This window comes from Dyella nitratireducens, from assembly GCF_014642835.1.
GTDB classification, from domain to species: domain Bacteria; phylum Pseudomonadota; class Gammaproteobacteria; order Xanthomonadales; family Rhodanobacteraceae; genus Dyella_B; species Dyella_B nitratireducens.
Window position 1 is genome coordinate 229,491 of the sequence record NZ_BMJA01000001.1, and the last position, 57,253, is coordinate 286,743.

Annotated in this window: 55 protein-coding genes, 2 tRNA genes and 1 other RNA gene (2 of these 58 only partly in view); 7 read left to right on the top strand and 51 right to left on the bottom strand. The window is 60.9% G+C overall.

Going from position 1 to position 57,253, the window contains the following annotated elements; genetic code table 11:
* The 41 genes from gyrA to IEX75_RS01310 all read right to left on the bottom strand — a co-directional run.
* Positions 1–1,206, bottom strand: partial view of a DNA gyrase subunit A gene (gyrA, locus tag IEX75_RS01110; RefSeq protein ID WP_188792425.1) — the 5' portion only. The gene continues 1,398 nt to the left of window position 1, outside the view; 1,206 of the gene's 2,604 nt are visible here — the first part of the coding sequence; it begins with the start codon at positions 1,204–1,206; the stop codon falls past the left edge of the window.
* A gap of 138 nt (positions 1,207–1,344) precedes the next feature.
* Positions 1,345–1,755 carry a GtrA family protein gene (locus tag IEX75_RS01115; protein WP_188792426.1) on the bottom strand — a complete coding sequence of 137 codons (411 nt, stop codon included), beginning with the start codon at positions 1,753–1,755 and terminating at the stop codon, positions 1,345–1,347.
* Positions 1,752–2,771, bottom strand: coding sequence for an S-methyl-5-thioribose-1-phosphate isomerase (mtnA, locus tag IEX75_RS01120; RefSeq protein ID WP_188792427.1), 1,020 nt, complete (start codon positions 2,769–2,771; stop codon positions 1,752–1,754). The genes IEX75_RS01115 and mtnA overlap by 4 nt, the downstream gene beginning before the upstream one ends.
* A gap of 116 nt (positions 2,772–2,887) precedes the next feature.
* Positions 2,888–3,955, bottom strand: coding sequence for a class III poly(R)-hydroxyalkanoic acid synthase subunit PhaC (gene phaC / locus IEX75_RS01125; protein ID WP_188792428.1), 1,068 nt, complete (start codon positions 3,953–3,955; stop codon positions 2,888–2,890).
* Between the two features lie 9 nt (positions 3,956–3,964).
* Entirely contained in the window at positions 3,965–4,999 is a 1,035-nt protein-coding gene (locus IEX75_RS01130; protein ID WP_188792429.1) for a poly(R)-hydroxyalkanoic acid synthase subunit PhaE, read from the bottom strand.
* A gap of 112 nt (positions 5,000–5,111) precedes the next feature.
* Complete coding sequence (pnp, locus tag IEX75_RS01135) at positions 5,112–7,217, bottom strand: polyribonucleotide nucleotidyltransferase (protein ID WP_188792430.1); 2,106 nt, start codon at positions 7,215–7,217, stop codon at positions 5,112–5,114.
* Positions 7,218–7,236: 19 nt separating this feature from the next.
* Entirely contained in the window at positions 7,237–7,506 is a 270-nt protein-coding gene (gene rpsO / locus IEX75_RS01140; RefSeq protein ID WP_115496249.1) for a 30S ribosomal protein S15, read from the bottom strand.
* A 152-nt stretch (positions 7,507–7,658) separates the two neighbouring features.
* Positions 7,659–8,591, bottom strand: a complete 933-nt coding sequence (gene truB, locus IEX75_RS01145) for a tRNA pseudouridine(55) synthase TruB (protein WP_188792431.1) — start codon at positions 8,589–8,591, stop codon at positions 7,659–7,661.
* A 40-nt stretch (positions 8,592–8,631) separates the two neighbouring features.
* Positions 8,632–9,003 carry a 30S ribosome-binding factor RbfA gene (rbfA, locus tag IEX75_RS01150; RefSeq protein WP_188792432.1) on the bottom strand — a complete coding sequence of 124 codons (372 nt, stop codon included), beginning with the start codon at positions 9,001–9,003 and terminating at the stop codon, positions 8,632–8,634.
* A 164-nt stretch (positions 9,004–9,167) separates the two neighbouring features.
* Complete coding sequence (infB, locus tag IEX75_RS01155) at positions 9,168–11,978, bottom strand: translation initiation factor IF-2 (RefSeq protein WP_188792433.1); 2,811 nt, start codon at positions 11,976–11,978, stop codon at positions 9,168–9,170.
* A gap of 144 nt (positions 11,979–12,122) precedes the next feature.
* Positions 12,123–13,628: a transcription termination factor NusA gene (gene nusA, locus IEX75_RS01160; protein WP_188792434.1), complete on the bottom strand. Its 1,506-nt coding sequence runs from the start codon at positions 13,626–13,628 to the stop codon at positions 12,123–12,125.
* Positions 13,629–13,676: 48 nt separating this feature from the next.
* Entirely contained in the window at positions 13,677–14,198 is a 522-nt protein-coding gene (locus IEX75_RS01165) for a ribosome maturation factor RimP (RefSeq protein ID WP_188792435.1), read from the bottom strand.
* A gap of 434 nt (positions 14,199–14,632) precedes the next feature.
* Positions 14,633–14,709 (bottom strand) — tRNA-Met (locus tag IEX75_RS01170).
* A gap of 88 nt (positions 14,710–14,797) precedes the next feature.
* A complete protein-coding gene (nuoN, locus tag IEX75_RS01175) occupies positions 14,798–16,237 on the bottom strand; it encodes an NADH-quinone oxidoreductase subunit NuoN (protein ID WP_188792436.1) in 1,440 nt (479 codons plus the stop codon).
* 12 nt (positions 16,238–16,249) lie between these two features.
* A complete protein-coding gene (locus IEX75_RS01180) occupies positions 16,250–17,758 on the bottom strand; it encodes an NADH-quinone oxidoreductase subunit M (RefSeq protein ID WP_188792437.1) in 1,509 nt (502 codons plus the stop codon).
* Positions 17,759–17,772: 14 nt separating this feature from the next.
* Positions 17,773–19,815: an NADH-quinone oxidoreductase subunit L gene (gene nuoL / locus IEX75_RS01185; RefSeq protein WP_188792438.1), complete on the bottom strand. Its 2,043-nt coding sequence runs from the start codon at positions 19,813–19,815 to the stop codon at positions 17,773–17,775.
* A gap of 5 nt (positions 19,816–19,820) precedes the next feature.
* Positions 19,821–20,126 carry an NADH-quinone oxidoreductase subunit NuoK gene (nuoK, locus tag IEX75_RS01190; protein WP_126682804.1) on the bottom strand — a complete coding sequence of 102 codons (306 nt, stop codon included), beginning with the start codon at positions 20,124–20,126 and terminating at the stop codon, positions 19,821–19,823.
* Complete coding sequence (locus IEX75_RS01195) at positions 20,123–20,779, bottom strand: NADH-quinone oxidoreductase subunit J (protein WP_188792439.1); 657 nt, start codon at positions 20,777–20,779, stop codon at positions 20,123–20,125. The genes nuoK and IEX75_RS01195 overlap by 4 nt, the downstream gene beginning before the upstream one ends.
* 9 nt (positions 20,780–20,788) lie before the next feature.
* On the bottom strand, positions 20,789–21,280 hold the full coding sequence (nuoI, locus tag IEX75_RS01200) for an NADH-quinone oxidoreductase subunit NuoI (RefSeq protein ID WP_188792440.1): 492 nt from the start codon (positions 21,278–21,280) through the stop codon (positions 20,789–20,791).
* A gap of 9 nt (positions 21,281–21,289) precedes the next feature.
* Positions 21,290–22,318 (bottom strand): NADH-quinone oxidoreductase subunit NuoH, encoded by a 1,029-nt coding sequence (gene nuoH, locus IEX75_RS01205; RefSeq protein ID WP_188792441.1) that lies wholly within the window; start codon positions 22,316–22,318, stop codon positions 21,290–21,292.
* Positions 22,319–22,321: 3 nt separating this feature from the next.
* Positions 22,322–24,649 carry an NADH-quinone oxidoreductase subunit NuoG gene (gene nuoG / locus IEX75_RS01210; RefSeq protein ID WP_188792442.1) on the bottom strand — a complete coding sequence of 776 codons (2,328 nt, stop codon included), beginning with the start codon at positions 24,647–24,649 and terminating at the stop codon, positions 22,322–22,324.
* Entirely contained in the window at positions 24,646–25,968 is a 1,323-nt protein-coding gene (nuoF, locus tag IEX75_RS01215; RefSeq protein WP_188792443.1) for an NADH-quinone oxidoreductase subunit NuoF, read from the bottom strand. The genes nuoG and nuoF overlap by 4 nt, the downstream gene beginning before the upstream one ends.
* A 14-nt stretch (positions 25,969–25,982) precedes the next feature.
* Positions 25,983–26,510 (bottom strand): NADH-quinone oxidoreductase subunit NuoE, encoded by a 528-nt coding sequence (gene nuoE, locus IEX75_RS01220; RefSeq protein ID WP_188792444.1) that lies wholly within the window; start codon positions 26,508–26,510, stop codon positions 25,983–25,985.
* 19 nt (positions 26,511–26,529) lie between these two features.
* Positions 26,530–27,789, bottom strand: coding sequence for an NADH-quinone oxidoreductase subunit D (locus IEX75_RS01225; protein WP_188792445.1), 1,260 nt, complete (start codon positions 27,787–27,789; stop codon positions 26,530–26,532).
* Between the two features lie 2 nt (positions 27,790–27,791).
* Complete coding sequence (locus tag IEX75_RS01230) at positions 27,792–28,520, bottom strand: NADH-quinone oxidoreductase subunit C (protein ID WP_188792446.1); 729 nt, start codon at positions 28,518–28,520, stop codon at positions 27,792–27,794.
* A 15-nt stretch (positions 28,521–28,535) separates the two neighbouring features.
* On the bottom strand, positions 28,536–29,093 hold the full coding sequence (locus IEX75_RS01235) for a NuoB/complex I 20 kDa subunit family protein (RefSeq protein WP_188792447.1): 558 nt from the start codon (positions 29,091–29,093) through the stop codon (positions 28,536–28,538).
* Entirely contained in the window at positions 29,084–29,440 is a 357-nt protein-coding gene (locus IEX75_RS01240) for an NADH-quinone oxidoreductase subunit A (protein WP_126682813.1), read from the bottom strand. Before IEX75_RS01240 ends, IEX75_RS01235 begins: the two co-directional genes overlap by 10 nt.
* A 351-nt stretch (positions 29,441–29,791) precedes the next feature.
* On the bottom strand, positions 29,792–30,145 hold the full coding sequence (locus IEX75_RS01245) for a PilZ domain-containing protein (RefSeq protein ID WP_188792448.1): 354 nt from the start codon (positions 30,143–30,145) through the stop codon (positions 29,792–29,794).
* Between the two features lie 120 nt (positions 30,146–30,265).
* Positions 30,266–31,177: a PIG-L deacetylase family protein gene (locus IEX75_RS01250; protein WP_188792449.1), complete on the bottom strand. Its 912-nt coding sequence runs from the start codon at positions 31,175–31,177 to the stop codon at positions 30,266–30,268.
* A complete protein-coding gene (gene holB / locus IEX75_RS01255; RefSeq protein ID WP_188792450.1) occupies positions 31,177–32,112 on the bottom strand; it encodes a DNA polymerase III subunit delta' in 936 nt (311 codons plus the stop codon). The genes IEX75_RS01250 and holB overlap by 1 nt, the downstream gene beginning before the upstream one ends.
* Positions 32,112–32,744: a dTMP kinase gene (gene tmk / locus IEX75_RS01260; RefSeq protein WP_188792451.1), complete on the bottom strand. Its 633-nt coding sequence runs from the start codon at positions 32,742–32,744 to the stop codon at positions 32,112–32,114. Before tmk ends, holB begins: the two co-directional genes overlap by 1 nt.
* A complete protein-coding gene (mltG, locus tag IEX75_RS01265) occupies positions 32,741–33,781 on the bottom strand; it encodes an endolytic transglycosylase MltG (RefSeq protein ID WP_188792452.1) in 1,041 nt (346 codons plus the stop codon). The genes tmk and mltG overlap by 4 nt, the downstream gene beginning before the upstream one ends.
* Complete coding sequence (gene pabC, locus IEX75_RS01270) at positions 33,778–34,593, bottom strand: aminodeoxychorismate lyase (protein WP_188792453.1); 816 nt, start codon at positions 34,591–34,593, stop codon at positions 33,778–33,780. Before pabC ends, mltG begins: the two co-directional genes overlap by 4 nt.
* On the bottom strand, positions 34,593–35,942 hold the full coding sequence (locus tag IEX75_RS01275; protein ID WP_229720587.1) for an aminodeoxychorismate synthase component I: 1,350 nt from the start codon (positions 35,940–35,942) through the stop codon (positions 34,593–34,595). The genes pabC and IEX75_RS01275 overlap by 1 nt, the downstream gene beginning before the upstream one ends.
* 71 nt (positions 35,943–36,013) lie before the next feature.
* A complete protein-coding gene (fabF, locus tag IEX75_RS01280; protein ID WP_188792454.1) occupies positions 36,014–37,252 on the bottom strand; it encodes a beta-ketoacyl-ACP synthase II in 1,239 nt (412 codons plus the stop codon).
* A gap of 200 nt (positions 37,253–37,452) precedes the next feature.
* Entirely contained in the window at positions 37,453–37,692 is a 240-nt protein-coding gene (gene acpP, locus IEX75_RS01285; protein ID WP_188792455.1) for an acyl carrier protein, read from the bottom strand.
* Between the two features lie 297 nt (positions 37,693–37,989).
* Positions 37,990–38,730 (bottom strand): 3-oxoacyl-ACP reductase FabG, encoded by a 741-nt coding sequence (gene fabG, locus IEX75_RS01290; protein WP_188792456.1) that lies wholly within the window; start codon positions 38,728–38,730, stop codon positions 37,990–37,992.
* Between the two features lie 46 nt (positions 38,731–38,776).
* On the bottom strand, positions 38,777–39,724 hold the full coding sequence (gene fabD, locus IEX75_RS01295; protein ID WP_188792457.1) for an ACP S-malonyltransferase: 948 nt from the start codon (positions 39,722–39,724) through the stop codon (positions 38,777–38,779).
* A 110-nt stretch (positions 39,725–39,834) separates the two neighbouring features.
* Positions 39,835–40,812, bottom strand: a complete 978-nt coding sequence (locus tag IEX75_RS01300; RefSeq protein ID WP_188792458.1) for a beta-ketoacyl-ACP synthase III — start codon at positions 40,810–40,812, stop codon at positions 39,835–39,837.
* 180 nt (positions 40,813–40,992) lie between these two features.
* A complete protein-coding gene (rpmF, locus tag IEX75_RS01305) occupies positions 40,993–41,187 on the bottom strand; it encodes a 50S ribosomal protein L32 (RefSeq protein WP_188792459.1) in 195 nt (64 codons plus the stop codon).
* A gap of 19 nt (positions 41,188–41,206) precedes the next feature.
* The gene (locus IEX75_RS01310) at positions 41,207–41,725 is read right to left on the bottom strand and encodes a YceD family protein (protein ID WP_423373283.1); all 519 of its coding nucleotides are present in this window, start codon (positions 41,723–41,725) and stop codon (positions 41,207–41,209) included.
* A 134-nt stretch (positions 41,726–41,859) separates the two neighbouring features.
* Here IEX75_RS01310 and IEX75_RS01315 point away from each other — a divergent pair, with 134 nt between their 5' ends.
* Together IEX75_RS01315 and IEX75_RS01320 are read left to right on the top strand one after the other, a co-directional pair.
* Positions 41,860–42,312 carry a hypothetical protein gene (locus tag IEX75_RS01315; protein ID WP_188792461.1) on the top strand — a complete coding sequence of 151 codons (453 nt, stop codon included), beginning with the start codon at positions 41,860–41,862 and terminating at the stop codon, positions 42,310–42,312.
* Positions 42,309–42,896, top strand: coding sequence for a Maf family protein (locus IEX75_RS01320; RefSeq protein WP_188792462.1), 588 nt, complete (start codon positions 42,309–42,311; stop codon positions 42,894–42,896). The genes IEX75_RS01315 and IEX75_RS01320 overlap by 4 nt, the downstream gene beginning before the upstream one ends.
* A gap of 75 nt (positions 42,897–42,971) precedes the next feature.
* Here the strand turns inward: IEX75_RS01320 and IEX75_RS01325 are convergent, their stop codons facing one another.
* The gene (locus IEX75_RS01325) at positions 42,972–44,573 is read right to left on the bottom strand and encodes an ArnT family glycosyltransferase (RefSeq protein WP_188792463.1); all 1,602 of its coding nucleotides are present in this window, start codon (positions 44,571–44,573) and stop codon (positions 42,972–42,974) included.
* Positions 44,574–44,583: 10 nt separating this feature from the next.
* Here IEX75_RS01325 and IEX75_RS01330 point away from each other — a divergent pair, with 10 nt between their 5' ends.
* Genes IEX75_RS01330 through IEX75_RS01345 form a run of 4 tightly spaced genes read left to right on the top strand, consistent with a single transcriptional unit; the run spans position 44,584 to position 49,096 of the window.
* Positions 44,584–45,525, top strand: a complete 942-nt coding sequence (locus IEX75_RS01330; RefSeq protein ID WP_188792464.1) for an AAA family ATPase — start codon at positions 44,584–44,586, stop codon at positions 45,523–45,525.
* Positions 45,526–45,531: 6 nt separating this feature from the next.
* Complete coding sequence (locus tag IEX75_RS01335) at positions 45,532–46,485, top strand: DUF58 domain-containing protein (RefSeq protein WP_188792465.1); 954 nt, start codon at positions 45,532–45,534, stop codon at positions 46,483–46,485.
* Positions 46,482–48,452, top strand: coding sequence for a transglutaminase TgpA family protein (locus tag IEX75_RS01340; RefSeq protein ID WP_188792466.1), 1,971 nt, complete (start codon positions 46,482–46,484; stop codon positions 48,450–48,452). Before IEX75_RS01335 ends, IEX75_RS01340 begins: the two co-directional genes overlap by 4 nt.
* Before the next feature lie 50 nt (positions 48,453–48,502).
* Positions 48,503–49,096, top strand: a complete 594-nt coding sequence (locus IEX75_RS01345; RefSeq protein WP_188792467.1) for a Slp family lipoprotein — start codon at positions 48,503–48,505, stop codon at positions 49,094–49,096.
* A 70-nt stretch (positions 49,097–49,166) separates the two neighbouring features.
* On the opposite strand, the gene IEX75_RS01350 is transcribed toward IEX75_RS01345, so the two are convergent.
* From IEX75_RS01350 to IEX75_RS01385, 8 genes are all read right to left on the bottom strand, one after another.
* Positions 49,167–49,511: a histidine triad nucleotide-binding protein gene (locus IEX75_RS01350; RefSeq protein WP_188792468.1), complete on the bottom strand. Its 345-nt coding sequence runs from the start codon at positions 49,509–49,511 to the stop codon at positions 49,167–49,169.
* A gap of 26 nt (positions 49,512–49,537) precedes the next feature.
* A complete protein-coding gene (recR, locus tag IEX75_RS01355; RefSeq protein ID WP_188792469.1) occupies positions 49,538–50,137 on the bottom strand; it encodes a recombination mediator RecR in 600 nt (199 codons plus the stop codon).
* 40 nt (positions 50,138–50,177) lie between these two features.
* Positions 50,178–50,501: a YbaB/EbfC family nucleoid-associated protein gene (locus tag IEX75_RS01360; protein WP_188792470.1), complete on the bottom strand. Its 324-nt coding sequence runs from the start codon at positions 50,499–50,501 to the stop codon at positions 50,178–50,180.
* 18 nt (positions 50,502–50,519) lie between these two features.
* The gene (gene dnaX, locus IEX75_RS01365) at positions 50,520–52,205 is read right to left on the bottom strand and encodes a DNA polymerase III subunit gamma/tau (protein ID WP_188792471.1); all 1,686 of its coding nucleotides are present in this window, start codon (positions 52,203–52,205) and stop codon (positions 50,520–50,522) included.
* A gap of 382 nt (positions 52,206–52,587) precedes the next feature.
* An RNA gene (gene ffs / locus IEX75_RS01370) (signal recognition particle sRNA small type) lies at positions 52,588–52,684 on the bottom strand.
* 67 nt (positions 52,685–52,751) lie between these two features.
* Positions 52,752–52,844: transfer RNA gene (locus IEX75_RS01375), tRNA-Ser, on the bottom strand.
* Between the two features lie 186 nt (positions 52,845–53,030).
* Positions 53,031–53,789, bottom strand: a complete 759-nt coding sequence (locus IEX75_RS01380; protein WP_188792472.1) for an MBL fold metallo-hydrolase — start codon at positions 53,787–53,789, stop codon at positions 53,031–53,033.
* Entirely contained in the window at positions 53,786–54,511 is a 726-nt protein-coding gene (locus IEX75_RS01385) for a 3-deoxy-D-manno-octulosonic acid kinase (RefSeq protein WP_188792473.1), read from the bottom strand. Before IEX75_RS01385 ends, IEX75_RS01380 begins: the two co-directional genes overlap by 4 nt.
* A 46-nt stretch (positions 54,512–54,557) precedes the next feature.
* Between IEX75_RS01385 and IEX75_RS01390 the strand changes: the two genes are divergently transcribed.
* Complete coding sequence (locus IEX75_RS01390; RefSeq protein WP_188792474.1) at positions 54,558–55,586, top strand: glycosyltransferase family 9 protein; 1,029 nt, start codon at positions 54,558–54,560, stop codon at positions 55,584–55,586.
* Positions 55,587–55,611: 25 nt separating this feature from the next.
* Here IEX75_RS01390 and IEX75_RS01395 read toward each other — a convergent pair whose 3' ends face one another.
* Positions 55,612–57,253, bottom strand: the final stretch of a protein-coding gene (locus tag IEX75_RS01395; RefSeq protein ID WP_188792475.1) for a hypothetical protein. It continues 2,477 nt past the right edge of the window; the window shows 1,642 of its 4,119 coding nt (coding positions 2,478–4,119); its start codon lies off the right edge, out of view; its stop codon occupies positions 55,612–55,614.

Here is a 57,253-nt window from a genome sequence, read left to right on the forward strand (position 1 = left end):
CGGCGAAGCGGAGGTTTTGATCAGCTCAATCATCTCGTCGATGTTGGCGAGCGCAACGGCGAGACCTTCCAAGATATGTGCGCGGGCGCGCGCCTTACGCAGTTCGAAAATCGTGCGCCGTGTAACGACTTCTCGACGGTGGCGAATAAACGCCTCAAGGATTTCCTTGAGATTGAGCGTGCGCGGCTGGCCATCGACCAGCGCCACCATGTTGATGCCGAAGGTGACCTGCAGTTGCGTCTGCTGGAACAGGTTGTTGAGTACCACGTCGGCCATCGAATCGCGACGGATCTCGATGACGACGCGCATGCCGTCTTTATCGGATTCGTCGCGCAGTTCCGAGATGCCCTCGAGGCGCTTTTCTTTCACCAGCTCCGCGATCTTCTCGATCAGGCGCGCCTTGTTCACCTGGTACGGCAGCTCGTGGACGATGATCGTCTCGCGGCCGTTGGACTCGGTTTCGATTTCGGTACGCGCGCGCACCAGGATACGACCGCGCCCCGTGCGATAGGCTTCGACGATACCGGCGGCACCGTTGATGATGCCTGCAGTGGGGAAATCCGGGCCTTTTACGTGCTGCATCAGATCGTCGATCGACAGCGACGGATCATCGATCAGCGCGATGGTCGCAGCGATCACTTCGCTGAGATTGTGGGGCGGCACGTTGGTCGCCATGCCCACGGCGATACCGGCAGAGCCGTTGATCAGCAGATTGGGAACACGTGTCGGCAGAACGGAAGGTTCGAGTTCCTTCTCGTCGTAGTTCGGTACGAAGTCGACGGTTTCCTTGTCAATGTCCGCCAACAGTTCGGAGGACAGGCGTTCCATGCGGCACTCGGTGTAACGCATCGCCGCCGCGGCGTCGCCGTCGATCGAACCGAAGTTGCCTTGGCCATCGACCAGCGGATAGCGCAAGGAGAAATCCTGCGCCATGCGGACGAGTGCATCGTAAATGGAGCTGTCGCCGTGCGGATGGAATTTACCCATCACGTCACCGACGATGCGCGCGCACTTTACGTAAGGGCGATTCCAGACATTGTTGGCCTCATACATGCCGAACAACACGCGGCGATGCACGGGCTTCAAGCCATCACGGACGTCCGGAAGGGCGCGTCCCACGATCACGCTCATGGCGTAATCGAGGTAACTCTGGCGCATTTCGTCTTCGATATTGACGCGAATGACTTCTTTGGCGAGCTCTGCCATCAAGCAGCTTCCCTGGTAGCAAATAGGAGCCTCGTGACAGGCGCACCGGGCGCGTGTCTGCGAGGGTCAGACGGTAGGCCGTAATTATATCACAGCGGCACTTGAAAAGGTTTGATTTTCACCTTTTCAATCAATAAGTTACGAGCCTGTTTTGGCGCGCCGGAAAAGCAGCATGCGGGCGCTCACGAAATTGACCACGGCGGCGAAAATCGAACCCACGCCGACGGCGAAGACGGGCCATTTATGCCAGCTTGGAAAAGCCATCAGACAAGCCACGTAGGCAGCGTAATTCACTGCCGCGCCACCGCTCATCAGCGCCATCCAATGCAGCCATTCCGTGGCCAGCGAGCGACCGCTTTGGCGCGCGGCGAAGGTATGGCTGCGATTCCACCACCACGTCACGGTGGCAGCGACGAGGAAGGAGATCACCCGGCCGGCGTAGGGATTGAAGTGTGCGAAAGTAACCAATGTTTGCACGATGCCGCCATCGACGACGAAGCCGATGGCCCCACCGATCGCAAACAGGATGACTTCATGGCGCAACCTCATGCGGCAAACACGGCCCGCATACGTTCGACTGTAGGCTGTTCGATCACGCCGCGCTCGGTGACGATGGCATCGATCAGCGAAGCGGGCGTCACGTCAAACACCGGATTCCAGGCTTGCGCACCTTCGACCACCGTGCGGCGACCGGCCACGCTGAGCAGTTCCGCCGCATCGCGTAGCTCGATGTCGATGCCGTCGCCCGAAGCCGTTGCCATATCGACGGTGGACGAAGGCGCTACCACCATGAACTTCACGCCATGGTGGCGCGCGGCAATAGCGAGCTGGTAGGTACCGATCTTGTTGGCAGTGTCGCCGTTGGCAGCGATGCGATCCGCACCCACGATCACCCATTTCACACCGCCTGACTTCATCAGGTGAGAAGCGGCGGAATCGGCGATCAGCTTGGCAGGAATGCCGTCGCGCACCAGTTCCCACATCGTCAGCCGTGCCCCCTGCTGCCAGGGGCGCGTTTCGCCAGCAAATACCTGGCTGATGCGGCCTGCGGCAACGCCGGCGCGGATCACGCCCAGTGCTGTGCCATAACCAGAAGTGGCTAGCGAGCCGGTGTTGCAATGGGTCATCACATCGGAACCCGGAGCGATCAAGGCCGCTCCTAGTTCGCCCATGTGGCGGTTGGCGGCGAGATCTTCATCCTGGATGGTCTGCGCTTCGCGTTCCAGAGCAGCGGTATCCGCACCCGCCGCCACGCGTGCCTTCATGCGGTCGAGTGCCCACATCAAATTCACCGCGGTGGGACGAGCTGCGCGAAGCTCCGCCAGCGCCTGCTCCATCGATGCGCCCTGCTGCGCAGCAAGCACAACGCCCCAAGCTGCTGCGATGCCGATAGCCGGCGCGCCGCGTACGGCCAAGTCCTTGATCGCGTGGATAACCGCCGTGTAGTCGCGGCAGTCGAGCCACTTTTCCTCGGCAGGCAGCAGGCGCTGATCCAGCAACCGGAGATGATCGCCGCGCCATTGCACGGCGCGGATGGTGTCGTGAGCGGAAGCGAGGTTGGTCATCGCGCTAGTTTAGCAGCAATGATTCGCCCGCCCCTTTCTAGGGAGTTGTCGCGAAAGGGACAAAAGTAGGTTGGGTTAGCGCGGCGTAACCCAACCTACGCCCGCCATGTCCCGTATTAGCTACGGGACCGCAGCCATTGATGAATCGCTGGCGCCACTTCGCGCTGCGCGCGGCCGGAAACGTAGATGCCAATATGCCCGCCCTTGAAGGCGACCTCGGTGTAGTCGGTGGTACCAACATGGCGCTGCAACGCACGCGACGCATCCGGCGGCACGAGATGATCCTGCGTGGCATAGATATTGAGCACCGGCTGGGTGACCATGCCCAGATCCACCGGTTGCTTGCCGATTTGTAGATCGCCCTGGATGAGCTTGTTCTGCTGGAAGAATTCCTTGATGAATTCGCGAAAAGCTTCGCCTGCCTGGTCGGGCGAGTCGAAAATCCAGCGTTCCATGCGCAGGAAGTTCTTGAGCTCCTGCGGGTTGTCGAGGATGTCGACCAAGCTGACGTACTTCTGCTGATTCAAGCGCAAAGGCTTGAGCATCAAGTACACCCAGTTCATCAACTCCGCGGGGATGTTGCCCAGCGTGTCGACGAAAAGATCCACATCCATGCTCTGCACCCAGTGCGAGAGCATGTTGTCCGGCGTACGAAAATCCACCGGTGTCACCATGGTGACCAGGTTCTTTACCTTCTCGGGATGCATGGCGGTGTAGCACAGCGAAAACGTGCCGCCCTGGCAGATGCCTAACAAGTTGATCGCATCGAGATCGTGGTGCTGGCGAACGGCATCGACGGCACGATCGAGATAGCCGTTGAGGTAATCGTCCAACGTGAGCCAACGGTCCGCCCCATCCGGATAGCCCCAGTCGATCAGATAGACGTCCTCGCCTTGTTCGAGCAGATTACGTACCAGCGACCGGTCTTCCTGCAAATCGGTCATCCACACGGTGTTGACCAGCGCGTAGACGACAAGGACTGGCACGCGTGCGGTGGGCTTATGGTTGCCCTTCATGTGCCAGACGGTGAGCTTGTCTTCGCGATATACCGCTTCGCGCGGCGTGTTGGCGTAATCCTGCTCGCCCAGGCCACGCAAGTTCTGCAACCCGGCGGCGAGCTTGCGCTGGAAGACGGCGATTTCGTTGAAGGCTTGCTGCGGATCGATATGGAAGGGGTTCTGCATGCTGGTTCCTTACTTCCGTTTGCCGGCGGCAGAGCGCGTGGCTTTCGTACGTTGCGAAGGCGTTTTGCTGTTTCCGCCCTTGGCCGGCCGTTCGATTGGATGCACCTTCGCCGCCTTGCTTGCCGCAAGCTCGCGCTTCAGTGTGGCGATTTCGGCATGCAGCGTATCAACCAGGGATGTATCCGTAGTTGCTTCAACCTGCCCGCGCTCCTTCAGTTCACGCCGCAGTTGTTGCACGCGCTTGCCAAGACTGTTCACTTCGCTGCGTGTGGGAATACCCAGCTCACGACACATCTGTTCGGTGTGTTGCTGCTGTAGCTTGCGCACCTGCATTTGCGCATTCACCAATGCGCCGAACACGTCGCGGTATTCCTGCGAAAGTGCCATTTCGGCGTAGGCATCTTCCATCGCGTCCACCCACAGGTCATACATTGCCTTGAGGGACTCAACCTGCTTGCCGGGCTGCCCCAGCATCTCCTGTAGCTTGGAAATGCCTTGTGCGTTCACCTTCTGTAGCAACGCCTGGTAGCGCGCGCTGATCTGCGTGTATTCCTGCATGGCCGCCTGCAAGGCCTGCTGGTCGAGCTGGAATTCGCGCGTGATGCCGAACGTCGCCACCTGGCTGGTTGGCATGCCCGCAGCCATGCCGGCCTGCTGCATGGCTTGCAGCCAAGACTGCCATTGATGCTCCATACCGAAGGCGGAGGCACTATCGATGCCGGCAACCGTCTGCTGAAAGGGTTGCGTGAAGGCGGAAAGAAACGACTGCATGGCGGCAGGCTGCTGCCATGGATGGGTCTGCTGACCTAACGCAGCTCCCGTGGCAGCCTGTTGCAGCCAATTGCCATACGCCTTGAGGCTGGCCAAGCTGCGGGTGAGCAGATCCTCCTGTGGCATGGCTGCGGCGCCCATGCCCATCATCCCCATGCCGAACGGATTCGGCTGTCCTGGTTGCTGCTGTTGCAGATAGCGCATCCAGGCGTCCCAGGATTGTTGTGCGAAAGCCTGGTAGTCCTTCATGAAATCATTCGCCTGGTCGGGCATGCCTGCATCCTCGAGGTGAAGCGCGGATCGTATCAAATACCGGCTTTCAAAAATGAAAACGCCCGGCTATTGAACCGGGCGTTTTCGTTGGATCAGCTTGTCAGAAAAGCGCTCACACGCTCGCGCCTTCGTCTTCGGTGACCGCCTTCATGGACAGGCGGATACGGCCCTGCTTGTCCACTTCCAACACCTTCACCTTGACGATGTCGCCTTCCTTGAGCTTGTCAGAGACCTTCTCCACACGCTCGTTGGAAATCTGCGACACGTGCACCAGGCCATCCTTACCCGGCAGGATCGTTACGAACGCGCCGAAGTCCATCAACTTGGCAACCTTGCCCTCGTAGATGCGGCCCGGCTCGACGTCCGACACGATCTGGTCGATACGCTTGCGCGCTTCCTCCGCAGCCATGCGGTTGACGGAGGCGATCACCACGGTGCCATCGTCGCTGATGTCGATGGTGGTGCCAGTTTCTTCGGTGATGGCGCGGATGGTGGCACCGCCCTTGCCGATCACTTCGCGAATCTTGTCCGGGTGGATCTTGATGGTGAGCAGGCGCGGAGCGTATTCGCTCATCTCCGCACGCGGCTGGCTGATCACCTTGGCCATTTCGCCCAGGATGTGCAGACGGCCACGCTTGGCCTGTTCCAGCGCCACCTTCATGATTTCTTCGGTGATACCGTCGATCTTGATGTCCATCTGCAACGCGGACACGCCGTCGGCGCTACCGGCTACCTTGAAGTCCATGTCGCCAAGGTGGTCTTCGTCACCCAGGATGTCGGACAGTACGACGAAGTCGTTGCCTTCCTTCACCAGGCCCATGGCGATGCCCGCCACCGGCGCCTTCAGCGGCACGCCAGCGTCCATAAGAGCGAGCGAGGAACCGCACACTGAAGCCATCGAGGACGAACCGTTCGACTCGGTGATTTCGGACACCACGCGCAGCACGTACGGGAATTCCTCCAGCGCCGGCTTCACCGCCTGCACACCACGCTTGGCGAGACGGCCGTGGCCGATTTCGCGACGCTTCGGCGCACCGAAGCGGCCAGCTTCACCGACCGAGAACGGCGGGAAGTTGTAGTGGAACAGGAAGGGATCCTTCGACTCACCTTCCGGTGCGTCGATGATCTGCGCATCACGCGCGGTACCCAGCGTGGCCACGACCAGCGCCTGGGTTTCGCCACGGGTGAACAGCGCCGAGCCATGAGTACGCGGCAGCACACCGACGCGCACGGAGATCGGGCGGATGTCGTCCAGCTTGCGGCCGTCGATACGCACCTTGCTCTTCAGCACGCCGTCGCGCATGGTACGGTATTCGATCTCGGCGAAAGCATTGCTGATGTCGAGATCGGACCAACCATGCGAAGCCGCGGTTTCAGCGATACCGGTCTTGATGTCGGTCTTCAGCGCAACAATGGCGTCACGACGCTCCAGCTTGTCGCGGATCGCAAATGCCTTTTCCAGGCGATCGCCGAGGATGCCCTGGATGTCGTTGAACAGCGCATCGTTGCGTGCCGGCGCCTCCCACTTGAACGGCTTGCGACCGGCTTCATTGACGAATTCGTTGATGGCGGTGATCACCGACTGCATCTGCTTGTGGCCGAACACCACCGCGCCCAGCATCACTTCTTCGCTGAGCAGCTTGGCTTCGGATTCCACCATCAGCACGGCATTGGCCGTGCCGGCGACGACGAGGTCGAGGTCGGAAGTCTTGAGTTCGGCAACGGTCGGGTTCAGCAGGTACTGGCCGTTGGCATAGCCGACGCGCGCTGCGCCGATCGGGCCATTGAACGGAATACCAGCCAGGCTCAGCGCAGCAGAGGCGCCGATCATGGAGGGGATGTCGCCGTCGATTTCCGGGTTGAGCGAGATCACCTGAGCGATGATCTGCACTTCGTTCTTGAACTCTTCCGGGAAGAGCGGGCGAACCGGACGGTCGATCAGACGCGAGGTGAGCGTCTCTTTCTCGGTCGGGCGGCCTTCGCGCTTGAAGAAGCCGCCGGGAATGCGACCGGCGGAGTAGAACTTCTCGACGTAGTCGACGGTGAGCGGGAAGAAGTCCTGCCCGTCTTTCGCCTTGGCGGCGGCGACGGCGGTGACCAGCACCACGGTACCGCCCATGCTGACCATGACGGCACCCGAAGCCTGGCGGGCGATTTCGCCCGTCTCCAGCGTGACTTCGTGATTACCGTACTGGAATGACTTGGTTACTTTCGCCACTTTGGGTGTCCTCGTCCGATCAGCGACGCAGGCCGAGGCGTTCGATCAGGCTCTGATAACGAGCCAGATCGCGATCCTTCAGATAGCCCAGCAGACGCTTACGCTGGTTGACCAGTTTCAGCAGACCACGACGGGAGTGATGATCCTGCTTATGCGTCTTGAAATGATCGGTGAGGTGTTCGATGCGGGCGGAAAGCAGGGCGACCTGCACTTCCGTGGAACCGGTATCGTTCGGCGCGCGGCCGAAGTCAGCAATGATCTTGCTGGACTGTTCTACAGAGAGGGACATGTGTGTCTTCCTTAAAAAGCGGGAGCGGAACTTGCGCAACGTCACCGCCTGATGACGTTGCGCAAGCTCCGACAGGTTGAGAGAAAAGTCTGAATCAAGCGGGTTATTGTACCGAGGGCCGGTGGATTGCAACAAGACCATCACATAACACGTTAAATGGCTGCAGGCAGATTGAAACCACGGAGAATGCGAATTCGGCCCTGTTCGTCACAATCCACGAGCGCCAATAGCCGCCCGTCATGATCGAAGGCAGCCGAATACGCGCGCGGATGCCCGATTGGCCAATCGATCTGACGCCCCTGTGAGACGGCTTGGCCGGCCGCAGCACCCAGGTGCAGCGCCGGCAGATCCGCTACACCCGCCGAAAGGGGCAGGATCAGCCCGTCCGCCGCTTCACTGCCCTGCTCGGCTGCCTCGCGCAACTCATCGAGGGTCACCATCGCCGGCTCGCGGAAGGGCTCTACCCATAGCCGACGCAGGGCGCTCAGATGGGCGCCACAGCCCAGTTTCTCGCCAAGGTCCACGGCCAGGCTGCGTACGTAGGTGCCGGACCCGCATTCCACGTAAAGCGAAAGCGTGTTTTCTGTGTGGGAGACCAGCTCCAGCCGATGGATGTCCACCTGGCGAGGCGGTGCCTGCACGACTTCACCGCGGCGTGCTTTGAGGTAAAGCGGTTCACCGCCCTGCTTAAGCGCCGAGTACGCCGGTGGTACCTGAACGATGCAGCCGCGCATCGTCGCCAGCGCGGCCTCGATGGCGGTCTCATCCAAGGACGGAACCGGGCGCTGATCAAGCACCTCACCCTCGAGATCGGCCGTCGTGGTTGTGATGCCCAGGCGGCATTCGGCCAGATAAGCCTTGCGTGAGCCAAGCAAATTGCCGGCGATCTTGGTGGCTTCGCCAAAGCACAGCGGCAACAGGCCGGTGGCCAACGGGTCGAGTGCGCCGGTATGCCCCCCCTTGGCCGCATGCAAGATGGCGATCGCCATCTGCAACGCCTTGTTGGAACTCATACCCAATGGCTTATCGAGCAACAGGATGCCGTGCAGATCACGGGCATCGGGGCGATGGCGGCGGCGACTCATGGTTTGCAGTATTCAACCCTCTCCCCTGGAGAGAGGTGCCTCAATCTTCGCTGTGATCCGCTTCTTGCGGCGGACTCTGACGCAACAGCTGTTCAATCCGCTCGCCTTTGTCTACCGAATCGTCGTATTTGAAGCGCAATTCCGGTACACGGCGAATGCGCATCGTGCGCGACAAAGAGCGACGAAATTCGCCGGCCAGTTCGTTGAGCGCCTTTACCGTTTCTTTTGACTGTTGCGGCAGCAGTGCGGTGACCCATACCGTTGCCCAATCCAGATCACGCGTGACTTCCACATCCGACACGCTGCACGACGGCAGGCCGTGATCACGCACGGCGGCGTGCACCAGCGTGCCGATCTCGCGGCGGAGTTCGGCGCCTACACGGTCGGTGCGTTTGAAATCGCGAGATGGCATCTAATGGCGTGATCGTTAAAGACGGAGAAATATTCGTTTAAAGCGTATGGCGTGTTCGTCATTCCGGCGGGAGCTGGAATGATGGTGAGGGGTCATCCAGTTTCAGCCTGGATTGCCCTCACCCAACCCTCCCCTCGTAGAAGAGAGGGGGGTTATTGCGTGGACTACAACGTGCGGGCAACTTCGATACGTTCGAAGCACTCGATCTGATCACCCACCTTCACGTCGTTGTACTGCTTCACGGCGATACCGCATTCCATGCCGTTGCGCACTTCGTCGACCAGATCCTTGAAGCGGCGCAGCGATTCCAGTTCGCCCTGGAAGATCACAGTGTTGTTGCGCAGCACGCGGATCGGCTTGCTGCGCTTGACCATACCTTCCGTCACCATGCAGCCGGCCACGGCGCCGAACTTGGAGCTGCGGAACACATCGCGCACCTGGGCAATGCCGATGATTTCCTCGCGCACTTCCACGCCGAGCAAACCAGAAGCCGCCTGCTTCACCTGGTCGATCACGTCATAGATGATCGAGAAGTAGCGGACATCCAGACCCGCCGTATCGATCACCTTGCGCGCCGAAGCATCGGCGCGCACGTTGAAGCCGATGATCAGAGCCTTCGAAGCCGCTGCCAGCGTTGCGTCGGATTCGGTGATGCCGCCGACGCCAGCAGCGATCACGTTCACCTTCACGTTCTCGTTGCCGATCTGGCTGAGCGAGTCGCGCAAGGCCTGCACGGAGCCTTGTACGTCGGCTTTGACCAGGATGTTGAGCGTCTGCTGCTCGGCTGCCTGGCCCATCTGCGCCATGATGTCTTCCAGGCGGTTGGCCTTGCTGACCATGCGTGTCTCGCGACGCTTCAATTGACGCTCTGCCGCCACTTCACGTGCCAAGCGCTCGTCGGCCACGGCTACGAAATCGTCGCCGGCCTCCGGTACGCCGGACAGGCCGAGCACCTGCACCGGAATCGAAGGGCCGGCTTCCTGTACGGTCTTGCCGGTCTCGTCGATCAGCGCGCGCATGCGGCCGTATTCGACACCGCACACCACGAAGTCGCCGCGCTTGAGCGTGCCCTGCTGCACCAGCACGGTCGCCACGGGACCTCTGCCACGATCAAGGCTCGATTCGATCACCACGCCTGAGGCCGGGCCATCCTCGACCGCCGTCAGCTCCATGATTTCAGCTTGCACTGAAATGGCGTCAAGCAAGGCATCTACGCCCATGCCGGTCTTGGCCGACACCGGTATGAACGGCGTATCGCCACCCCACTCTTCCGGGATCACCTCGAGATTGCCGAGGCCCTGCTTGACGTGATCCGGATTGGCGTCGGACTTATCCATTTTGTTGATCGCGACGATCAGCGGCACCTTGGCCGCACGTGCATGCTGCACAGCTTCCTGCGTCTGCGGCATGACACCGTCGTCAGCGGCCACCACCAACACCACGATGTCCGTGGACTGGGCGCCGCGTGCGCGCATCGCGGTGAACGCGGCGTGGCCAGGCGTATCCAGGAAGGTGATTACGCCCTTCGGCGTCGTCACATGATAGGCACCGATGTGCTGAGTAATGCCGCCCGCTTCGCCAGCCGCCACCTTGGTGCGGCGGATGTAATCGAGCAGCGAGGTCTTGCCGTGGTCGACGTGGCCCATGATGGTGACCACCGGCGGACGCGGTGTGCGTTCGCCTTCAAGCTCGGCGTTTTGCGTGTGCGCAGCCAGCGCGGCTTCTGCGCCCTGCTCACTGGCTTCCACTGCTTTGTGACCGAGTTCTTCCACCACCAGCATGGCGGTATCGCGATCGATGGTCTGGTTGATGGTGGCCATCACGCCCATCTTGAACAGCGCCTTGACCACTTCGGAGCCCTTGACCGCCATCTTCTGCGCGAGCTCGGCGACCACATTGGCGTCGCTCACGACCACCTCACGTACTACCGGCGCAGTAGGCTTGGAGAAGCCATGCGCGCCGGCAGCCGGTGCGCCGCCACGCGGCGCTTCGCGCACAGCGGACTTATTCGCCTTACCACCGCGCTTGGAGCGGCGAGCGCGATCGGCATCGGTCAGATGCAGCTCGCCAGCAGCAAAACGCTTGCCGCCTGCCACCTCATCACGGTCACGGAAGTTGCCGTGCTTGACCTTGCCACGATCGGCACCACTGCTCGGCGCAGGTGCCGGAGCGGGCGCCGGTGCCGGCGCAGGTGCTGCCGCGACGGGTTTCTTCTCACGCTTACGCGGCTCATGGATGCGCGGCAGGATCATGCCCAGCGAGTTGGGATCGATGCGCTGCACGGCCGGGGATTCGGCCACTTTTTCTTCCTCGGGTTTGACTACCGGCTCGGGTTCACGGACCGGCTCTTCTTGTTCGACATGCTTGGCTTGTTCGACATGCGTGGATTGCTGTTGCGCGGCTTGCGCCTGCGCTTCGGCAGCAGCTTTCGCCGCAGCTTCCTGGCGCGCGCGCTCGACCGCTTCGGCCTCGTGGCGTGCTGCTTCTTCAGCACGCTGACGCACTTCTTCCTGGCGCCGACGCTCGGTCTCTGCGCGTTCTGCGCGCTCCTGTTCTTCGTGCTCGCGTTGCTGCTGCGATTCCTGCAACCGGCGCAAAGCCTCTTCGCGCTCGGTATCCGTGCTCGCTTCCTCGGCGATCACGCTCCGTTTGACGTAGGTGCGTTTGGCGCGCACTTCCACGTTCACCGTCTTGGCGCTGGAAGTACCGCGACCGCCTGGCGTGGACACCTTCAGTTCGCTGATCTTGCGGCGCTTGAGCGTGATCTGTCGCGGCGAGGAATCCTCCGCTTCAACGGTGGCATCTGCCTTGCCGTGCGTGCGGCGCAGAAAGCCCAGCAGCTTTACCTTCTCGGTGCTGCTGATGACCTGCTCCGGGTTCGAGAACTTCATGCCGGCCTCGCCGAGCTGCGTCAGCAGCCGGTCGACGGGCATGCCCAGAACCTGAGCGAGTTGTTTGATTGTGACGTCCGACATCGTGATTCTTTCTCCGCCGTTCCCGCGCTTATCGTCCGTACAAAACCGTTCTTTATTAAACATGTTCTTGCACGGCCACCTCCGTCCTTGGTGGAGACCTCATCGGTCTCCCGGCGCGCCCATCCGGGACGCTGCCGCCCGCGGTTAGCCGCCCTTCTCCAGCCGCGCAATCATCGGCGCACGCGCCGCCATGATGAGTGCTGCAGCACGATCTTCGTCCATGCCTTCGATGTCGATCAGGTCGTCGACCGCGAGGTCGCCCAGATCGTCCATCGTGACGACGCCGCGCTCTGCCAGCGCGTAGGCCGTTGATTCATCCATGCCATCCATGTCCAGCAGTTCCTGCGAAGGCTGGTGATCGTCGAGGTTTTCCTCGACTGCCAGCGCTTCGGTCAGCAGCGAGTCGCGGGCGCGGGCACGCAGCTCTTCGACGATGTCTTCGTCGAAGCCTTCGATGGCCAGCAGTTCCGCGCTCGGCACGTAGGCGATTTCTTCAACACTGGAGAAACCTTCCTGCACCAGGATGTTGGCAATTTCCTGGTCCACTTCCAGCTTGTCCATGAACAGCTGGCGGGCGGACTCCTGCTCGGCTTCGCTCTTGGCAGCGACCTGGTCCTGGGTCATCACGTTGAGCTGCCAGCCGGTGAGCTTGCTGGCCAGGCGCACATTCTGGCCGCCACGGCCGATGGCCTGGGAGAGCTTGTCCTCGGCTACCGCGATGTCCATCGAGTGCTTGTCTTCATCCATGATGATGGACTGCACTTCCGCCGGCGCCATGGCGTTGATCACGTACTGGGCCTGATTTTCGTGCCACAGGATGATGTCCACACGCTCGCCGTTGAGCTCGTTCGACACCGCCTGCACACGCGAACCACGCATGCCGATGCAGGCGCCGATCGGATCGGTACGGGTGTCGTGCGCCACCACAGCGATCTTGGCGCGGTCGCCCGGATCGCGGGCGCAGCCCTTGATCTCGACGAGGCCCTGGCCAACTTCCGGCACTTCAAGCTTGAACAGCTCGATCATGAATTCCGGCGCAGCGCGCGACACGAACAACTGCGGACCGCGTGCTTCGGATTTCACTTCAAACAGGTAGCCGCGCACGCGATCGCCGACGCGATGCGATTCACGCGGAATGGTCTTGTCGCGCGGAATAAAGGCTTCGGCATTACCGCCGAGGTCGAGGTAGACGTTGCCGCGCTCGACGCGCTTGACGATGCCGGTGACCAGTTCGCCCACGCGGTCCTTGAACGCATCGACCACCTGCTGGCGCTCGGCTTCGCGCACACGTTGCACGATGACCTGCTTGGCTGCCTGAGCAGCGATGCGGCCAAATTCGGCATTTTCAATCTGATGCTCGACGAAATCACCGATCTGCGAACCCGGGCTTTCGTCCTCAGCGTCCATCAGGCGCAGCTGGCGGAACGGAGATTCCATCTCACCATCGTCAGCGATCACTTCCCAGCGGCGGAACGTCTCGTAGTCGCCCGAGTTGCGATCGATGGTGACGCGGATATCCGGATCTTCATCCGGATAACGTTTTTTCGCCGCCGACGCCAACGCCGCTTCCATCGCTTGGAAGATCACATCGCGCGACACGCCTTTTTCGTTGGCAACCGCATCAACGACCAGCAAAAGCTCTTTGCTCATTGCAACCACTCCGTGAACGCTGTCCAGCGTTCCATCACAGATTGACCTTTAATTCGACTCTTTCTTCTTGCTCGGCTTGCGACCGCCGGGCTTGGGCTGCGGCACGTAACCGAGCGCTGCCCAGTCCGGCACGATGCGTGCGCTTTCCACCGCGTCGTGCTCGAACTGAAATACTTTGCCTTCAGCTTCCAGACCGATCTGCGCGCCTTCCACCGAAACAACTTTGCCGCGCAGACGGCGACGCCCTTCCAGCGGCGCCTTCAACAGAACCTTCACTTCCTGTCCGGCCACTTTTGCGAACTGCCCGGCGGTGAACAGCGGACGATCGATACCGGGCGAAGACACTTCCAGCACGTAATGACCGGGAATGGGATCTTCAACATCGAGCAGCGCCGAGAGTTCGCGGCTGGCTGCCTCGCAATCGTCGAGGGTGACCTCGCGCCCTTCAGTATCGATGTAGACACGCAGCGTGCTCTGCCCTTGTGAAGGACTGAATTCCACACCGATGCATTCCAGCTGGAGATCTGCCAAAACCTCGGTGAAGCGTTGTGCTAGCGCCTGTGTGTCCACTCTTCCTCGATACCGTTACGGGAAACAAAAAATGGGCTCGAACGGCCCATTCCCTTACCTTGCCGATGTGCCGCCCTGCCAGGCCTTTCCTTGTGCCCCGAACCGGTGATTATCACCCGGAAGCGCACGTTCGCATCCTTACGCCCAACAAAAAAGCCTCGCTAGGAGGCTTTCTTGTCCAAGAAAGATCTGATTGCCTGCCGATTCGCGCCCGTCCGGGGGACTTTATACGCGCTTCTGACCGCTACAGAGTCTGCAAAGTATACGTAACAGAACGGTGCGGTGCAATGATTTATCGCCCTTCCATCGGTCAAATATTGCGTTGAAGACTGGACAGTAAACAGCATTCCCAGCCATGCCGTCATTTGGTGCAAATTTTCTTGAGGCATAAAAAAACGGCGATCTTTTCAAGATCGCCGTTTTTTCTGATGTAGTGGTAGCGGGGGTAGGATTCGAACCTACGACCTTCGGGTTATGAGCCCGACGAGCTGCCAGACTGCTCCACCCCGCATCAGAGTCCGAGAATGTTAGCGACTTGGCCGGATTCTTGCAAGACCATGACAGCTATTTTTTCTCTTTCGCGGGAAGAAATTTTTCTCTCAGCCCACAAATGCCTGCTTGCACCAGCTCAACAGCGGGCCCCAATACAAACCAAGGCCAAGCAGCACCAATGCATTCAGTGACAACACCAGACGCAGGGTGAAATCAGGCTGGACGCGTACTTCGGTGCCGGCTTCCGGCTTGTCGAAATACATCACCTTCACCACGCGCAGGTAGTAGTAGAGGCCGATGATCGCGAACACGGCGCCGACGATCGCCAACCACAACATGCCAGCATGTATCGCAGCCTGCAGCACGAGCAGCTTGGCGAAGAACCCGAACAGCGGCGGCACGCCAGCCAGCGAGAACAACGCGAGCATCATCAGGAATGCCATCCACGGCGCGCGCTGATTCAGGCCCTTGAAATCATCGATGTTGTCGCATTCGAAGCCGGCGCGGCTCAGCGCAAGAATCACGCCGAAGGCTGCGGTGGACATCAGCGCATAGCTCACCGCGTAGAACATGGCGGCGGAATAGCCTTCCGGCCCCGCGTTGACCAGACCCAGCAGCAGGTAGCCCATGTGCGAGATGGTCGAATAGGCAAGCAGACGCTTGAGATTGCTTTGAACGATGGCCACCACGTTGCCGATAGCCAGCGATATGACGGCAAGTACGGCAAGCATCATCTGCCAGTGCTGCGACAAATCACCCATACCGGTCGCCAGCAGGCGGAACGCCATGCCGAACGCGGCAAGCTTGGAAGCCGAGCCGATGAAGGCGGTTACCGCCGTCGGCGAGCCTTCATAAACATCCGGAATCCACATGTGGAACGGCGCCACGCCGAGCTTGAACGCCACGCCAATGATCAGGAACACCAGGCCGAATACCAGGAGATGCGGCATCGCGCTGTGTGGGATCGCCTCATGCAACTGAGCAAGACCCAGCGTGCCAGTGGCGCCGTAGATCATCGACATGCCGTACAACAGCATGCCCGACGACAGCGCGCCCAGCACGAAGTACTTGATGGCAGCTTCGGAGGACAAGCTGGAATCACGATTCAACGCAACCAATGCGTATGACGACAACGTCAGCAATTCCAGGCCGAGGTAGATCATCACCAGATTGCCAGCCGAGACCAGCAACATGACGCCGATCACCGCGAACAACATGAGTGTGTAGAACTCGCCCGCAAATAACTTGCGGTCGAGCATATACGGACGGCCATAGATGAAGACCAGGATGGTCGACAGGATCGCGAACAGTTTGAGGATGGTGCCCAGACCGTCGCGAATGAACATGCCGTTGAAGGCAGTGACTGCGCCTTCGGGCTGATAGCGCAGCACCAGGTAACCCGTCACCAGCAGCACGCCGATGGAGAGCCAATGCAGGTAGACGCGCTCGGCCGGCTTCATGAAAGCGTCCGCCAGCAAGAGAACGCACGCCGCCGCAACCAGAAAAAATTCCGGCAGCATGATGAGAATGTCGTTGATAGTCGGCATGGGCGTTCTCGATCAGACCTTGTGAATAGCAAGTACTTGCACCAGCTGGTTCACCGAAATGTTCATCAGGTGGGTCAGCGGTTCCGGCCAGACGCCGATCAGTATCGTCAACGCGGCGAACGCGCCCAGCACCAGCCACTCGCGGCCGTTGATGTCTTTCATTTCTGCCACATGCGAGTTGGTCACTTCGCCCCATAGCACGCGCTTGACCAGCCACAGTGTGTACGCCGCACCGATGATCAGCGTAAACGCGGCGAACAACGCGATCCACGGATTAGCGCTGAAGCTGGCCAGGATCACCATGAACTCGCCCACGAATCCGCTGGTGCCCGGCAGACCGCAGTTGGCCATCGCGAACAGCACGTAGAAGAAGCCGAACCACGGCATGACGTTGATCACGCCACCGTAATCCTTGATCAGGCGGGTGTGCAGCCGGTCATACAGCACGCCGATGCACGAGAACATCGCGCCCGAGACGAAACCGTGCGAGATCATTTGCACCATCGCGCCCTGCATGCCCAGGCGCGCGGCATCGGTGTTGCCCTGATCACGCACCAGCATGAAGGCGATGAAGATACCCAGGGTGACAAAGCCCATGTGTGCCACGGACGAATAGGCCACCAACTTCTTCATGTCCTCCTGCACCAGCGCGACGTAGCCAATGTAGACCACGGCGATCAGGCTGAGCAGGATCACGACCCACGCGAATTGATGCGAGGCATCCGGCACGATCGGCAGGCTGAAACGGAGGAAGCCGTATCCGCCGATCTTCAGCATCACCGCCGCCAGCACCACCGAACCACCGGTGGGCGCTTCCACGTGCGCATCCGGCAACCATGTGTGCACCGGCACCATCGGCACCTTCACCGCAAACGCGATCAGGAAGGCGAAGAACAGCCAGCTCTGCTCGGTCAGCGACAGCGGCAGCGCCTGCAGCGCGTGCAGATCCCACGTCCCTGCCTTCAGGTACAGGTAGATCAGGCCGATCAGCATGAAGATCGAGCCGAAGAACGTGTAGATGAAGAACTTCAAGGTAGCGTAAACGCGACGCGGACCACCCCAGATGCCGATGAGGATGAACATCGGGATCAGCATCGCTTCGAAGAACGCATAGAACAGCAAAGCGTCGGTGGCGCAGAACACGCCGATCATCAGGCCTTCGAGCACCAGCATGGCTGCCATGTATTGGTGCGGCTTGTCCTGGATGACTTCCCAAGCACCCACGATCACCAGGATGCCCACGAAGGTGGTCAGCAGGATCAGCGCTACGGAAATGCCGTCGATGCCTAAGCCATAGTGGACATTGAGCGATTCGATCCACACATGGCTTTCGACCAGCTGCATCCCGGAAACGTCCGGGTTGTACTGGGGGATGAGGAACAGGCTGATGGCGAAAGTGAGGATGGCCATCAGCAGAGAGATCCAGCGCGCCGCATTGGGGCGGCCGGAACCGGCCAGCAACACGGGGACCGCGCCGACGATGGGCAGCCAGATCAGCAGGCTGAGCAGATGATTGAACATGGAGCTCGCTTCCCTTATTGCCCGATCAACCAATACCCGCCCAGAAGCAGGATCAGTCCGAGGATCATCGCAAAGGCATAGTGGTACAGATAACCAGACTGGATACGGCGCGCGCCCGCGGCGATACGCTGCACCAGACTTGCCGAACCGTCGATCAGCACGCCGTCGATCACGGCGGCGTCACCGCCCTTCCAGAACATGCGTCCCAGCTTTACGCCGCCGCGCGCAAAGATCGCGAAGTAGATGTCATCGACCCAGTATTTGCGGTCGAGGATTACCCAGATCGGCTTGAGCGCACTCTTGATCTTGTCGGCCACCGACGGATTGAACAGGTAGATGTACGTCGTGATGATGAACGCCGCCAGCACCAAGAAGAACGGCAGCTGGGTAAAGCCTTGCAGCGCCATTGCCAGCGAACCATGGAATTCCTTGCCAATTTCGCCGAGCACATTATTGGCTTCATCCACATGGATGGCACCACCGAACCAGTTGCCAAACAGCATCGGCTGGACGGTGAAGAGACCCACCAACAGCGACGGAATGGCCAGCAGGATCAGCGGCAACGTCACCACCCACGGCGACTCTTTGGGCGGATGATGCAACACGCCTGGCTCATGATGATCATGATCGTCATGGTGATCATCGTGAGCATGCGCATCGTGATGGCCGTGATGCTCGACCACTTTGAAGCGCTCCTTGCCGTGGAAGGTCATGTACATCTGACGGAACGTATAGGTTGCCGTCACGAAGGCACCGATCACCACACAGAAATACGCGTAACCCGAACCCCAGCGATGCGACTCATGTACGGCATCGATGATCGAGTCCTTCGAATAGAAACCCGAGAAAAACGGCACACCGCACAGCGCCAGCGCACCGATCCACATCGTGATCCAGGTGATCGGCATGTACTTGCGCAAGCCGCCCATGTAGCGCATGTCCTGCTCATGGTGCATGGCGATGATCACCGAACCTGCACCGAGGAACAGCAGCGCCTTGAAGAAGGCGTGCGTCATCAAGTGGTACACCGCGCCAGCGTAGGCGGACACGCCCAGCGCAACCGTCATGTAGCCCAGCTGCGACAGCGTGGAGTACGCCACCACGCGTTTGATGTCGTTCTGCACGATGCCGATCAGACCGGTGAACAACGCACCGGTAGCGCCGATGACAAGCACCACGCTCAGCGCAGTTTCCGACAGCTCGTACAGCGGCGACATGCGGGCCACCATGAAGATACCGGCGGTCACCATCGTCGCGGCGTGGATCAGTGCGGAGATCGGGGTTGGGCCTTCCATCGAGTCGGGCAGCCACACGTGCAACGGCACCTGTGCGGACTTACCCATGGCACCGATGAACAGCAGGATGCAGATCACCGTGGCCGCATCCCAGTGGATGCTCTGGGTAAGCGTCAGCGTCTTGCCCACGAGCGTCGGCGCAGCACCAAACGCCGTGGCGTAGTCCAGCGTACCCAGGAAGTACAGGATCGCCGCGATACCCAGCAGGAAACCGAAATCGCCCACGCGGTTGACGATAAATGCCTTGAGGTTGGCGAAGATCGCCGTCGGGCGTTTGTACCAGAAGCCGATCAGCAGATACGACACCAGGCCCACCGCTTCCCAGCCGAAGAACAGCTGGAGGAAGTTGTTGCTCATCACGAGCATCAACATCGAGAAGGTGAACAACGAGATATAGCTGAAGAAGCGTTGATAGCCGTCGTCATCCGCCATGTAGCCGATGGTGTACACATGCACCAGCAGCGACACGAAGGTGACGACTACCATCATCATCGCGGTGAGGCGATCAATGAGGAAACCGACGCTGGCGGTGTATTTACCGATCTCGAACCAGGTGTAGATGTTGTGGTTGTAAACCGGAGCCCCACCAGCGGTGATCTGGTACAGCACGTAGAACGACAGGCCGCAAGAGATCAGCAGACCGAGGATGGTAACGCTATGCGCACCGGCGCGGCCGATCTGCTTGCCAAAGAATCCGGCCAGCAGGCAACCGACGAGCGGCGCCAGCGCAATGGTCAACAGGATGGAGGAGGAAAGTTCCATGATGCTCAACCCTTCATGCTGTCGATTTCGGCGACGTTGACCGTGCTGCGGTTACGGAACAGCAGGACCAGGATCGCCAGGCCGATGGCGGATTCCGCCGCAGCCACTGTGAGGATGAAGAACACGAAGACCTGCCCCGCCACGTCATGACTGAAGCGCGAGAAGGCCACGAAGTTGATGTTGACGGCGAGCAGCATCAACTCGATCGCCATCAGCAGCACGATCACGTTCTTGCGGTTGATGAACAACCCTGCCACCGAGATGCAGAACAGGATCGCGCCCAACACGATGTAATGCGAAAGCGTAATCATGGCTTGGACTCCTGGACCGGTGCTGCAGGCGGGGTTTCAACCGGACGCTCCGCCGCCATCTTGATGATGCGCACGCGATCCTTCGCCCTGACCGCCACCTGTTCGCTGGCGTGCTGCTTGCGCGCGCCAGTGCGCTGGCGCAGCGTCAAAGCGACGGCGGCGATCACGCCCACGGTGAGGATAAGCGCGGCGATTTCGAACGGCAGCAGGTATTGCGAGTACAGCGCCATGCCCAGCCACGCGGTGTTGGACATGCCTGCGGCAGTAGCCGGATTCTCGCCCATCGTCTGCGCATGCATCACACGCACGCCGATCAAGCCGAGCATTTCCACCAGCATCACCACTGCCACGACCAAGCCGACAGGCAGATATTTCACGAAGCCCTCGCGGATCTTTTCCTGGTCGATGTCGAGCATCATCACCACGAACAGGAACAGCACCATCACGGCACCGACATAGACCACGATCAAGGCGATGGCAAGGAATTCAGCTTCTGCCAGCATCCAGATACAGGCTGTGCTGAAGAAGGTGAGCACCAGCGCGAGCACGGCATGCACCGAGTTGCGCAGCGTGATCACCGACAGCGCCGCGACCACGGTAACCGCAGCGAAGGCGTAGAAGCAGACGAGTTGAAACAAGGACGTGTCGATCATGGTATGTCCTTAGCGGTAAGCCGCGTCCTGAGCACGGGCCGCCGCGATATCCGCCTCGAAGCGGTCACCGATGGCCAGTAGCTGGGGCTTGGTCACCACATTCTCGCCGCGATGCTCGAAGTGGTACTCGTGGATGTGCGTTTCGACGATCGAGTCCACCGGGCAGCTTTCCTCGCAGAAGCCGCAGTAGATGCACTTGAACAGGTCGATGTCATAGCGTGTGGTACGGCGCTGGCCGTCGCTGGCACGCGGCGCGGAGTCGATGGTGATCGCCAGCGCCGGACACACCGCCTCGCACAGTTTGCACGCGATGCAGCGTTCCTCGCCGTTGGCGTAGCGACGCAACGCATGCAGGCCGCGGAAACGGTTGGACTTGGGGATGTGCTCCATCGGGTAGCGCATCGTGTACTTCGGCAGAAACATGTACCGAAGCGTGAGCGCCATGCCTTTGAGTAGCTCGATGAGCAGCAGGCTCTTGAAATAGTTGGTAACGCGGGACATGGTTTTTCCTTAGCCTCCCGTGCCGACGTGGACCCAGCCGTAGTACTTCATGCAGCCGGCAACGAGCACCCAGACAATGCCGATGGGAATGAACACCTTCCAGCCCAGGCGCATGATCTGGTCGTAGCGATAGCGCGGGAAAGTGGCACGGAACCACAGGAACAGGGTGGCGAACACGAAGACCTTAATAGCCAGCCACACCGGGTTGGCCGCTCCCAGCACGGGCACGCTGGCCGGAAACGGACTCAACCAGCCACCGCAGAACAGGATCGAAGCCAAGAAGGCGACCAGGATCATGTTGGCGTATTCAGCCAGGAAGAACAGCGCAAACGCCGAACCGGAATATTCCACGTGGAAGCCAGCCACGATTTCCGATTCGCCTTCCGCCACGTCGAACGGCGCGCGGTTGGTTTCGGCCACGCCCGAGATGAAGTAGACGACGAACACCGGCAGCAGCGGCAGCCAGAACCAGTCGAACAGGCCCTTGTTGCCGGCCTGCGCATGCACGATGTCGGTCAGGTTCAGGCTACCCGCCAGCACCAGCACACACACCAGGCACAGCCCCATGGCCAGTTCGTACGAGATCACCTGCGCCGCCGAACGCATCGCACCAAGCAGTGCGTAACGCGAGTTGGAGGACCAGCCGGCGAGGATGATGCCGTACACGCCCAGCGAGGTCATCGCCAACAGATACAACAGACCGGCGTTGGCATTGGACAGCACGGCCTTGTCACTGAACGGAATCACCGCCCAGGCAGCCAGCGCCGGCACCAGGCCGATCAGCGGCGCGAGGTAATACAGCGCCTTGTTTGCGTTGGTGGGAAGAATGACTTCCTTCACCAGCAGCTTCACCACGTCGGCGAAGGCCTGCAGCAAACCGAATGGCCCGACCTTGTTGGGCCCCATGCGCACGTGCATCCAGCCGATGACCTTGCGCTCCCACCACACGTACAGCGCGACCGCGATAACCAGCGGTAGCACGACGCAAATCGTGTAGAGAAGCGGCAGCAGAAGCTGATGGATAAGTTGATCGCCCATGAGTTACGCCTTGCTCAAGGTGATGGCCGCGCCATACGGCGGCAACGTCGCGGTTTGATCATGGGCAGCCTCGATCCACACGGCGCCATCGGGCAGCGTGGCATCGATGACCAGCGGCAGGACAGCATTCGCCAGCTTGACCTTGTCGCCTTCGCTCAAGCCCTGACGCTGCGCTTCGTTCGCGTTCAAACGCACAGACGGCACACGATTAAGCGGATGTGCTTGCAACGCGCCCGCGCGACGGACCACCGCATCGCTGCGATAGATCGGCCAGGTGACCAGACGGCTAAGACCTTGCACCGGTTTGCGCTCGGCCAGTCCTTGCGACACAGCGGCCTGGCGTTCGGCCATGCCTTCGCGCAGGCCGGCTATATCGTCGAATTCGAAGCCAGCCAGCTTCATCTGGCCACCCAACGCACGCAGCACTTTCCAGCCTGCACGTGCTTCGGCTGGCGCCTTGGCACCCGCTTCCACGCGCTGCAGAAGACCATCCACGTTCACCAGCGTGCCTTCGATTTCCGGCAGCAGCCCGATCGGCAGGATCACGTCGGCTACATCGCGTAGTGTCGCATTGGCGAAGGCGCTGAAAGCAACGATATGCTGCGCACCGTTCAATGCGTTGGCGACAGCCGCGCCATCAGCGAAATCATGTGGGAATTCCAGGCCGTACAGCAGGTAGGCCTTGCGTGGTTGTGCCAGCATGGCCTGCGCATTCAGGCCGCCGTTGCCGGGAAGTACGCCCGCCTTCGCAAGGCCCACAGCGTTGGCACCAACCGGCAGCTCGTTGTAGGCCGCACCGGTAGCTTCGGCGATGAAGCGCGCCACAGCACGCAGCCAGGAGGCTTGCGGATGCGTGACAGCCGCTTCGCCAAGGATCACCACGGCATGACCAGACTTCAGCGCTTCGACAGCCTCGCGGGCCTTGTCGGTCAGCTGCAGGGGCGCAAGCGATTCGCTGGAAATGAAACCGGGCTGCGCGACACCACCATCGATCAACGCCTTGGCTAGCACCAGCAGCGAGTCAACCAGGTAGTGCGGCGGCACCACAGCTTCGCCGGACAGGTTGTAGTTGAAGTTGAACTCGGCCGGATTGACAGCGTAGACCTTGGCACCCTTCTTCACCGCCTGATGGATGCGGTGGTTGAGCAGCGGCATTTCATAACGCAGGTCGGAACCAACCAGCAGCACCGCCTTCACCTTGTCCACATCGGCGACCGGCATGGCGAAGGTTTGCGCCACTGCGTTGTCAGCAAAATCGAGCTGACGCAAGCGATGATCAATGTGCGCGCTACCCAGGCCTTGCGCGAGGCGAACCAGTAGCTCACCTTCCTCGCTGGTCGTAGCCGGATGGACCAGCACACCGAGATCACTGCCCGGCACGCTCTTCAGTGCTTCGACGGCAGCGGCGAGCGCGTCGTCCCAGGTGGTCTTCTGCCACTGGCCGTTGCGCTTCACTTCCGGCGCATGTACGCGATCGGCGGCATACAAGCCTTCGTGGCTATAGCGATCACGATCGGACAACCAACATTCGTTGACGGCTTCGTTGTCACGCGGCACGTTGCGCAGCACTTCACCGCGACGCGTGTGCAACCACAGGTTGGAGCCCAATGCATCGTGATAAGCCACCGACGGCTTGGCGATCAGCTCCCAGGCGCGTGCCTTGAACTGGAACGGCTTGTTGGTGAGCGCACCCACCGGGCACACGTCGATGACGTTACCGGACAACTCGGTCTCCAGCGCCTTGCCGATGTAGGTACCGATCTGCAAGTTCTCACCACGGCTCATACCACCGAGTTCGTAAGTGCCGGCAATCTCGCTGGTGAAGCGCACGCAACGCGTACACTGGATGCAGCGAGTCATTTCGGTGGCGACCAGGGAGCCGAGGTTTTCGTCGGCGATGGTGCGCTTGCGCTCGGTGTAGCGCGACACGCTGCGGCCATAGCCGAGCGCGACGTCCTGCAGTTCGCACTCGCCGCCCTGATCGCAGATCGGGCAATCGAGCGGATGGTTGATCAGCAGGAATTCCATCACATCGCGCTGGAACTTCAGCGCCTTGTCGGAACGCGTGATGACCTTCATGCCTTCGGCCACCGGCGTGGCGCAGGCCGGTTGCGGCTTGGGCATCATGCGGCCGCCCATTTCCACGTCCACCAGGCACATGCGGCAATTGGCGGCGATCGGCAGCTTGCGGTGATAGCAGAAGCGCGGAATGGCGATACCGACGTTGTCAGCCGCCTCGATGATCATGGCGCCCTTGCGGATCTGCGTGGGCTTGCCATCGATCTCGATGTTCACCAGATCGGGCGCGGTATTGGCTGGCTGCGCACTCATGCAGCAACTCCACGGGTTTCGGCGAGACGGTCCTCGGTCATCGAGCGGCCGTGCTGCACGTAGTATTCGAATTCATTCCAGAACTTGGCGAGGAAGCCCTGCACCGGCCACGCAGCGGCTTCGCCGAATGCACAGATGGTGTGGCCTTCGATCTGGCCGGCGATGGCCTTCAGGCGATGCAGGTCGTCCTGCGTGCCTTTGCCTTCCACGATGCGCGTCAGGACGCGGAACATCCAGCCGGTACCTTCGCGGCACGGTGTGCACTGGCCGCAAGATTCGGCGTGATAGAACTGCGAGATGCGATGGCAAGCCTTCACCATGCAGGTGGTCTCATCCATCACGATCACGGCACCGGAGCCGAGGCCCGAGCCCAGCTTCTGCAGGCAGTCGTAATCCATGGTGGCCGACATCATTTCCTCGGCGTTGAGCACCTTCATCGAGGAGCCACCAGGAATCACAGCCTTCAATTTGTTGCCATGGCGCACACCACCGGCCATCTCAAGCAGATCCTTGAATGATGTGCCGAGGCGGATCTCGAAGTTGCCCGGCTTGTTGACGTGGCCGGACACCGAGAAGATCTTCGGGCCACCGTTGTTCGGCTTGCCAAGATTCAAGAACCAATCGGCACCGTTGCGCAGGATGGCCGGCACCGAAGCATAGGTCTCGGTGTTGTTGATCGTGGTGGGCTTGCCGTACAGACCGAAATTAGCCGGGAACGGCGGCTTGAAGCGCGGCTGGCCCTTCTTGCCTTCCAGCGATTCCATCAACGCGGTTTCTTCGCCGCAGATGTAAGCACCGGCGCCGAGTGCGCCATAGATGTCCACATCAATGCCGGTGCCCTGGATATTCTTGCCGAGCAGGCCGGCAGCGTAGGCTTCCTTCAGCGCCTCTTCGAAATGCTCGAAGGGTTCGTGATGGAATTCACCGCGCAGGTAGTTATAGGCCACCGTCGAGCCGGTCGCGTAGCACGCAATCGCCAGGCCCTCAATCACCGAATGCGGGTTGTAGCGCAAGATGTCGCGGTCTTTTGCCGTACCGGGTTCCGATTCGTCGGAATTGCAGAGAATGTACTTCTGCATGGTGCCCTTGGGCATGAAGGACCACTTCAAGCCAGTCGGGAAGCCCGCGCCGCCACGACCACGCAGATTGCTGTTCTTGACGATATCGACGATCGACGCGGGATCAGGCTTCTCGGCGAGAATCTTCTTCCACGCCTTGTAGCCGTCCACCTGCAGGTAGCTATCCATCGCCCACGGCTTGTCAAAATGCAGCGTGGTGTAGACGACCTGGTGTTCCTGGGGTGCGGGTCCGACTGCCATGGTGCCCTGCCCTCTCACTTCAAGCCATCGAGAATCTCGTCGACCTTATCGGTCGTGAGACGCTCGTGGTAATGGCCATTGACCGTCATCGCCGGCGCATACACGCAGGCAGCGATGCACTCTTCTTCTTTCTTCAGGTACACACGTCCATCCGACGTGCTCTCGCCTGCTTTGATGCCCAGCTTCTTCTCGCAATGGCGCAACAGATCTTCACCACCGTTGAGCCAGCACGAGATGTTGGTGCAGACGGCGACGTTGTTGCGCCCAACCGGCTTGGTTTCCAGCATCGAGTAGAAGCTGGAGACCTCGTAGGCCCACACAGCAGGTACGTCGATGTACTTGGCGACCGCGGTAATCAGCTCATCGTTGAGATAACCGTGGTTCTGCTCTTGCGCGGCGAACAACGCCTGGATTAGCGCGGAGCGCTTGCGATCCGGCGGGAACTTGGTCAGCCAGTGATCGATGTGATGGCGCGTGTGCTCGGTAAGCACGACGAGCGGATCGACGTGCTTGACCTGCTCGTAATTTCCGGTGGCTTTCATGTGTGCTTATCCTCCGGGCTCAGCGATCGACTTCGCCGAACACGAGGTCATAGGTGCCGATGACCGCCACCGCGTCAGCCAGCATATGGCCGCGTACGAGGACATCCATCGACGAAAGGTGCGCGAAGCCCGGTGCACGCAGGTGCACGCGGAACGGCTTGTTCGCACCGTCGGAGATCAGATAGCAGCCAAACTCGCCCTTCGGCGCTTCGACCGCCGCATAGGTTTCGCCGGCCGGCACGCCATAGCCTTCGGTGAACAGCTTGAAGTGGTGGATCAAGGCTTCCATGTCTTCCTTCATGGCCTCGCGCTTGGGCGGCGCGACCTTGAAGTTTTCCACCATCACCGAGCCGGGGTTGGCGCGCAACCAATCCACGCACTGCTTGATGATGCGGTTGGATTGACGCATTTCTTCGATGCGCACCAGATAACGGTCGTAGCAGTCGCCATTGACGCCCACCGGGATGTCGAAATCCACGTCGGCGTACTTGGCATACGGCTGCTTCTTGCGCAGGTCCCAGGCGATACCCGAGCCACGCAACATCACGCCGGTCATACCCCACTGCTGGGCCATTTCCGGCGAGACCACGCCGATGCCGACGGTGCGCTGCTTCCAGATGCGGTTTTCGGTAAGCAGCTCTTCGTATTCGTCAACTTTCTTGGAGAAGTCCGCGGTGAAGGCGTCGAGGAAGTCGAGCATGGAACCTTCGCGCCAACTGTTGAGGCGCTTCAGATCCTTGCCTTTGTGCCAAGGCGATTCACGGTACTGCGACATCTTCCCCGGCAGATCACGATAGACGCCGCCTGGACGATAGTAGGTGGCATGCATGCGCGCGCCGGAGACGGCTTCGTAGCAATCCATCAGCTCTTCACGCTCACGGAAGGCGTACAGGAACACCGCCATCGCACCAAGATCGAGCGCGTTCGAACCGACCCACATCAGGTGATTGAGGATGCGGGTGATCTCGTCGAACATCGTGCGGATGTACTGCGCACGAACCGGCGCCTCGATACCCAGCAGGGTTTCAATGGCGCGCACATACGCGTGCTCGTTGCACATCATCGACACGTAGTCGAGACGATCCATGTAGCCGATCGATTGATTGAACGGCTTGGATTCGGCGAGCTTCTCGGTACCGCGATGCAGCAGGCCGATATGTGGATCGGCGCGCACCACGGTTTCGCCGTCCATTTCCAGCACCAGACGCAGCACACCGTGCGCGGCTGGATGCTGCGGGCCGAAGTTCATCGTGTAATTGCGAATTTCTTGCGCGGCCATGCTCAGTTCTCCCGCCAATGGTCAGCGGCTTCCGCCTTCGCTTGCATCAGGTCGGCGTCATCACGGATCACGCGCGGTACCAGCACGCGCGGCTCGATCGACACGGGTTCGTAGATCACGCGCTTCTGCTCGGGGTCGTAGCGCACTTCCACGTTGCCGATCAGCGGGAAGTCCTTGCGGAACGGATGGCCGACGAAACCGTAATCGGTAAGGATGCGGCGCAGATCCGGATGGCCTTCGTAGATGATGCCGAACAGGTCGAACGACTCGCGCTCGAACCAGTTGACGCCCGGCCAGATGCCCGTGACTGAAGGTACGACAGGCAGATCGTTATCGTCGCAGAACACACGCACGCGCAGGCGCTGATTGAGTTCGATCGATAGCAGATGGAACACGGAGGCGTAACGCTTCGGGATCGACACATCGCGCGGACGATCTCCCCAGGTAAAGCGGCCAACCGCCTCACCCTCCACACCACGCGAGAAGCCGTTGCCCGACACATCAGTGGTATCCCACTCGGTCTGACCATAGCTCAGATAATCCACACCGCACAGGTCGACCAGTTCGCTGAAGCGGAAGCCAGGTTCGTCGCGCAATGCGGTGGCAACAGCCAGCAAGTTGGCTGCCTCAACCACCGCCGTGACAGCGCCATGGCTGGTGGTGACGGTGAGCTTGTCGCCGAATCGCGCGGCAAGCCGCTCGACCAGCGAGTTAGTTTGCGTATCGCTCATGACTGACTGCGCCTTTTAGGAACGCGCGATGGTGCTGGTACGACGAATCTTCTTCTGCAACTGCAGAATGCCGTGGATCAATGCTTCGGCCGTGGGCGGGCAGCCCGGCACGTAGATGTCCACCGGCACGATGCGATCGCAGCCGCGTACAACGGAATACGAGTAGTGATAGTAGCCGCCGCCGTTTGCGCAACTGCCCATGGAGATCACCCACTTCGGGTCGGGCATCTGGTCATAGACCTTGCGCAGTGCGGGCGCCATTTTGTTGACCAGCGTGCCGGCCACGATCATCACGTCGGACTGGCGCGGACTCGGGCGGAAGACCACGCCGTAGCGGTCAAGATCGAGACGCGCAGCACCGGCGTGCATCATCTCAACGGCGCAGCAAGCGAGACCGAACGTCATCGGCCACATGGAGCCGGTGCGTGCCCAGTTCATCAGGGCGTCGACCGTGGTGGTCACGACACCGTGGCGCATGACCGGGTTGTCGCCAGCCGGACGCAGAATATCGTCCACCAGGTTCAACGGCTGCGGGTTGTGCATCACCTGATCAAGCGTGGAGATCACTCCCATTCCAGTGCTCCCTTCTTCCACACGTAAGCAAAACCGACCACCAGCAGCAACAGGAACAGCGCCATTTCAATCAGCGCGACGATGCCGATGTGCTGAAACACCACCGCCCACGGAAAGAGGAAGGCGATTTCCAGATCGAAGATGATGAAGAGGATGGCGAGTAGGTAGTAGCGCACGTCGAACTGCATGCGCGCATCCTCGAAGGCCTCGAAGCCGCACTCGTAGGGCGAGAGTTTCTCCGACTCCGGGCGGCGGGGACCGGCCAGCAGGCCGATGATCAGGAGGACGACACCTAGCCCTGTGGCAACGCCAAGGAATAGGAGAACGGGCCAATATTCGGCAAGCACGGTTTAACCTACCTCCGCACCACATGAGTGCATCAGCGACCGTTGGGGCAAACGGTCCGGAAGTTCAAATCAGCGGGCTGTCCAGCTCTGTGGATCCAGATGCGGGCGCTCGACGATCCTCGGGACAGGCCCGGGAATCGCGACATTGTATCAGCGGGCATGGGTACGCCGACAAGCCTTGTGTGGCGCACCATGGGATGTTTTTTGCAATAAAGCGTATTTCTTCCAACCAAGTGCGTTTCTTGCAAGAAAGCCGCTATCGCTGCGGCGTTCAATAAATCGCACTGGCACATGACCGCTCCACGCGCAACTTTCTTTTACGCGCGCCGCAATATCGGTCGATCAGGACGGCTACATGGTTTGGGTAGCACGTTCGGAGTTGAGCACGCCCGCGAGCAAGGTCTCGATACGGCCGCGTGCCGCTTCACCGTCAGAGGAATCACTGAATTGCACGCCGATGCCGGCGGTGCGGTTGCCTTGCGCACCGATCGGAGTGATCCACACCACCTTGCCGGCTACCGACAAACGCTCGCTCTCGTCGATCAAACTGATCAACAGCACCACCTCGTCACCCAGCGAATAGCGCTGCGCAGTAGGCGCAAATAGGCCGCCGTGCTTCAGGAACGGCATGTACGAGTTGTACAGCGAAGCCGTGTCCTTGAATTTCAGCGAGATGATGCCCTGACGGGCGGCGACCGGGTTCATGCCTGCTCCCCTTGATACAGCGCTGGCGGCGAATGATGGAAGTACATCCTAACCATGCGGCTGGATGTGCGCAAAGACGTGCTGCTCAGAAGGCCGGAGCCGCAGATGCCCCTGCGGCGGCTAGACCTCCCACCAGCCCCAGTGATCGAAGATCCAGGGTGAAGGCCAATCCAGGTGCAACTTCACGAAGGCCGGCCCTGCACCCTGCTCCAATAACCGAAACACCCCATCGGGGCCGCGTACCACCGGCGCCTGCGGCCATGGCCAGTCCTTCACACCTGCAGGCGTTGCCACCAGCAGTCGCAGCCATTGTTGCAACACCGCCGGCGGCCGCCAGGGCAAGCTCCGATCTCCCTCCCTGCGGTCCGCAGGCATATAACGCTCAGGACTATCCGCCAAGCGCAGCATGCGCTGGCCGCTCAACGCCATCTGGGTCTGGTGCTCTGTAAGCGCCGCCAGCTTGCGCTGATGCTGTTCTGCCGTGGCATCGACCGAGATCGGATAGCCGGCCGTTCCTGCGCCACCATGGACGGGATAAGCGAGCAGCCTAGGCGCTGGTTCCATGCCAGCCAGCGCCAGCCGGCACAGTACGTGCGCGGCGCCATGATCAGGATGGTTGTCGCGCAACGCCGGACCGCACATGAGATTGGGTTGGAACGCCTCGATGACAGCACGCATCGGCGCAATCGATCCAGTTGCGTCGTTGCGCAGGCGGCTCGTTACTTCCATGTCATGCCAGCCCAGCGGATACAGTGCAGACGCCGATACGCCCAAGCGCTTCAACGCTTGCATCACTTCTCCGCGACGCTTTGCACCCCAGCGACGGCGCGCAGCAGCGTTGATGTGCACACGGCGCTCCAGATAACGCTGAGGCCAGGGATTATTGTCGCCATCGGTCAGCAGCAGGACGCACACGTCGCCACCTGCCGCTAACACTTGCTGAAGCAGTACCCCACAGCCCAGCGTCTCGTCATCCGGATGTGGCGCTATCACCAGCAGGCGGGTTTGCGCCGAGACAAGCCATGGCGGCATCAGCGCCAGCGCCCCAGCAACTCCAGCAGGAGCAGATCGCCACGCAGCGGACCACGCAATGCGTCACGCGTGCGGTTGGCCGCGTCGTACCACGCCATGAGTCCCTCGCCATCCAGCGAACTGGACAATGGTGTGCTTTGCGCGGTGGCGCGTGCACGCATTTCATCTGCCACAGCCTGCGCGGCAAACCATAGTCGCTGCTCGGGAGCATCGTCGAGCCAGCGCTTGCCCATCGCGATGGCATCACCACGTCCGGAGGCCAGCGCGGCAAGATCCTTGCGGACTTCCTGCCGCTGCGCGAGCGAACCCTCTTCCACCCAGATGCGTGCCAGGCCTGGATTGCCGCCCGCGGCCACCAAGGCAGCTTCAGCATCGCGCACACCGATGCGCTGCAACCAGGCCAGCGACTCTTCGTGCTTCGGTACTTGGAAATCGATGCGCTGACAACGGCTGCGAATCGTGGCTGGCATACGCCACGGCGCATCGGCCGCCAGAATCAGCATGGTTTGCGAGGCGGGTTCTTCCAGCGTTTTCAACAAGGCGTTGGCGGCTGCAGAGTTCATCGCATCAGCAGGATCAATACTGGCAACCTGCCAGCCGCCGAATTGGCTCGCCGTAGCAAGCCGCGCAGATAGCTCGCGAATCTGATCCACCACGATGTCCTGGCGCTGCACGCCATCCTTGCGCAAGCCATACGTCAGTGCGACGTAATCCGGATGCGTACCCGCGTCGAACAACAAGCAACTGCGGCACGTACCGCAAGCGTCACCATCCTGCGGATGCTGGCAAAGCAAACCGCGCACGAAGCGGCGGAGAAAATCACGCTTACCCAAGCCTTGCGGTCCGCACAGCAATAACGCGTGCGGCAAGGCATCGCGTTGGCGACGCGCCTGCAGGCGCGTCCAAAGCTCGGCATGCCAGGAAGGAATGCTCATCAACTTGCCTCGAACAAATGTGCCGTCGCCGCGATGGCGGCCTGCAATACTTGATCTGCTGGCAGGCTGGCATCGATCACACGAAACCGTTGCGGCTCTGCCTGTGCGCGATCGCGATATACCCGGCGCACGCGCTCGAAGAACGCATCAGCTTCAGTCTCGATACGATCAGCGACACCTCGGCCGGCCGCGCGTGCACGCCCCGTCGACACCGGCAGATCGAGCAACAAAGTGAGATCCGGCATCACGCCATCGCATGCCCAGCGCTCCAATTCGGCAATGCGCTCAATCGGCTGACCACGCCCACCGCCCTGGTACGCATAACTGGCATCCACGTAGCGATCGCACAGCACCCACTGCCCTGCTTCCAGCGCAGGCCGAATGTGTTCGCGCACCAATTGCGCACGCGAGGCGAACATCAGCAGCAATTCGCTTTCCGCGCTGATGGCCGCATGAGCAGGATCGAGTACCAACGAACGAATCGCTTCACCCAACGGCGTACCGCCGGGCTCACGCACTTGCAGCAGCTGTACGCCACGCTGTTGAAAATAATCACGCAAACTACCGAACAAGGTGCTCTTGCCTGCACCTTCACCGCCTTCCAAGGAAATGAAACGTCCGCGCTGGCTCATTGGCAACGCTTCAACTGATAGCAGGCGACATGGCGGTTCTGCTCTTCCAGCGTGCTGGCGAACACATGCGTGCCATCGCCGCGCGCAACGAAGTACAGCGCATCCCCCGCAGCAGGATGCAAGGCCGCCTCGATCGCCGGCTTGCCAGGCATGGCAATGGGCGTGGGCGGCAAGCCGGGCCGCGTATAGGTGTTGTAAGGCGTATCCGTGGTCAGATCGCTCTTGTGGATATTGCCGGTGTAGTTGCTGCCCATACCGTAGATCACTGTAGGATCGGTCTGCAGCAACATGTTCTTTTGCAAGCGGCGAATGAAAACGCCGGCAACACGTGGGCGCTCATCAGCGCGGCCGGTTTCCTTTTCGATGATGGAAGCAAGAATCAACGCATCGTACGGCGCCGCCAGCGGGAGATTGGGGTCGCGCTGTTCCCACAGCGATGCCAGCGTCTTCTTCATCGCCTCGTTTGCACGACGCAGAATGTCGAGGTCACTATCGCCTTTCACATATGCATAAGTTTCCGGCAAGAAACGCCCTTCTGGTTTTTCACCCGGCGCTCCAATTTTTTGCATGATGGCAGCATCATCGAGACCGCTGGTTTCGTGCTTCAACTTGTCGGCCTTGGCGAGAGCCTGCAGCACGTCGCGGAAAGTCCAGCCGTCGACAATGGTGACGTCGCGCTGCATCACCTTGCCTTGTGCCATGGCGGTGAGCAACTGCTCCGGCGTGATGCCCTGCGTGACAGCGTATTCGCCCGCATGCAAGCGGCCGGCTACGTGCATTTTCTCCGCCAGCACACGCCAGTACAGCGGCGAGGACGTGGTGAGACCTTGCGAGCGCAGCTGATGCACGATGTCTTTGAAACTCGTGCCGCGCTCGATGTCCACGCTCTCGCCGGTCGCACTGACGCGCAGCGGCGTCACCGCAAAACGCGAGAAATCGTGCCAGAACCATCCGGCGGCGATTACGAACGCCAACAGCAAGATGACCAGCAGCAGACGCCACGAGACGCGCCCCTCTTGTGTACCGCTTCGACTCATGCCTGCTCCATCGCGAACCCCAGGTCACGCCAATGCTGCTGCATGGCGCGGACGACCGGACCGGGAGCGTACACGGTATCGCCCACCGCCTGAACAGGCAGGATGCCGCGAACACTGGAACTGAGGAAGAGTTCGGCAGCGCGCACGCCTTCGTCCAGCGCCACATCCCGGACTTGGCAGTTCGGAAAAGCTTCGAGGATGGCCGCCCTAGCCACCCCGGCCACCCCGCAACGATCCACCGATGGCGTAACCAGCACACCATCGATGACAGCAAAAAGATTGGCAGCCGTCGCTGAGATCACGTTCCCGTGGCTGTCGCAGACCAGACCTTCGCTGATGGCCGGATCGCTCCATTCCGCGCGCGCCAGCACTTGCTCAAGACGATTGAGATGCTTGATACCGGCGAGCAACGGTTGGTCGGCCAGCGTGGTGTGACAGCGGTGCAGGCGAACACCTTCCAGGTAAAGTGTGCGGGATACCACAGGCATGGGAAACGCAACAACGATACGCGTTGGCGATACCTGTATCGGCGGTGCGTAGCCGCGCTCGCCAAGACCGCGCGTCAAGGTGATGCGCAAGACGCACTGCGCCAGCTTGTCAGTAACCTGCTGTGCCTCTTGCCAAATCAGTGCGGCATCTGGCGCAGGCATGCCCAAGCGTTCGCAACCCGTCGCCAGGCGTTGCATATGCCGGCTCCACAACGGTGCTTTGCCTTGCTCGAAGCGAATCGTTTCGAACAAACCATCGCCATAACTCAAGCCGCGATCGAGCGCCGAAACGCTGTCGCACGGCTGGCCGTTGATCAGCAGCATCACCCGGCCACTCCCAAGGCGCGAAGCATGCCGCGTGCCTTGGCGCGTGTTTCGTCCAGTTCCTTTGCTGCGTCGGAATCGGCCACAATGCCAGCGCCCGCACGCAGACTGACATCCTTGCCATGCAAGGTCAGTGTGCGAATCAGGATGTTCAGATCGAGATCGCCATTGCGGTCGAGATAGCCCAGCGCGCCCGTGTAGGCGCCGCGTGGCGCGTCCTCCAGCGTAGCGATGATTTCCATGCAACGCACTTTGGGACAGCCGGTGATGGTGCCACCCGGGAATGTCGCTGCGATCACTTGCCCTGGCGTAACGCCTTCGCGCAATCGTCCGCGCACATTGGAGACGATGTGATGCACGTGTGCGTAGCTCTCCACCACCATCAACTCGTTCACTTCCACCGTACCCGGCTTGCATACGCGCCCCAGGTCATTGCGCTCCAGATCAATCAGCATCACGTGCTCGGCACGTTCCTTGGGATGCGCAGTGAGTTCACGGATGCGTGCCAGCTCGTCATCGCCCTCCACACGCGGCCGCGTGCCGGCAATGGGACGCGTTTGCACCACGCCGCGCCGCGCTTCGACCAGACGCTCTGGCGATGAACTAACCACCGCCCAACCCTGCTGTTGCAACAACCCCGCGAATGGCGCGGGATTGGCACGGCGCAGGGCGGCATAAAGGCTAGCGGCAGATGGTGCTTCTTCAAAATGCGCACGCCATGCACGCGAAAGATTCGCCTGGAATAGATCGCCAGCATGGAGATGTTCGTGCACACACGCGACACCATCGAGGAAACGCGTTGGCGCATCTTCCTCGACCATTTCCGGAATCGCGAGCGGTGCGGTGACCGGCATGACGGAAAGATCGGCTTCCATCGCGTCCAGCAAACTGTCCTGCCCTGCTTCCGCTACCAGAATGGTGCGTTCGCGCAGATGGTCGACGATGATGGCAGCCGGACAGCGCAATGCCAGCGCTACGGGCAATGGCTGCGAATAACGTAAGCGCAGCGTCGGCTCGATTTCTGCCGCCAATTCGTACGCCAGCAACATCACCCAGCCACCATGAAACGGCAGCCCGTCATCATGGCCTTGCGGCAAGCGTTCTGCACGCCATGCTGCATCGAGCGCATCAAGAAAGCGGCCGGCATGCACGCGTCCGTCTGGCTCGTGCACCAGGCCGTCGGACGTCAACATCAATGTGGATTGCGGAAACGCAAACAAGATGTCGTAGCGCGCATGTGCGTTCGCGCGCGTCACGCTTTCCAGCAGCGCCGGATAGCGCCCTGGAAATGCAGCGGCCGGCGCGAGCAGATCGCGCCGGCCGGCGAAGGTGCGAATCGAGCAAGTCACTAAACTTTTCTCAGATCACCATCAAGCAGCGTTTTGTCCCTCCCCTGTTTTCAGGGGAGGGAGTCCAAGCTTCAGATACGACGGAAAGCGAGCGTGCCGTTGGTACCGCCAAAACCGAACGAGTTGGAGATGGCAATGTCGATCTTCGCATCGCGCGCGGTGTGCGGCACGAAATCCAGATCACAACCTTCGCCCGGTTCGTCCAGATTGATGGTGGGCGGCAGCACCTGATCACGCATGGCGAGGATGCTGAAGATCGCTTCCACGCCGCCCGCAGCACCCAACAGGTGACCGGTAGTGGACTTGGTAGAGCTCATCGCCAACCTGTACGCGTGATCGCCGAACACGCTCTTGGCGGCCAGGACTTCGCCCAGGTCACCTAGCGGCGTTGAGGTGCCGTGCGCATTGACGTACTGCACGTCAGTGGGATTGATGCCGCCATCGCGCAGAGCCGCGGCCATACAGCGCGCCGCACCTTCGCCGCCCTCGCTGGGCGCGGTGATGTGGTACGCGTCGCCGCTCATGCCGAAGCCGACCAATTCGCAGTAGATATTCGCGCCGCGTGCCTTGGCCTGCTCGTATTCCTCCAGCACCAGCACGCCGGCGCCATCGGACAGCACGAAACCGTCGCGGTTCTTGTCCCACGGACGGCTGGCCTTGGTGGGTTCATCGTTGCGGGTGGACATGGCCTTGGCCGAGCAGAAGCCGGCCATGGCGGTACCTGTGGTGGCGAATTCGGCGCCACCGGCGATCATCACATCCGCATCGCCATACTGAATCATGCGCGCGGCCAGGCCGATATTGTGCGTACCCGTGGTGCATGCCGTCACACAGGCGATGTTCGGGCCCTTCAGGCCGTACATAATCGACAGGTGGCCCGACACCATGTTGATGATAGAGCTGGGCACGAAGAACGGCGACACGCGGCGCGGCCCCTTCTCATGCAGTTCGATCGAGGTGTCTTCGATGGTGTTCAGACCACCAATGCCCGCCGCCACGGCCACGCCGATACGCGGCGCGTTAGCTTCCGTCACTTCCAGCCCGGAGTCGCGCAGGGCCTGTGTACCCGCAGCGATGCCGTAGTGGATAAACGGATCCATCTTCTTGATTTCTTTTGGCGCTATCCACTGCGCCGGATCGAAACCGCGCACCTGCCCGGCGATGCGCGTGGCATACGTCGTCGCGTCGAAGTGCGTGACGGGGCCGATGCCGCTGACGCCCTTGAGGATGTTGTTCCAGGCGGTGGCGATGTCGTTGCCAACCGGCGAGATGATGCCCATGCCGGTTACTACCACACGTCGTTTGCTCATGGATCGAATTCCTAACTGGTTCGGGAAAGGTCAGCTTTCAGGCATCACTTTCCGACTATCGCGATGCGCGCCGACCTCGTACACCATACGGGATCGGACGTTGCAAAATGCAGAAACGAAAACTGCGCCGAGATGGCGCAGCTTCCGATATTCGCTACGTAGATACATGGGACGACAATGTGTCCGCCCCATCACGTAGATCACTCCTTGGAATGGGCCTTGATGTAATCGACAGCCTGCTGCACGGTCGTGATCTTCTCGGCTTCCTCGTCGGGAATTTCGGTTTCGAATTCCTCTTCGAGCGCCATCACCAGCTCGACCGTGTCCAGCGAATCCGCGCCCAGATCGTCTACGAACGAAGCGTTCGGAGTGACCTCGTCTTCCTTCACGCCAAGCTGCTCGACGACGATTTTCTTGACGCGTTCTTCGATGGTGCTCATGTTGCCTTTGCCTCCCAAGGGGAAATTAGTCCGTTTGCCGGGTTTCCGCCGGCAAAGTCTGCGGCATTGTAGTGGCTAAGCCGCGAAGCCGCCAATTATGCCAGGAATACAAGCCGCCGCGGGTTCCACACGGCGCGAGGCCGCGATTGTCGCCCAAAATGAACCCCGTGACGACTTTTTTGTTTCTGTTTCTACCGCCTTCGGCCGGGCTAACAAGTTTCAAACAAGACCATGCGCCGTCCGACAGGAGCTTGTGCCTGCCCTATGCTTTTCAAGCCGGGCCGTTCGTCCGCCTCATTACGGCATGTACATGCCGCCATTGACGTGCAAAGTCTCACCCGTGATATAGGCCGCTGCCGGCGATGCCAGGAAGCCTACCGCCTTGGCGATGTCGCTGGCCTCACCGAGCCGGCCCAATGCAATCTGGCCAAGCAGGGTCTGTTTGGACTCTTCCGGCAGACCGCGGGTCATGTCTGTGTCGATAAAACCCGGCGCGACCACGTTGACAGTGATGTTGCGCGAACCGATCTCGCGCGCCAGCGACTTGGAAAACGCAATGATGCCCGCCTTGGCCGCGGCGTAATTAGCCTGCCCCGGATTACCGGTAAGACCAATCACCGAAGCAATCGAAATGATGCGGCCCTTGCGCGCCTTCATCATGCCGCGCATCACGGCTTTGGACAGCCGATAAACCGACGTGAGATTGGTGTCCAAAATGGCCTGCCAATCTTCGTCACGCATGCGCATCAGCAATTGGTCGCGCGTGATGCCGGCGTTATTGACGAGGATCGATACCGCACCGTGCTGCTTGGTGATCTCATCGATCAGTGCATCCACGGCTGCGGCGTCAGTGACGTTCAGTACACGCCCATGTCCACCGTGCGGAGCAAGTCGCGCTTCGATCGCTGCTGCGCCTGATTCCGTTGTCGCGGTTCCAATAACCGTAGCGCCCATGGCGGCCAGTTCATCGGCAATAGCTGCACCAATACCGCGGCTGGCGCCGGTAACCAGTGCAATTTCACCCTTCAATGTGCTCATGCATGCTGTCCTTCGGTAAGGCGTGATTCGAAGAGATAAAAAGACTTCAGACCCACTCGCTGCGTACGGCATCGAGTTCGGCAGGCGTGCCGATAGCGCGAGCTTCAACGCTCTTGTCGATGCGCTTGATCAGTCCGGCCAACACCTTGCCCGGACCGCATTCGGCCAAACGCGCAGCACCACCTGCTACCAGCGCCTGCACGCACTCGGTCCAGCGCACCGGCAGATAAAGCTGGTGCTGCAAGGCACCGCGAATCTCTTCCACCGAGGTATAGCTGCGCGCTTCCGCATTCTGCACCACTGAGATCGCAGGCATTTGCCATGCGATGGATGCCATGCAATCACCAAGTCTGTCGGCTGCCTCGTGCATCAATGCAGTGTGTGAAGGCACGGACACGGCCAGCTTCACCGCCTTCTTGATGCCTTGTTCGGCGAGCTTTGCCAGCGCGCGATCAACCGCCTCAACGTTACCGGCAATGACCAGTTGGCCAGGCGAGTTGTAGTTGGCCGGCGCAACAACCTGCCCTTGCGCAACTTCTTCGCACACAGCAGCAATCTGCGCGTCATCGCCGCCAAGAATGGCGGCCATCGCGCCCACGCCGGGCGGCACGGCTGCCTGCATCAAGCGGCCACGCTCGGCCACCAGTGCCGCCGCATCATGCAACGACAAGGCGCCCGCGCAAACGAGTGCGCTGTATTCGCCCAGGCTGTGTCCGGACAATTGCGCCGGTTGCGCTCCGCCAAGCTTCTGCCACACACGCCACACTGCCACGCTGGCCGCGAGCAAGGCCGGCTGCGTGTTTTCGGTGCGATTGAGTTGATCTTCCGGCCCCTGTTGGCTGAGTGCCCACAGGTCGACGCCTGCACCCTGCGACGCTTCGTCGAACGTGACTTTTACATCAGCATGGGTGGCGGCCAGTTCGGCAAGCATGCCGACCGATTGCGAACCCTGGCCGGGAAAAACGAAAGCGAGCGATGCAGACGATTGGGTCATGAACAGGCGCAATCCATCAGGAAAAACGAAATGGTGCCATCACTACGCGACGTACGCAGCCGTATTCGGCTGCGTAAACGGCATGCCGCGCGTTTCTACGTTGCGCAGAATCAGTAGCGCAACAACGCGGAAGCCCACGTAAAGCCGCCGCCGAAGGCTTCCAGCAACAGGTTCTGTCCACGCTGCACCTTGCCCGAGCGCACCGCAAAGTCGAGCGCAAGCGGTACGGAGCCAGCCGACGTGTTGGCGTGCTTGTCGACGGTGACAATCACCTGCTCCATCGGCATGTTCAGACGCTTGGCGGTGGCTTCGATGATGCGCAGATTGGCTTGGTGCGGAATCAACCAGTCCAGTTGCGACGCTTCCATATTGCCGGCTTTGAGCGTCTCTTCGACCAGCGAATCAAGCGTCTTCACCGCCACTTTGAACACTTCGCGGCCAGACATGCGGATGCGCACGCCGTGGTTGGGTTCGTCATCTTTGAAGCCGACGGATACACCGACCGGATTCCAGAGCAGCTCTTTGTAGCCACCATCGGCATGCAGGCAGGTGGCGTAAATACCGGGCTCACTGGAGGCTTCCAGCACCACGGCGCCGGCACCGTCGCCGAACAGCACGCAGGTTTCGCGCTCTTCCCAGCGAACCATGCGCGTGAGCGTTTCAGCGCCGATGACCAGCACTTTTTTCGACTGGCCGCTGCGAACAAATTTGTCCGCGATGCCCAACGCGTAAACGAAACCGGAGCACGCCGCATTCACGTCAAACGCCGCGCAACCGTTAGCGCCGAGGCGATGCTGCACGAGGCATGCGGTAGACGGGAAAATGATGTCGGGCGTGGTGGTGCCCAACACGATCAGATCGAGTTCGGATGCCTTGACGCCCGCGGCGTCAAGCGCGCGCTGCGCAGCCAGTGTGGACAGATCACCCGTCGTCTCCCCATCGGCAGCGACGTGGCGCTGGCGAATGCCGGTGCGTTCGCGAATCCATTCATCGCTGGTGTCGACAAATTTTTCGAGATCGGCGTTGGTAAGAACACGTTCCGGCAAAGCGCTGCCGGTGCCGACGATGCGGGAATAGATCTGGGTCATTGAGTATCCATCAGCGGGCGAAGGTGCTTGAAGCCACCTGCCCTGCACGGTGACCCAAACACCAAGACCACAACGTTACGTTGCCGTGAGAGCCCGTTCAATAGGCGCCGCGGCGTAGCAGAACGCAAAGCGGCGCGTTGCCGCGCCGCTTTGCGAACGAAACCAAGAGGTTTCGACTGATCAGTCTTCGTCGACCACCGCAACGTTGGTCTCGATCACCTTCTTGCCGCGGTAGTAGCCATCGGCCGTCACGTGGTGACGACGATGCACTTCGCCGCTGGTCGGATCGGTGGCCAACTGCACGGTGCTCAGCTTGTCGTGCGAGCGACGCATGCCGCGGGTGGACGGGGTCTTGCGGCTCTTTTGAACGGCCATGGTGATTTCTCCAACTAAATCATTTGCTCTTGAGTTCGCGCAGTACCGCGAACGGGTTATCGGGACGCTCTTCGGCGGGAATGGCTTCCGTCGGCGGGCGTGTGGCTTCTTCCGGCATTGCGCTGTCCGGATTGACCGGCACCAGCGGCAGTGCCAACAACAGTTCGTCCTCGATCACATCGATCGGGTTCAGCTTGTCGTCCTCGTCGACCAGCAAGGGCTCATACCCTGCCGGAAGCGCGGCTTCCTCGCGCTCGGAACGGATCAGACCCACACGGGTATCCACCGTGATGGGCATGACGAACGGGTCGAGCGTGCGCTGGCAGACCAGCCACAAGGGCGCCTGGACGCGAACCTCGATGTAGGCGGTGCCGAACTCGTCCCGACCGAAGTCGAGCTGGTACTGGGCCGAACCTGCATCACCCGCCAATGCCTCGCAGAGGCGAGGCATTGCGGCGATGGGTAGGGACCCCTGGAACGAACGCCGCGCGGAAACCATGCGCCAAGCGTCCACGGACTCTGGTAGTGTCGCGGACATAACCGTGAAATAGTAAGTTTCCCCGGAGGTTAAGTCAACCGCGTGGCCCATCACATCGCCTGACGACATGCTTTGCCTGGATCGGACGCATGCGGCAGACTGCTCCCCATCTTAAGCCCTAAGCCGATCCTCCCTTGGATATTTCCCTTACGCTCGGCTTGACCGCTCTGTTCATTCTGCTGGCCGTGGCCATCGCGGGTGCCTTGCTACTGCGCCGACTGAACCGGCGCAACGCCAGCCTCCGGCGCCTGCTGGAGCTGGCTGACCGGGTGGAAGCTGATCTCAAGTCGTGCCGATTCAAGCTGAAGCAGGCCCATGCTGTCATGTCGATGAACCCCGACCTGCCGGCGGCCAGCGAGCAGGAAGCCGCCAACGCGGTGGATGCCGGCCTACGTGCCCTGCTGCAACAGCGTATCTGGATCCGCGACCACGCTCCTACCGCCACCCAAGGGGAACTGGATGCCGCCGCACAGGCCATGGACCAGACCCGTGACCGGCTGCAGCCCCTGCTCCAGGCCCTGGGCGATGCGCAGGACGAACTGGACACTGCCATGCGTGAGCACATCCGCCAGGATTCGCATTCATGAGGGACCAGCGACGGCTGGTGCTCGGTTCCACCTCTCGCTACCGCGCCGAACTTCTTGGCAGGCTGGGTCTGGCTTTCGATCAGCAGGCACCCGGCACTTCTGAAACTGAACTGGCCGGCGAGACACCGGCCGCACGCGCCATGCGACTAGCCAAAACCAAGGCGGTCGACGCCAGCGATGGCCTAGTCGATGCCCTGGTGATCGGCTCCGACCAAGTCGCCGAACTCGATGGCGTGCTGCTGGAAAAGCCGGGATCAGCCGAACGCGCACACGAGCAGTTGAGCGCCTGCTCCGGCCGCGTCGTTTCCTTCCACACAGCAGTATGCGTACTCGATACGGTCAACGGACAACACCGCACGCACCTGGATCTCACGCGCGTGCATTTCCGCCATCTACAACCTGAAGAAATCGGCCGCTATATCGAGCGCGAACAACCACTGGATTGCGCCGGAAGTTTCAAGTGCGAAGGGCTTGGCATCAGCTTGTTTGAGCGCATCGAGAACAGTGATCCCACGGCGTTGATCGGCTTGCCGTTGATGGCGCTCGCGAAGCTGTTGCGCGATGCTGGCCTCGAGGTGCCATAGTACTGCGCAGGTTGGGGTGCAAACCCCAACATGAGGATGCTTGCGACAGGTCGATGTTGGGGTTTGCACCCCAACCTACGGGCTCGACGCGTAATCACGCCAAGCCACACAATCACCCGCATGGCTTTCGCGTATCACACGTGCAACCTGCCCACGATAGAACGCAATGCTCTTGCGCCCATCAAGTAGACTCAAACGCTGCACCGGCTGCAAATGATCAATACGCGCACACAGCGAATCCAGCCACGCCTCACGATCCCGTCCGCGCGCTGCGTTTTCATCGACGACCAGTAGAACCGATGCACCAGGATGTTGGCGACGAAGCGCGGTTTCGTCCATCGCCCATATCGTCAACTGCGGTGCGCGCCCGTATTTCACGTTAAGCGGGTTGTCGAGCGTGTAGATGTCGCGCTGGCCATCAAACTGGAAATCCAATTCGGCCGCCATCATGAAGTTATCCGCCACCAACAAGGCCGGCTGCGTGCGCAGCTGCTGGTTCGCGATATCGGCACTTTCACGCCAACCGGCAAAAGCTATCGGCACAACACGCGCCGCACCAAGCGCTTGTGCCGTAGCCGGATGCGCCACGAGCACCAAGTAAATCAATCCTGTCACTTGCACCAGCAGGGCAAGCACCGCACCCCATACTGTCATCACGCGCCACACGCGAATTCCTTCCGATCGATGCAGCAGCACCGGCAAGGCCGCAAGCAAAGGCAAATAGCCCGGCAACGGCCAGTGCACACGAAAGCGCTCGTTGTCGGCAAACAGCCCTGCTACGAAATAGACGACAATGAAGGTGAGCGACATCAAGGCAAGCACATCCCACGGACTACCTTGATGACGTCGACGCCAACATTGCCAGGCGACCCATAGCAGACAGACATACAACAGCGGTGTACAAGTCACCGCCTGCTCCAACGGCTGTACCAGTGCGTCCGCATGGAAGCGCCATGGATTGCGCTCGATCAGCTGAAAAGCAATGCCGGCACCGTGTTGCTGCCAATTGGAAATCAGCAAGGGCACCAATCCCAGTGCTGCAACGATCATTGCCAACCAGAATCCCGCATGCCGCCATTGCGTACGTCCACGTGCCGTCAGCAACATCAACAGCAGACCGGCCAGCATGTACATGGCGGCGCGATAGTGGCTCATCCAGCAGAAGGCAAGCGCCACGCCTAGCAACAGCCAATCCCGCAGGCGGTTCTCATCCATCGCGCGCAGCAATGCGAACATCGCAACGACACCCGCAACGGTAAGCGGCACGTCCGGCATCGCCATCACACCCAGGCTACCGGCCAGTGGCAGGCATAGGCACAACACGCCGGCTTGCCAACCGGTGCGCGTATCGAACGCACGCCGGCCGAACAGCACCAGTAGCCACGGCAACGCACTGCCCAACAACAGAAACGGCCACCGCATGCCCAATAGTCCATGCCCGGCCACGCTCTCACCCAATCGGATCAGCCAGGCCGTCAGCGGCGGCAGGTCGCTATAGCCCCAGGCAAGGTGACAGCTTTCCTCCCAATAGAACGCCTCGTCCCCGAACGGCTGCACGGTCAAGACAAGCCACAGCTTCACCAAAGACAGGCCAAGGAACAGTGTGACGAAAGCCGCTCGCCAGCACGCAAGGCTGGCGACTACACTGACACCGCCCTCCCCATCTGTCCTCGGCATCCGCAAACTCATGTCAGCCATCACTCCGCTTCGTGATGAAAACCTGCAAAAGCGCCTTCACGCCGCCATCGCCCAAGTCAACAAGGTGCTGCTCGGCAAAGCACGCCAGGTCAAGTTGGCTTTCACCTGCCTGATCGCAGGCGGCCATTTGCTGCTGGAAGACGTACCCGGCGTCGGCAAGACCACGCTGGCGCACGCGCTGGCGGCAAGTTTTGCGCTGGACTTCCAGCGCGTGCAGTTCACCAGCGACCTGCTGCCGTCCGACATTATCGGGGTCAGCATGTACGAGCGCGAGACGGCACAGTTCCGTTTCCATCCGGGTCCGGTATTCGCCGGCCTGTTGCTGGCCGATGAAATCAATCGCGCCACGCCGAAAACACAAAGCGCCTTGCTGGAAGCGATGGCCGAGAAGCAAGTGACGGTCGATGGCCAGACGCACGCCCTGCCCGATCCGTTCTTCGTGGTCGCCACGCAGAACCCGCTCGACCTGGCCGGCACCTTCCCGCTGCCCGATTCGCAGCTCGACCGCTTCATGTTGCGCGTATCGCTGGATTACCCCGACGCTAGCGCCGAACGCGAGCTGCTCACCGGCAGCGATCGACGCGACCTGCTTACCCACCTGGTTCCACAACTGGATGCCGCTGGCCTTGCCGCATTGAATCGCCAGTCGAAGACCATCACCACCAGTCCCGCCTTGCTCGACTATTTGCAAGCCTTGCTGGCGGCAAGCCGCCGTCATCCCGAGATTCGCGTGGGTCTTTCGCCACGTGCCGGCCTTTCGTTGCTGGCTTCGGCGCGTGCATGGGCCATGCTGAGCGATCGCGGCCATGTACTACCGGAAGATCTGCAGGCGCTGTTCGTGCCACTTGCCGCACATCGATTGGTGGCTGCACGCGGCGCCAGCGGGGACACCCTGGCACGCACCTTATTGAACGAAGTCGCCGTCGACTGAGGGAACATGTCCGTACGAGCGCAGTGGCAGCGCCTGCAGCATTGGGCCGAGCGTCGCCTGCCGGCCCTGACCCGGCATCGTCGCCAGGAAGACCTGCCCATCGAACTGCACCGCCGGCGTATCTATATCGTGCCGACCGGTTTCGGCATGGCATTCACCCTGCTGTTGCTGGTGATGATGGTCGGCAGCCTCAATTATTCGAACAACGCCGGGCTGCTGCTTACCTGCCTGCTCGGCGCGGCGACATCGATCAGCATGCTGGTGGCATTCCGCACGTTGAACGGCTTGCGCATACGCGGCGTGCGCGCTGGCCATGCCGTGGCAGGAGAACCAATCGACGTCACCTTCGATTTCGAAGCCAGGCATGCACGCCAGGCCGTACGGCTGGACATCGGCGAAGCGACACAAGCTTTCGACGTGAAGGAGCGCACCGATGTTACCGTCAGCATTCCCACAGAACATCGCGGATGGCTGTCGATACCACGCCTGCGTGTCTGGACCACCTGGCCGATGGGCCTGTTTCGCGCATGGAGCTGGGTGAACCCTCACTACGCCGTGCTTGTATGGCCGCGACCGGAAATCACTGGCCCCGGTCCGACCCTGCCGCTCGAAGACCACCGCAGGCAACGTTTGCATGTTGGCGAAGACCTCGCCTCGCTGCGCGATTACCGCAGCGGCGACTCCATGCGTCACGTGGCATGGAAGGCCAGCGCGCGGCATGAAAACTTGCTGGTGAAAGATTACGAGCAGCCCCAAGCTAATCAGGAATGGCGACTGGATTGGCGTCATCTGCGCGGTCTGGACAACGAAGCACGCATCGCGCGACTCGCCCGCTGGCTGGGCGACGCCTTGGCGCAAGGCCGGCAGTGGAGCTTGTGGTTGCCCAGCGAAGCCATCGGCATTGGCGGCGGCCCGTCGCATTACGCGCGCTGCATGAGCGCATTGGCTGTACTGCCATGACAAGCTGGTGGCGAACCAAGCACCATGCGTATGAGCGGATCAACGACCGCACGTTCGATCTGCTGTGTATAACGTCCGCCTTTGTACTGGCAGTACACGCAGGACATCTGGCGATCTGGTTGACGCTAGCGCTGTTCGTGGCGCTTGGCTTGCGCTGGTGGCAACGACGTTATCGGCCGGGACGTGTACCGGGTTGGCTGAAGGTGCCGATGCTGGCCTTCCTGGTCGGCGCCGTAGTGCTCGATTACGGCAACCTGTTCGGGCGTGAACCTGGCTCGGCCCTCGCTGCAGGTCTGCTGGTATTGAAGCTCAGCGAAAGCGAAGCGCCACGCGATGCGCGCGTGGCCGCGGCCTTTGCCTGCTTCCTGTTGATGGCGGCATTGCTGTTCGGTCAAGGCATGGTGGCCACCTTGGTCGTCGCGCTTGGTCTGCTACCCGCGTTGACGACCTGGCGATCGCTCGAACCCACGCAGACTTCACCCACGTTGCCACGTCAGTTGTTACCTGCGCTCGGATTGTTGGTGGCATCCATGCCGCTGGCGCTCACCGCCTTCGTACTGGTGCCGCGACTGAGTACGCCGCTATGGGGCAACAACAGCCAATCGGCAGCGCACACCGGGCTTAGCGACCACATGTCGCCCAACGAATTCAACGAACTGCTCACCGACGATACCGCCGCCATGCGCGTGAGTTTCGACGGACCGCCGCCACCGCAAGACCAACGCTATTTCCGTGCATTCGTCATGTGGAATTACGACGGCCACGACTGGCAACGATCCGAGCAGCCGGTCAGCACGTCGATTCCGGTCGAAGCCGCCAGGACGATCAGCTACCACATCAGCCTGGAGCCCACGCACCAGCACGTACTCCCCACGCTGGACGTGCCGCTGGCAGCGCCCTTGCAATCGCAAGCGCATACGGATGGTGAAGTTCTTGCGGACAAGCCGGTCGATGAAGTGCGTGAGTACGAACTCCGATCAGCGGTGAATTACCGCTTCCAGCCAAACCTGGATATCGCCACGCGCATGCATGCCTTGCAGTTGCCCGATGGTTTCGATCCGCGTACCCATGCGCTCGCCGAGCAATGGCGCCAACGCTACGGCCACGACAACGCGGCCATCATCCGGGCCGCCTTGAACATGTTCCACAACGACGGCTTCAGCTACACCTTGCTGCCGGCGCCGCTGGGCCGCGATGCCGTCGATGATTTTCTGTTCAACACGCACGAAGGTTTTTGCGAACACTATGCCTCCGCCTTCACCGTGCTGATGCGCGCCGCCGGCATTCCCGCACGCGTGGTTACCGGCTTCCAGGGCGGCTTCTGGAACAAGATCGGCCAGTACCTGCTCGTGCGTAATGCCGATGCACATGCCTGGAGCGAAGTGTGGCTGGAAGGACGCGGCTGGGTGCGCATAGACCCGACTGCGGCAGTGCGGCCGCAGCGTATTTCGCAGGGCGCTGCAAGCGCCGCCGGCAATCAGCTCCCCTGGTATCAAGAGGGTTTCCTGGAATCGATGCGCAACCAGTGGGACATCGTCAACCGATGGTGGAACCAAAGCGTTATCGGTTTCGACGCATTGCGCCAGCGCGGACTACTGACACCGTTCGGCATTCGCGACGCAGACATCGGCCTGCTGACCAGGCTGCTGGTGATCTGCATCACGGCGTTCGGGGCACTGGGCTTGGCGTGGGCGTTGTGGCGTCGACCGGAAGGCGATCCTGCTCTCGCGGCCTTGCGCTCATTGGAACGCAAGCTTGCGCATGCTGGAGTCGTACGCCGGCGCAGTGAAGGGCCGCAGCATTTCCTTCGCCGTGCCAGCCGTGCACTGCCCGGTCAACGCGTGGAACTGGACCATTTGATGAGGTGCTATATCGAGCTGCGCTACGCCACTGTTGAACCGTCCACTGAATCTTTGCGCACCTTCAGACAGGCAGTACGGAATTTCCACCCACGCCGCATGGTCTGAGCATGGCGCCACGATGTAGCATGCATCCGCCCAAGATGGAGAAACACGTCATGTCTCCCCTGTACCGAATCCTCAGCCTTGCTGCGCTTTCCACCCTGTTGGCCGCGTGCGCCACGGTGCCGAAGCCGCTGCAGGGCTACTTTGCCCCCGTTACCACCGCAAGCGTCCAGCAAGGTGGCACCGCCAACGGCACGCAAGTGCGCTGGGGCGGTAGCATCATCAGCACCGAACCCAGCCAGAACGCCACCTGCTTCTACGTGCTGAGCCGCCCGCTCGACGATCAAGCTCGTCCGGCCGCTGGCGACAACAGCAACAGCCAAGGTCGCTTCGTCGCTTGCCGTCCCGGCTTCTATGATCCTGAAGTCTTCAAGCCCGGTCGGGAAATCACCGTAACCGGCGCCGTCCAGGGCACGGTCAGCCGCAAGGTGGGTGATTACGACTATGCCTACCCGCGCGTGGAAGCCGAAGTGGTTTACCTGTGGCCGAAGCGCCCGCTGGTCGTCGGTTATCCGTACGGTCCGGGCTGGTATGACCCGTTCTGGGGACCCTATTGGGGTCCGTATTGGGGTGGCCCTTATTGGGGCGGCGGCTGGGGATGGGGTGGCTTTTACGCACCGCCGGTGATCGTGGTTCGCCACCGCTGATCGTTACCTCGCAGCTTCACGAAAAACGCCGGCAGAAGCCGGCGTTTTTTATGTAACGAACGATCGCCAATCAGCCCGGCGGCCAATGCATACGTCGGCCTGCCAGCAGATGCAGATGCAGATGAAATACCGTCTGCCCGCCATGCTCGTTGCAATTGACCACCACGCGATAGCCATCCTTGTCGAAGCCTTGTGCTTTCGCATAATCGGCCGCGGCGAGCATCAGCTTGCCAAGCAATTCGGCGTCCGCGGACGTTGCCTCGTTCAAAGTGGCGAGTGCGCGCTTGGGCACGAACAACACGTGCACCGGTGCCTGCGGATTGAGATCCTTGAAAGCCAGCACGTCATCGTTTTCGTAGACGATGTCAGCCGGTATCTCGCGCCGGACGATCTTGCCGAAGATGGTGTCGCCCATGTACGTGTCTCCCTGATGAGTGCTGCTTAGTCGATGGATTGGCGGCTGCCGAACGCATGCGCCAATGTGCCGCGATCCACGTATTCCAACTCGCCTCCCAGCGGCACGCCATGCGCCAAACGCGTCGGGCGAATGCCGGCGGCGCGCGCGAGCTGTGCCAGATAGTGCGCAGTAGCCTCGCCTTCTACCGTGGGGTTGGTGGCGAGGATCAGTTCTTCCACTTCACTTTCGCCTAGCCGCTCGCTCAATAGTCCGAGACCGAGTTCTTCAGGTCCCAGGCCATCCAGCGGCGACAGGCGCCCCATCAGCACGAAGTACTGCCCCCGATAACCGGTAGCTTGCTCAATGGCAGCGAGATCGGTAGGCGACTCCACCACGCAGAGTATGTGCCGGTCGCGACTGCTGCTCGCGCAGATAGCGCACACCCGTGTTTCGCTGAAGTTGCGGCAACGCGAGCAGTGACCGATCTTTTGCATCGCCTGTTGCAGCACGCTGGCCAGTTTTAGCCCACGCTCGCGTTCGCGCTCCAGCAGATGAAACGCCATGCGTTGCGCACTCTTGCCGCCTACACCCGGTAAGCAACGCAAGGCTTCGATGAGTTCGCTGAGGAGGGGAGATGAGCTCATGTATTTTTATTTCCTCTCCTTTTCGAGGAGAGGGATAACATCAAAACGGCATCTTGAACCCAGGCGGCAAATTCATGCCGGCAGTCAGCCCACCAAGCTTGTTCTTGCTCACCTCAGCCACCTTGTTCACCGCGTCGTTGACCGCGGCGGCCACGAGATCTTCAGCCATCTCCGGATCATCGGCGAACAACTTGCGGTCGATCTGCACGCGACGCACTTCGTGTGCACCGGTCATGACGACACTCACTAGACCGCCACCCGAGGTACCGGTGACTTCAAGCTTGGCGATTTCTTCCTGCGCGCGCTTCATGTCTTCCTGCATGCGCTGCGCCTGCTGCATCAGCTGGCCAAGTTGTCCTCTCATAACACGTGTACTCCAGAATCAGGAATCAAGGGGTTTGATGGATTGCGGCACCACGCGCGCGCCGAATTCGCGCTTCAGTGCCTGCACCAGCGGATCGCCTTCGATCGAGGCTTCGGCAGCCGACTGCGCTGCACTGCGCGCCTCGGCTGCGCGTGCCGCCGGGGTATGCGCAGCGCCATGGCTGTCCTCGACGAAGCGCAAACGGATCGGCTCGCCCAGCGCTTCGCTGAGCCGATCGGCAATCTGGCCCACGATCGGCTCCACCGCCAAATGCATATGCGTCGGTTGCAGCGCTAGCACCAGTGTCTGGCCCTCCCTGCCGCGCAACGCAGAATTCTGTGCGAGCTGACCGAGCGGACCACGTAGATCGGCGCGCTGAATCAGCGCTTCCCAATCGGGCAAACCGCCAGGGCTGGCAACGCGTTGCACAGGAGCTGCTGCTGGCGTTGCGGCAGCAGCGATATTTTCGCGTGACGGCACGGGTGGCGCTGCATGAGTGGCGGCAGCGGGACGTGCGTTTTGCACGGGTGCCGAAGCCGATGTCGATGGCGCAACGGGCGGACGCGGCGGCGCAGCCGAGCGTTGCCCACCCGAAGCCGCCACGGGAGCGGCATCGTCGCCCGGACGAAATGCCAACATGCGCAGCAACGCCATCTCAAATCCAGTACGTGTGTCGGGCGCCAGCGCCAGGTCGCGACGGCCGGCCGTGGCGATCTGGTAGTAGAGCTGAACGTCTTCGGGCGTCATGCGCTCGGCCAGGCTGGTCAGCACCGGGTCGTCGCCGTCGTTCTGATCAAGCCGGTAACCCGGCACCAGCTGCAGTAGCTGGATGCGATGCAGGGCTGCGGCCAGATCATCCAGCACACTGCCAAAATCCGGCGAGAACGACGCGATGCGCGTGCATTCGGCCATCAATTGCTGCCCATCGCCGACGGCCAACGCATCGAGCAAACCAAGCACCTGACCGCGCTCGACACTGCCGAGCATGGCGCGCACGTCGTCTGCTTTCAGCGTACCGCCACCGTAGGCGATCGCCTGATCCAGCAGCGACAGACCATCGCGCAGCGAACCATCCGCGGCACGCGAAAGTTCCACGATGGCCGCATCGTCATATTCGAGATGCTCGGCGCCAAGGATATGGCGCATCTGCCCGGCGATCTGATCCGGCAGCAGACGCTTCAAGTTGAAGCGCAGGCAGCGCGACAGCACCGTCACCGGCAGCTTTTGCGGATCGGTGGTCGCCAGCAGGAACTTCACGTGCGGCGGTGGCTCTTCCAGCGTCTTCAACAAGGCGTTGAAGGCGGGTTTGGAGAGCATGTGCACTTCGTCCACCAGATACACCTTGAAGCGCCCGCGCGCCGGTGCGTACTGGGCGTTCTCGATCACCTCGCGCACGTCGTCCACGCCGGTGTTGCTGGCTGCGTCGATTTCCAAGAGATCCACGAAGCGGCCCGCGTCGACCGCCGTGCACACCGCGCATTCACCGCAAGGATCGGCCGATTCGCCACGCTCACAGTTCAGCGACTTGGCGAAGATGCGCGCGATGGTGGTCTTGCCCACGCCACGTGTGCCGGTGAACAGATAGGCGTGGTGCATACGCCCGCTGTCGAGGGCGTTGGTGAGTGCGCGTACAACATGCTCCTGACCGACGAGTTCGGCGAACTTGCGGGGGCGCCACTTACGCGCGAGTACCTGATAGGACATGCAAGGGATGCTCTGATCAATTCTGCGTAGGTGTCACCGGCTCTGTCCGTTCGCAGGCCACAGGGCCATCGGCGAAGGCAGACTGGCCGTCTGTCGAGACGGTGGGCCGAAGGCATGCGGACGGACAGAGCCGGCCCCAACGAATTCATTGTAATGACGGGGTGATGTCCAGAAGGCTCGCAGACTGTGCCGCACGACTTGACAAGACGGCCAGTCTTCCCTGCGCCGCACAACACACTCTGCAAGCCTTCTGGACATCATGCCACCTACGCAGAATTGATCAGAACATCCCGAACGCTGTTTGGGCCTAAAGACCGATTGTGCCAAGTCCGGGATGGCAAGTCATGCGAGACAGGCAAGCACCGGCCCGAAAAGGCGGCGGCCCCGCCAGCCACACCCCGGCACCCGAATCATCCGCTACCGTTGCTTCCTTCCGGACCTGGCGGGGTTTGCGAACTATCGTCGCGGGGGGACCGACGGGGCCACCATAAAGGTGGGCATCGAAGCCCTGAAACTGGCGGTTCAATGGCCAGTTTCAATGAGAACTGGCGGAGAGAGAGGGATTCGAACCCTCGATACGGGGATAAGCCGTATACACACTTTCCAGGCGTGCTCCTTCAACCACTCGGACATCTCTCCGCACGCAAAACCATCTTGCCGGTTGGAGGCCGGCAAAGAAGCGGAAGGATAGCCGTTAGCCGTCTAACGGACAAGAGCGCCACGAGGACCGAGTGAGGAGCCGGCAACGTAGGTTGGGGTGCAAACCCCAACATCGCCATGTTCACACATCCGGGGTTTGGGGTTTGCGCCCCAACCTACTATCAATCACCCCGCATCCGGGCTTGTCGGCGACGGATTCACCAACGCCACGCGCTCCCCCGCTCGCGCAACGCGATAGCCGCGCGCCATCAACGTATCGCCATCCGCCTTGCTGCCGTAGTGATACAGCACCAAACGCGCGCGCAAGCTCTCGTCGTATTCGCGCTCGATATCGTCAACGCCGGTATGCGAGGGATTGCCCACCAAACCGCAATCGTGTGCGATCAGCTCCTGCCCGCCAGCGTAATGCATCAACACCTCTGGAACGGGGCGGGTGTCGCCGGTAAACGCGAAACTGCCCTGCAAAGCCAAGCCGAACGATGTGCCAGGGCGATGATGCCGCGTGGCGAATACGTCGAACCAGAAACCATCCAGCCAAAACCCGCGCGAGCACGGCACCAGCCGGAAAGCTTCCCAATAATTCACGCCACCTTCGGCCAGCGCACCCGGGTAGTCAGCCACCCGCGTCTGCAACCATGGCACCAACGCCGCATGCGTGAACACACGCGTTTTTCCACGCACGGCTTCGTCGAACCACATGCGAGTGAACAGGCGCTCCAGTCCACCCACATGATCCATGTGCGTGTGAGTGATGTAGAGATTACGCGGCAGCTCGCTATACGCAGTCATATAACGATCGAGCGTGTCGGGGCCGCAATCGATCAGCAACAACGGCTTGCCATCTTGCTCCACGACTGCGGACGAGGAGCCCAGCTCCACCGCGTGCGCGGCGCCGGTGCCGAGAAAATGCAGATGCCAGCTCATGCGCTCAGTGTCCGCTCGTAACTGTCCATGAGAGGTGTCCAAATCATTTGATCGAATACCGCTTCACCCTGCTCTGCTGCCCCCAGCTTGAACAGCGATCGGCGCAAGCGCTGCAGGTTGGCCATGCGCCAGCCCAGCTCCGGTGTGCGCATCCGACCGCGATCGAAATCCACCAGATAGAGTCCCGACGGCGCGATCAGTACGTTATGCGCGTTGAGATCGGCATGCCACACACCCGCGCGATGAAAACGCGCGACCAACGCACCGACTTCCCGCGCGAGTTCGGTATCCAGGCGCCCCTGAGCCAAGCCATCCGCCAACGTATACGTATCGGCAATGCGCCGCATGATCAGGTCTGCCCGGTAATGAAGCCCTGCATGCCGGTACTGCGCCGCCACGGCTTGCGGCACCGGCAATTGCAGCTTCGCCATGGTCTGTAACAAACGGAATTCCCGGAAACTGCGCGTGCGATCCGCACCAGTCCACAGGTAGCGATCCCCCATCAGCCGGGCCACCACGCCGCCGCGCCGGTAATGGCGCAGCACGCACTCACCGGCGGGGGTATGAATGATCGCCACCCCGCCACGGCCGCCAGACTGTGTGCTGAGCGCACCCTGCCCGCGCCAATGGTCGGCATCGAACCATGGGCCATCGACTTGTGGCGATACGGTAGCGTCGAACAGAATCGCACCCTTGGCGTCTTGGCGCAGTTGCTCGTGCATTGGTGCTGCGGCGGCCCTGTTTCGGTTCATTGCCCGGCGATTCTACATGTCTGCTCCTGCTTCCATCTGCCTGCTGCGCACGTCGGCCATTGGTGACGTTACCCATGTCGTGCCCCTGATCCACACGCTGCAGCGCGCCTGGCCACAAACTGCGTTGACCTGGGTCGTCGGCAAGCTGGAGCGCAAGCTGGTCGGCGACCTGCCTGGCGTGGACTTCGTCACCTTCGACAAAGGTGCCGGCTGGGCTGGCATGCGCGCGGTGCACGCCGCGCTGAAAGGGCAACGCTTCGATGCACTGCTGCAGATGCAAGTGGCCTTGCGTTCCAACCTGCTAAGCCTAGGCATCAAGGCAGACCACCGCGTCGGCTACGACCACGCACGTGCCAAAGACTTGCATGGCCTGGTCATCAACGAACGCATCCCGCCTCGCACCGGCGAACACGTGTTGCAAGCCATTGGCAGTTTTTGCGAACCGCTAGGCCTGAAACAGACCGACGTGCGCTGGGACATCCCCATCCCCGATGAAGCCCATGCATGGGCGACGCAGCAATGGCCCAGCGACAGGCCGGTGCTGCTCGTCAGCCCCACATCCAGTCACGAGCTACGCAACTGGCGACCGGAGCGCTATGCCGCCGTCATGGATCACGCTGATGCCCGCGGCTGGCGCGTCGTACTGATCGGTGGCCCCTCGCCTGCAGAGCGCAGCATGGCCAACGCCATCCTCGCCCTTTGTAAACACATCCCGCTTGACCTTACCGGCAAGGACACACTCAAGAAGCTGATGGCGATGTTCTGCCGCGCCCAGCTGCTACTCACGCCTGACTCCGGCCCGATGCATATGGCCAACACCGTCGGCCTGAAAGTGCTTGGCCTACATGCTGCCAGTAATCCTGCACGCTCCGGCCCCTATTCGGACCGCCGTTGGTGCGTCGACAAATACGATGCCGCGTCGCGCAAGTACTTCGGCAAGCCGGCAAACGATATCCCCTGGGGAACGAAGATCGAGAAGCCCGGCGTGATGGATTTGATCGAGGTCGATGACGTCATCGAACGCTTTGAAGCTGCCATAGCGTAGGTTGGGGTGCAAACCCCAACCTATGTCAGCTCTCCGGCGGGGCATCCGGCAGATGCGGTGGCGCCACAGATTTCCGCTCCCGCTTCTTCCAGTAGCCACCTTTGGTCCACGCATCAAAGCCCCACCGCAGCCATCCGATGAGCGCATTCGCCAACCACAAAGCCCAGGCAAGCATCGCGACTTTGTAGAACCACAGCGATACCGTGAAAACCCCGCCCTGTGGCAGAACATCCTGGGCCTGATCGGCGAACCAACTCAAATCCCATGCACTGGAACCATTGCCGGCAACGTGCATGTCGGGCAATCCAAGCAAGCCTTTCGGTACCGCGGATACCAGCGTGATCAGAGCCAGCACCGTGATTGCCGCCAACAACGACTGCACTAAATTGAATCGTGCACCCACAAGCTTGGCAATCGCCTCCTCATGCCGCGCACGCAGGCCGAGCAGAATCAACCACAGCACGACAAACGCATACGCGCTCCATGCAAACGCCGAAAAGCCCAATCCCAGTAGCAGCCACTGATAAAAACGCAATGGCGTCGGCGCATAACGCCCTAACAGCCATGCTGCTACCAGCAACACGATCAGTTGAGACCAATACAGCACAGCAGGCCCGACTCTCGGCCCCCACGCCCACAATACCCAGCGGTCTTCCGGCAGCTTGAGATCCAGCGCGACGTTTGCCGATGGCGCACCGAGAGCCAATGCTGGTGTCGCGACGTGCATGCCAATGCCACGTGGTTCGCGTAGGCGAATCACGTAATGATGTCTACCAGGCAAAAGCGGCAGGCTCAGCTTGCCATCCTTGATGGCCAGACTGAGCTGCTCGTCGTCACGTGTAGCACCAAGAAGTTCGGTACCGGCCGGCAAGGTCATGGCGTGTTCGCCGCCGCGCGTGCTGCGTGCAAGTAGATTGAGTTCTGTCTCGGTTGCACGATCGCCGACACTGACGTTTGCATTGACGCTATCAAAAGCAAGGCTGTCGCCATCGACGGCCTTGGGCCTGCTTATATGCAACTGCAAGGTTTCATTCGGCAGCGGTTGAAAACTGAGACCGTCACTGTTGTCGCCAACGGGCACACCTTGCGCCTCGACATGCCAGATCGGGGATACGTGCACTTGCCAGACTTCAGCACGATCACCCAACGACGGTGCGGTGATTTTCAATACATCAGCATGATCAAGGCGACTAGTCCAGCTAGCTTCGTTTTCGCCAGCATTGAACGTGACGCCGACGCGTCCGTCGTGCACACGCATGCCGTCACCCAGTGGATGCTCGCCAGGCAGCAAGGGCAATTCCAGCGAGAAACCACCGTCACTCGGCGCCAGCCGCTCTACCGTATTGACCACGGTCCAATCCACGCCGAGCACGATATTCCGTGTGATACGCACGTACGGTGGAAATGCCTGCTGCGAAACCGGGGCCGGCTTACCATCGGCGGCAACCGTGCGAATGCGATTGAGCGTCACGCTATCGCCCAGCAAACGCCCACCGTCGACACCATCCAGCGACCAGGTTTGCCCGTTGAACACCAGCCATTGCGGACGCAATGCGAAGCGCAAGGTTGTGCTATCGACAGGCTGCGCGCGATAACTCACATCGACCTTGTGCACGCCGGGTTCCAGCCTGACCAGCATCTGATCGTCCCGCTTGCTGATCGCTGCA

Excerpts from the sequence above, each read along its gene's own strand:
- IEX75_RS01115 (WP_188792426.1), bottom strand. The coding sequence starts at position 1,755 with ATGAGGTTGCGCCATGAAGTCATCCTGTTTGCGATCGGTGGGGCCATC.
- mtnA (WP_188792427.1), bottom strand. The coding sequence starts at position 2,771 with ATGACCAACCTCGCTTCCGCTCACGACACCATCCGCGCCGTGCAATGG.
- phaC (WP_188792428.1), bottom strand. The coding sequence starts at position 3,955 with ATGCAGAACCCCTTCCATATCGATCCGCAGCAAGCCTTCAACGAAATC.
- IEX75_RS01130 (WP_188792429.1), bottom strand. The coding sequence starts at position 4,999 with ATGCCCGACCAGGCGAATGATTTCATGAAGGACTACCAGGCTTTCGCA.
- rpsO (WP_115496249.1), bottom strand. The coding sequence starts at position 7,506 with ATGTCCCTCTCTGTAGAACAGTCCAGCAAGATCATTGCTGACTTCGGC.
- truB (WP_188792431.1), bottom strand. The coding sequence starts at position 8,591 with ATGAGTCGCCGCCGCCATCGCCCCGATGCCCGTGATCTGCACGGCATC.
- rbfA (WP_188792432.1), bottom strand. The coding sequence starts at position 9,003 with ATGCCATCTCGCGATTTCAAACGCACCGACCGTGTAGGCGCCGAACTC.
- infB (WP_188792433.1), bottom strand. The coding sequence starts at position 11,978 with ATGTCGGACGTCACAATCAAACAACTCGCTCAGGTTCTGGGCATGCCC.
- nusA (WP_188792434.1), bottom strand. The coding sequence starts at position 13,628 with ATGAGCAAAGAGCTTTTGCTGGTCGTTGATGCGGTTGCCAACGAAAAA.
- nuoN (WP_188792436.1), bottom strand. The coding sequence starts at position 16,237 with ATGCCGACTATCAACGACATTCTCATCATGCTGCCGGAATTTTTTCTG.
- IEX75_RS01180 (WP_188792437.1), bottom strand. The coding sequence starts at position 17,758 with ATGTTCAATCATCTGCTCAGCCTGCTGATCTGGCTGCCCATCGTCGGC.
- nuoL (WP_188792438.1), bottom strand. The coding sequence starts at position 19,815 with ATGGAACTTTCCTCCTCCATCCTGTTGACCATTGCGCTGGCGCCGCTC.
- nuoK (WP_126682804.1), bottom strand. The coding sequence starts at position 20,126 with ATGATTACGCTTTCGCATTACATCGTGTTGGGCGCGATCCTGTTCTGC.
- IEX75_RS01195 (WP_188792439.1), bottom strand. The coding sequence starts at position 20,779 with ATGATCGACACGTCCTTGTTTCAACTCGTCTGCTTCTACGCCTTCGCT.
- nuoI (WP_188792440.1), bottom strand. The coding sequence starts at position 21,280 with ATGTCCCGCGTTACCAACTATTTCAAGAGCCTGCTGCTCATCGAGCTA.
- nuoH (WP_188792441.1), bottom strand. The coding sequence starts at position 22,318 with ATGGGCGATCAACTTATCCATCAGCTTCTGCTGCCGCTTCTCTACACG.
- nuoG (WP_188792442.1), bottom strand. The coding sequence starts at position 24,649 with ATGAGTGCGCAGCCAGCCAATACCGCGCCCGATCTGGTGAACATCGAG.
- nuoF (WP_188792443.1), bottom strand. The coding sequence starts at position 25,968 with ATGGCAGTCGGACCCGCACCCCAGGAACACCAGGTCGTCTACACCACG.
- nuoE (WP_188792444.1), bottom strand. The coding sequence starts at position 26,510 with ATGAAAGCCACCGGAAATTACGAGCAGGTCAAGCACGTCGATCCGCTC.
- IEX75_RS01225 (WP_188792445.1), bottom strand. The coding sequence starts at position 27,789 with ATGGCCGCGCAAGAAATTCGCAATTACACGATGAACTTCGGCCCGCAG.
- IEX75_RS01230 (WP_188792446.1), bottom strand. The coding sequence starts at position 28,520 with ATGAGCGATACGCAAACTAACTCGCTGGTCGAGCGGCTTGCCGCGCGA.
- IEX75_RS01235 (WP_188792447.1), bottom strand. The coding sequence starts at position 29,093 with ATGGGAGTGATCTCCACGCTTGATCAGGTGATGCACAACCCGCAGCCG.
- IEX75_RS01245 (WP_188792448.1), bottom strand. The coding sequence starts at position 30,145 with ATGAACCCGGTCGCCGCCCGTCAGGGCATCATCTCGCTGAAATTCAAG.
- IEX75_RS01250 (WP_188792449.1), bottom strand. The coding sequence starts at position 31,177 with ATGCCGCCATGGCTTGTCTCGGCGCAAACCCGCCTGCTGGTGATAGCG.
- holB (WP_188792450.1), bottom strand. The coding sequence starts at position 32,112 with ATGAGCATTCCTTCCTGGCATGCCGAGCTTTGGACGCGCCTGCAGGCG.
- tmk (WP_188792451.1), bottom strand. The coding sequence starts at position 32,744 with ATGAGCCAGCGCGGACGTTTCATTTCCTTGGAAGGCGGTGAAGGTGCA.
- mltG (WP_188792452.1), bottom strand. The coding sequence starts at position 33,781 with ATGAGTCGAAGCGGTACACAAGAGGGGCGCGTCTCGTGGCGTCTGCTG.
- pabC (WP_188792453.1), bottom strand. The coding sequence starts at position 34,593 with ATGCTGCTGATCAACGGCCAGCCGTGCGACAGCGTTTCGGCGCTCGAT.
- fabF (WP_188792454.1), bottom strand. The coding sequence starts at position 37,252 with ATGAGCAAACGACGTGTGGTAGTAACCGGCATGGGCATCATCTCGCCG.
- acpP (WP_188792455.1), bottom strand. The coding sequence starts at position 37,692 with ATGAGCACCATCGAAGAACGCGTCAAGAAAATCGTCGTCGAGCAGCTT.
- fabG (WP_188792456.1), bottom strand. The coding sequence starts at position 38,730 with ATGAGCACATTGAAGGGTGAAATTGCACTGGTTACCGGCGCCAGCCGC.
- fabD (WP_188792457.1), bottom strand. The coding sequence starts at position 39,724 with ATGACCCAATCGTCTGCATCGCTCGCTTTCGTTTTTCCCGGCCAGGGT.
- IEX75_RS01300 (WP_188792458.1), bottom strand. The coding sequence starts at position 40,812 with ATGACCCAGATCTATTCCCGCATCGTCGGCACCGGCAGCGCTTTGCCG.
- rpmF (WP_188792459.1), bottom strand. The coding sequence starts at position 41,187 with ATGGCCGTTCAAAAGAGCCGCAAGACCCCGTCCACCCGCGGCATGCGT.
- IEX75_RS01310 (WP_423373283.1), bottom strand. The coding sequence starts at position 41,725 with ATGTCCGCGACACTACCAGAGTCCGTGGACGCTTGGCGCATGGTTTCC.
- IEX75_RS01320 (WP_188792462.1), top strand. The coding sequence starts at position 42,309 with ATGAGGGACCAGCGACGGCTGGTGCTCGGTTCCACCTCTCGCTACCGC.
- IEX75_RS01325 (WP_188792463.1), bottom strand. The coding sequence starts at position 44,573 with ATGCCGAGGACAGATGGGGAGGGCGGTGTCAGTGTAGTCGCCAGCCTT.
- IEX75_RS01330 (WP_188792464.1), top strand. The coding sequence starts at position 44,584 with ATGTCAGCCATCACTCCGCTTCGTGATGAAAACCTGCAAAAGCGCCTT.
- IEX75_RS01335 (WP_188792465.1), top strand. The coding sequence starts at position 45,532 with ATGTCCGTACGAGCGCAGTGGCAGCGCCTGCAGCATTGGGCCGAGCGT.
- IEX75_RS01340 (WP_188792466.1), top strand. The coding sequence starts at position 46,482 with ATGACAAGCTGGTGGCGAACCAAGCACCATGCGTATGAGCGGATCAAC.
- IEX75_RS01345 (WP_188792467.1), top strand. The coding sequence starts at position 48,503 with ATGTCTCCCCTGTACCGAATCCTCAGCCTTGCTGCGCTTTCCACCCTG.
- IEX75_RS01350 (WP_188792468.1), bottom strand. The coding sequence starts at position 49,511 with ATGGGCGACACCATCTTCGGCAAGATCGTCCGGCGCGAGATACCGGCT.
- recR (WP_188792469.1), bottom strand. The coding sequence starts at position 50,137 with ATGAGCTCATCTCCCCTCCTCAGCGAACTCATCGAAGCCTTGCGTTGC.
- IEX75_RS01360 (WP_188792470.1), bottom strand. The coding sequence starts at position 50,501 with ATGAGAGGACAACTTGGCCAGCTGATGCAGCAGGCGCAGCGCATGCAG.
- dnaX (WP_188792471.1), bottom strand. The coding sequence starts at position 52,205 with ATGTCCTATCAGGTACTCGCGCGTAAGTGGCGCCCCCGCAAGTTCGCC.
- IEX75_RS01380 (WP_188792472.1), bottom strand. The coding sequence starts at position 53,789 with ATGAGCTGGCATCTGCATTTTCTCGGCACCGGCGCCGCGCACGCGGTG.
- IEX75_RS01385 (WP_188792473.1), bottom strand. The coding sequence starts at position 54,511 with ATGCACGAGCAACTGCGCCAAGACGCCAAGGGTGCGATTCTGTTCGAC.
- IEX75_RS01390 (WP_188792474.1), top strand. The coding sequence starts at position 54,558 with ATGTCTGCTCCTGCTTCCATCTGCCTGCTGCGCACGTCGGCCATTGGT.